Origin of the sequence: Streptomyces sp. CC224B (assembly GCF_030010595.1) — a bacterium.
Lineage (GTDB): Bacteria > Actinomycetota > Actinomycetes > Streptomycetales > Streptomycetaceae > Streptomyces > Streptomyces longispororuber.
The window spans coordinates 1-45,423 of sequence record NZ_JASCXL010000075.1 but is presented as its reverse complement, the minus strand read 5'-3'; the positions used below and the strand labels follow the sequence as shown (position 1 = coordinate 45,423).

At 72.6% G+C, this 45,423-nt stretch carries 28 protein-coding genes; 11 read left to right on the top strand and 17 right to left on the bottom strand.

What is annotated here, in order from left to right; genetic code table 11:
• The first annotated feature begins 262 nt into the window (after positions 1-262).
• Both QK440_RS27165 and QK440_RS27160 read left to right on the top strand, forming a co-directional pair.
• Entirely contained in the window at positions 263-3,901 is a 3,639-nt protein-coding gene (locus tag QK440_RS27165; protein ID WP_282795857.1) for a S1C family serine protease, read from the top strand.
• A gap of 143 nt (positions 3,902-4,044) precedes the next feature.
• The gene (locus QK440_RS27160; protein ID WP_282795856.1) at positions 4,045-5,004 is read left to right on the top strand and encodes a bifunctional riboflavin kinase/FAD synthetase; all 960 of its coding nucleotides are present in this window, start codon (positions 4,045-4,047) and stop codon (positions 5,002-5,004) included.
• Positions 5,005-5,029: 25 nt separating this feature from the next.
• On the opposite strand, the gene QK440_RS27155 is transcribed toward QK440_RS27160, so the two are convergent.
• From QK440_RS27155 to eccE, 8 genes are all read right to left on the bottom strand, one after another.
• The gene (locus QK440_RS27155; protein WP_282795855.1) at positions 5,030-6,070 is read right to left on the bottom strand and encodes an ABC transporter ATP-binding protein; all 1,041 of its coding nucleotides are present in this window, start codon (positions 6,068-6,070) and stop codon (positions 5,030-5,032) included.
• Positions 6,071-6,125: 55 nt separating this feature from the next.
• Positions 6,126-7,112 (bottom strand): ABC transporter ATP-binding protein, encoded by a 987-nt coding sequence (locus QK440_RS27150; RefSeq protein ID WP_282795862.1) that lies wholly within the window; start codon positions 7,110-7,112, stop codon positions 6,126-6,128.
• 62 nt (positions 7,113-7,174) lie between these two features.
• Positions 7,175-8,110, bottom strand: coding sequence for an ABC transporter permease (locus tag QK440_RS27145; RefSeq protein WP_282795854.1), 936 nt, complete (start codon positions 8,108-8,110; stop codon positions 7,175-7,177).
• Entirely contained in the window at positions 8,107-9,201 is a 1,095-nt protein-coding gene (locus QK440_RS27140) for an ABC transporter permease (RefSeq protein WP_282795853.1), read from the bottom strand. Before QK440_RS27140 ends, QK440_RS27145 begins: the two co-directional genes overlap by 4 nt.
• A 287-nt stretch (positions 9,202-9,488) precedes the next feature.
• Positions 9,489-11,300: an ABC transporter substrate-binding protein gene (locus QK440_RS27135; RefSeq protein WP_282795861.1), complete on the bottom strand. Its 1,812-nt coding sequence runs from the start codon at positions 11,298-11,300 to the stop codon at positions 9,489-9,491.
• 626 nt (positions 11,301-11,926) lie between these two features.
• A complete protein-coding gene (locus QK440_RS27130) occupies positions 11,927-15,418 on the bottom strand; it encodes an SCO5717 family growth-regulating ATPase (RefSeq protein ID WP_282795852.1) in 3,492 nt (1,163 codons plus the stop codon).
• A gap of 390 nt (positions 15,419-15,808) precedes the next feature.
• The gene (locus tag QK440_RS27125) at positions 15,809-16,597 is read right to left on the bottom strand and encodes a hypothetical protein (protein WP_282795851.1); all 789 of its coding nucleotides are present in this window, start codon (positions 16,595-16,597) and stop codon (positions 15,809-15,811) included.
• Positions 16,594-17,934, bottom strand: coding sequence for a type VII secretion protein EccE (eccE, locus tag QK440_RS27120; protein WP_282795850.1), 1,341 nt, complete (start codon positions 17,932-17,934; stop codon positions 16,594-16,596). Before eccE ends, QK440_RS27125 begins: the two co-directional genes overlap by 4 nt.
• Before the next feature lie 169 nt (positions 17,935-18,103).
• On the opposite strand from eccE, the gene eccB reads away from it, so the two are divergent.
• Positions 18,104-19,630, top strand: coding sequence for a type VII secretion protein EccB (gene eccB / locus QK440_RS27115; RefSeq protein WP_282795849.1), 1,527 nt, complete (start codon positions 18,104-18,106; stop codon positions 19,628-19,630).
• 196 nt (positions 19,631-19,826) lie between these two features.
• Positions 19,827-21,014 carry a type VII secretion-associated serine protease mycosin gene (gene mycP / locus QK440_RS27110; RefSeq protein WP_282795860.1) on the top strand — a complete coding sequence of 396 codons (1,188 nt, stop codon included), beginning with the start codon at positions 19,827-19,829 and terminating at the stop codon, positions 21,012-21,014.
• Between the two features lie 4 nt (positions 21,015-21,018).
• Here mycP and QK440_RS27105 read toward each other — a convergent pair whose 3' ends face one another.
• The 3 genes from QK440_RS27105 to QK440_RS27095 form a co-directional block, all read right to left on the bottom strand.
• The gene (locus QK440_RS27105; protein WP_282795848.1) at positions 21,019-21,540 is read right to left on the bottom strand and encodes a hypothetical protein; all 522 of its coding nucleotides are present in this window, start codon (positions 21,538-21,540) and stop codon (positions 21,019-21,021) included.
• A gap of 88 nt (positions 21,541-21,628) precedes the next feature.
• A complete protein-coding gene (locus QK440_RS27100) occupies positions 21,629-23,878 on the bottom strand; it encodes a DUF6571 family protein (protein WP_282795847.1) in 2,250 nt (749 codons plus the stop codon).
• On the bottom strand, positions 23,878-24,390 hold the full coding sequence (locus QK440_RS27095; protein WP_282795846.1) for a hypothetical protein: 513 nt from the start codon (positions 24,388-24,390) through the stop codon (positions 23,878-23,880). Before QK440_RS27095 ends, QK440_RS27100 begins: the two co-directional genes overlap by 1 nt.
• Positions 24,391-25,172: 782 nt before the next feature.
• Here QK440_RS27095 and QK440_RS27090 point away from each other — a divergent pair.
• From QK440_RS27090 to coaD, 5 genes are all read left to right on the top strand, one after another.
• On the top strand, positions 25,173-25,640 hold the full coding sequence (locus tag QK440_RS27090; RefSeq protein ID WP_282795845.1) for a hypothetical protein: 468 nt from the start codon (positions 25,173-25,175) through the stop codon (positions 25,638-25,640).
• 1,771 nt (positions 25,641-27,411) lie between these two features.
• On the top strand, positions 27,412-28,509 hold the full coding sequence (locus QK440_RS27085; protein WP_282795844.1) for a S8 family serine peptidase: 1,098 nt from the start codon (positions 27,412-27,414) through the stop codon (positions 28,507-28,509).
• Between the two features lie 83 nt (positions 28,510-28,592).
• Positions 28,593-28,931: a WXG100 family type VII secretion target gene (locus QK440_RS27080; RefSeq protein ID WP_190138066.1), complete on the top strand. Its 339-nt coding sequence runs from the start codon at positions 28,593-28,595 to the stop codon at positions 28,929-28,931.
• 42 nt (positions 28,932-28,973) lie between these two features.
• Entirely contained in the window at positions 28,974-29,276 is a 303-nt protein-coding gene (locus tag QK440_RS27075) for a WXG100 family type VII secretion target (RefSeq protein WP_190138065.1), read from the top strand.
• A 236-nt stretch (positions 29,277-29,512) separates the two neighbouring features.
• Positions 29,513-29,944 (top strand): pantetheine-phosphate adenylyltransferase, encoded by a 432-nt coding sequence (gene coaD / locus QK440_RS27070; protein WP_282795843.1) that lies wholly within the window; start codon positions 29,513-29,515, stop codon positions 29,942-29,944.
• A gap of 185 nt (positions 29,945-30,129) precedes the next feature.
• Here coaD and QK440_RS27065 read toward each other — a convergent pair whose 3' ends face one another.
• The 6 genes from QK440_RS27065 to eccCa form a co-directional block, all read right to left on the bottom strand.
• Positions 30,130-30,606 carry a barstar family protein gene (locus tag QK440_RS27065; RefSeq protein ID WP_282795842.1) on the bottom strand — a complete coding sequence of 159 codons (477 nt, stop codon included), beginning with the start codon at positions 30,604-30,606 and terminating at the stop codon, positions 30,130-30,132.
• On the bottom strand, positions 30,603-35,459 hold the full coding sequence (locus QK440_RS27060) for a putative T7SS-secreted protein (RefSeq protein ID WP_282795841.1): 4,857 nt from the start codon (positions 35,457-35,459) through the stop codon (positions 30,603-30,605). The genes QK440_RS27065 and QK440_RS27060 overlap by 4 nt, the downstream gene beginning before the upstream one ends.
• On the bottom strand, positions 35,459-36,112 hold the full coding sequence (locus tag QK440_RS27055) for a hypothetical protein (RefSeq protein ID WP_282795840.1): 654 nt from the start codon (positions 36,110-36,112) through the stop codon (positions 35,459-35,461). Before QK440_RS27055 ends, QK440_RS27060 begins: the two co-directional genes overlap by 1 nt.
• A gap of 13 nt (positions 36,113-36,125) precedes the next feature.
• Positions 36,126-36,533, bottom strand: a complete 408-nt coding sequence (locus QK440_RS27050) for a hypothetical protein (protein WP_282795859.1) — start codon at positions 36,531-36,533, stop codon at positions 36,126-36,128.
• Positions 36,534-36,881: 348 nt separating this feature from the next.
• The gene (locus tag QK440_RS27045) at positions 36,882-37,235 is read right to left on the bottom strand and encodes a DUF397 domain-containing protein (protein WP_282795839.1); all 354 of its coding nucleotides are present in this window, start codon (positions 37,233-37,235) and stop codon (positions 36,882-36,884) included.
• Positions 37,236-37,300: 65 nt separating this feature from the next.
• Complete coding sequence (gene eccCa, locus QK440_RS27040) at positions 37,301-41,275, bottom strand: type VII secretion protein EccCa (protein WP_282795838.1); 3,975 nt, start codon at positions 41,273-41,275, stop codon at positions 37,301-37,303.
• Between the two features lie 312 nt (positions 41,276-41,587).
• Between eccCa and eccD the strand changes: the two genes are divergently transcribed.
• Positions 41,588-43,201: a type VII secretion integral membrane protein EccD gene (eccD, locus tag QK440_RS27035; protein ID WP_349239323.1), complete on the top strand. Its 1,614-nt coding sequence runs from the start codon at positions 41,588-41,590 to the stop codon at positions 43,199-43,201.
• 193 nt (positions 43,202-43,394) lie between these two features.
• A complete protein-coding gene (locus tag QK440_RS27030; RefSeq protein ID WP_282795837.1) occupies positions 43,395-45,047 on the top strand; it encodes a PQQ-binding-like beta-propeller repeat protein in 1,653 nt (550 codons plus the stop codon).
• Positions 45,048-45,423 lie beyond the last annotated feature (376 nt).

Below are 45,423 nucleotides of genomic sequence, written 5' to 3'. Positions count from 1 at the left end.
CCCCGCCCGGGGGGGCGGGGGCCGCGGGCCGGCGCCCCGGCGCGGGGGGTCGGGCGGCGTCGTGGAGCGGCGCACAGCCGGCCGCCGCTCCACACCCTCCCCACGGAAGGTGTGTCCACCCCCCGCCCGGATCTTCACCCCCATGGGCAGGCGCTCGGAGTGAATCCGGGGAGCGCGAGGGGCGCTTTCGGTTGCCGTCCTGTCCCGCTGATCACTGTCGACTTACGGTCAAAGCGACGGGGCCGGCTGGGGAGGTTCGAGCATGGCGGGACGGGGCCCGCGCGCCCGGGGCGAGGACCGGGAGCGCGGCGCGGGGACGACGGGCGCGGCCCGCTGGCAGGAGCCGCGGTGGTCCGTGGTGCGGATCTGCGACCTGGCCGGGCGCCCGCGCGGCGCCGGGTTCGCGGCCGACGAGCTCGGCACGGTCATCACCAGCCACGAGGCGGTCGACGGGCTCGCCCGGATCGTGCTGCACGCCGAGGGCGAGCGCACCTGCGTCGTGCCCGCCGACGCCGTGACGGCCCTGCCGGAGGCCGACCTCGCGCTGGTGCGCACCGAGGGCCTCGGCCTGAAGCCGCTGCCCGTCACCGTGCGCGACACCGTGCCGGTGGGCGCGTACGTCCGGGTCGCCGCCGGGGGCTGGCGGCAGGCCCGGGTCCTGGACTCCGCCTCGGTGACGTACACGGCGACCGACCGCTTCCACGTCCTGGACGCCGCCCTTGAGCTGGCCATCGGCACCGACGGCGCCGACGCGCTGCGGCTCGGCGGCGGCGCCGCGGGCGGGCCCGTCCTCGACGTCTCCTCCGGCGCGGTGCTCGCCGTCGTCGCCACCGCCCTGCACGCCCCGCACCGCGCCGCCGGCTTCGCGGTGCCGCTGCGGGACGTGGCCGCCGCCGACCCGGGCGGCCCGCTCGCCACGCTCCTCGCCCGCAACGCGGCGACCGTGCCCGCGTACGGCGAGGACCTGAACCTGGCGGGCGCGCTGCAGCTGACCGCCACCTCCCTGGGCTCCGACGGCCCGCAGGCACCCGACCCGCAACCGGTCGAACGGGCCGCTGTGCAACGGGAGTTCACCGCCTTCACCGGTGGGCCCGCGCACGTCCTCGGCCTCGTCGGCGACCCCGGCACCGGACGCACCACGGAGCTCGCCGCGCTCGCCGCCCGCCGCGCCCGCGGGCCCGAGCCCGCGCCCACGCTGTGGCTGCGCGGCGCCGACCTGCGCGACACCGACACCTCCGTGGCCGACGCGGTGGCGCGCGCCCTGGAGCGGGCCGGGCGCATCCTCGGCGCGTCGTGCGCCGCGGGCACGGCGGGGGAGGGGCTCGGCGACATCTCGGCCGGGCGCGTCGCCCGCCTCGTCCGGGACGCCGGGCGGCCGCTGCTCCTGCTGCTCGACGGGCCCGAGGAGATGCCGCCCGTGCTCGCCCACCGGCTCGCCGGGTGGAGCTCGGGCACGGCCGGATGGCTGCGGGAGACCGGCACGCGGCTGGTCGTCGCCTGCCGCGCCGAGTACTGGCAGGAGGCCGGGGCGCACTTCCCCGCCGCGCTGCTGCACGCCGGGCGGCAGGACGGCGCCGGCGTCGCGCACGTCCTGGGGGAGGCGCTGCCCGGCTGCGTACGGCTCGGCGAGCTGACCGAGGCGGAGGCGGGCCTGGCCCGCGCGCGGTACGGCCTCCCGGACGACGCCCTCGACCCCGCCGACGCCCGCCACCCGCTCGCGCTGCGGCTGCTGTCCGAGGTGCGTGCCGCGCTGCCCGCCGCGCCCGCAGGACGGCCCGGCCGCGAGGAGGTCCTCGCCGCGTACCTGGACCTGACGTGCCTGCGTGTCGCCGCCCGGCTCGCGGCGGCGAACGGCCTGCGCGGCACCGCCGTACGGCGCCTCGCGGCGCGGGTGGCCGGGCAGGTCCACGAGGCGGCGCGGCGGTGCCTGGGGCCCGGGCAGGGGGAGCTGGACCGGGCCGTGTTCGAGGAGGTGTTCCCCTGGGGCGCCCTGCCCGGCCGGGACGGCTGCGCGGGCTGGGCCCCGGCGGTCCTCGCGGAGGGCCTGCTGGTGCCCGCGGGCCCCGGCTACCGCTTCGCCCACGAGGAGGTCGCCGACTGGCTCCAGGGCATCCACCTGGACGTGGACGGCGCGCTGACGTCTCTGGTGCACCGGTACGCCGACGGCGCCGACGCCGGCCCGCCCCTCGGCCGCGCCCTGCCGGTGCCCCGCCACCGCGTCGGCCCCGTCCTCAAGGCGCTGCTGCTCCTGGAGCGGCAGCGCGGGACGGCGGAGCTCGCGGCGCGCCTGGGACGCCTGGCGGAAGCCATGGAGGTGCTCGACGCGCCCGGACCGGACCGCGGCCGGACGTCCCGCTCGGGGTCCCGCACCGCGTCCCGCGCGGCGTTCCCCACGGCGTCCCGCACGGCGGAGGAGGTCTCCATCCAGGGGGCCGGGCCGGCAGACGGGGACCAGGAGCGCACGCCCGCCGGGGAGGACCCCAGGGCGGACGCCCGGTGGTGGGCCCGGCGCCTCGTGGGCGAGGTCCTGACGCGGGTCCCGGACGCGCGCCCCTACCTGGACGTGCTCCACCGGCTCGCCGCGCGGTGCCCGTTCCCGCCGGAGTTCTGGATGGCCCTCCCGCTGCCCGAGGAGGACCGCTACGACCTGCTGCGGGCCGTGGTGCCCCACGACGGCCCGCCCGGCACCGAGGGCCGCGTCCTGGACGCCGTGGCCGAGCGCCTCGCCGCCGAGCCCGCCGCCGTCCAGCCCCACCTGACCCGCTGGTTCACCGACGAGAGCCCGCTGCGGGCGACCCCGGACGCCACCGTCGCCTCCGCCGCGCAGGCCCTGCTGCACACCCACCGCCACCGCGCCATCGACGACCTCACCGAGGCCCTGGCCGACTGCGCGCACACCCGGGCCGACGAACTGCTCGGTGCGCTCGCCGAGGACGAGCCGTCCGCGATGTGCCGCGCCGTCGACCGCTGGGCGCACGACGAGAGGGCCGCCCGCCGGGTCGCCGCCGTGGTCTGGGGCCTGCGCACCGCCCGCCACGCCACCGGCGACGCCGACCGCGCCCTGCTGCGGTACGCCGCGCACGCCCTGCTCGCCCGCCCCGGCGACACCTCCCTGCACGGCGCGGCGCTCGCCCTGCTCGTGCGCGACCCGCGCACCCGTGACCGGCACCTGCCGACCGCCCTCAAGGCGTTCGCCGAGGGCGACCCCTGGCTGCCGGCGAGCGCCCTCGCCGCGGCCCTGACCACCCACCCCGAGCCCGTGCTCGGCGCGTTCCGCGCGCGGCTGTGCGGGCCGGACCCGGCGGCCGGGGACCTGCTGCGCGACCTGGCCCACGTCACCTCGCCCGTGCTGGCCCGCCGCATCGCCGGTCTCGTCCGCGAGCACGTCGAGCAGTGCCCGGAGGCCGCCACCGCCACCGCCGCGTACGTGGAACTGCTCCTTGAGCACGGCCCGGACGTACGAGCCGTGCTGTTCCCGCTGGTCACCGCGTTGCTGCAGAGCGGGCCCACGGAGGTGCGGCGGGCGCTCGCGCCGGTGTTCGCGGCGCCCGGCGGGGAGGTGTCACGGCCGCTGCGCGCCGAGCTGCTGGACCGGCTGCTGGCCCGGGAGCAGGACCCGGACGTCGTCGAGGCGGTGCTGCGCGCGGTCGCCGGGCGCGGCGGCGACCCCGAGCGGGACCGGCATCTCGTCCAGCGCGCCGGACTGCTGCTCGGCCGCACCCCCGAGGGCGCGACCCGCTACGACCACGTCCTGGTGGACCTCGCGCGGGGCGCGCCGGAGTTCGCCGGGCGGCTCGCCCGCTGGATCGCCGACGCCCCGCAGGACTGGGCCGCGCTCGTCGGCCCCAGCGCGCGCCGCACGGTGGAGGGGCTCGCGGGAGGGGTGCCCGTGTCGGTGTGAGCGCCCCGCGGGCGGGCGTGAGTTCCACCACCCCGGCCGATGCGGGCGACAACCTGTCGGCATGGCACTCTTAGACCTGCGCAATCGGCAAAGGAACGTACACACGTACGGGACGCGGACGGGTTCGGCGAGGAGCGAGAACAGTGCAGCGCTGGCGTGGCTTGGAGGACATCCCCCAGGACTGGGGGCGCAGCGTCGTCACCATCGGTTCCTACGACGGTGTGCACCGCGGTCACCAGCTCATCATCGGCCGTGCCGTCGAGCGCGCCCGGGACCTGGGCATCCCCTCCGTCGTCGTCACCTTCGACCCGCACCCCAGCGAGGTCGTGCGCCCCGGCAGCCACCCGCCGCTGCTCGCCCCGCACCACCGGCGCGCCGAGCTGATGGCCGAGCTCGGCGTGGACGCCGTGCTGATCCTGCCCTTCACCAGCGAGTTCTCGAAGCTGGCGCCCGCGGACTTCGTGGTGAAGGTCCTCGTCGACAAGCTGCACGCCAAGGTCGTCGTCGAGGGCCCCAACTTCCGCTTCGGCCACCGCGCCGCGGGCAACGTCCAGGTCCTCGCCGAGCTCGGGGAGACGTACGACTACGACGTCGAGGTCGTCGACCTGTACGTGAGCGGCGAGGCGGGCGGCGGCGCGCCGTTCTCCTCGACGCTGACCCGCAGGCTCGTCGCCGAGGGCGACGTCGCGGGCGCCCGCGAGATCCTCGGCCGCCCGCACCGGGTGGAGGGCGTGGTCGTCCGCGGCGCCCAGCGCGGCCGCGAACTCGGCTTCCCCACGGCCAACGTGGAGACGCTGCCGCACACCGCGATCCCCGCCGACGGCGTGTACGCGGGCTGGCTGCACGCCCAGGGCGAGGCCATGCCCGCGGCGATCTCCGTCGGCACGAACCCGCAGTTCGACGGCACCGAGCGCACGGTCGAGGCCTACGCCATCGACCGCGTGGGCCTCGACCTGTACGGGCTGCACGTGGCCGTGGACTTCCAGGCGTTCGTGCGGGGCCAGGCGAAGTTCGAGTCCGTCGAGGCGCTGCTCGTCGCCATCGGCGACGACGTGCAGAAGGCGCGGGCCCTGATCGCGGACTGCGAGCGCGCGTCGCGCTGAGGTTCCCCGCCCCGCGGGCCCGTCCTCAGACGCCGGACGGGTCGACGGGGTTGCTCGCCGCGGCCCAGTGGCAGGCCACCTGGGGGCCGCCCCCGCCCGACAGGACCGGCAGGTCCTTCGTACGGCAGTCGTGTGCGACCCCGGCCCGCTCCGCCTCGCCGCTCGCCAGGACCTGGCAGCGGACGTGGAAGCGGCAGCCCGCCGGGACGCGGGACGGGTCCGGCGGCTCGCCCGTGAGCACCACCGGCTCGCCCGGTGCCTCCGGCAGCACCGACAGCAGCGCCTTGGTGTACGGGTGCTGAGGGGCTGTCAGGACCTGCTCGACGGCGCCCGTCTCGACGATGCGGCCCAGGTACATGACGGCCACCCGGTCGGCGATGTTCCAGGCGAGCCCCAGGTCGTGGGTGACGACGAGCGCGGACAGGCCGAGCTCGTCCCGCAGCCGCAGCAGCAGCGCCAGGATCTCGCCGCGCACGGACGCGTCGAGGGAGGCCACCGGCTCGTCGGCCACGATGAGCTCGGGCTCCAGGACCAGCGCGCCCGCGATGACGACGCGCTGGCGCTGGCCGCCGGACAGCTCGTGCGGGTAGCGCAGGAAGAACCGCTCCGGCGGGCGCAGGCCCGCCCGTGACAGGGCCTCGGCGACGGCCGCCTGCTCGTTCCCGCCGTACCGGTGGATGCGCAGGCCCTCCGCGACCGCGTCGTACACCGTGTGCCGGGGGTTGAGCGAGCCGCTCGGGTCCTGGAGCACGAGCTGGACGCGTTTGCGGTACGCCTTCAGGGCGCGGCCCCGGTAGTCGAGGGGCCTGCCGCCGAACGTGACCCGGCCGGAGGTGGGCGGCACCAGGCCGAGCAGCGAGCGCGCCAGCGTCGTCTTGCCGCAGCCGGACTCGCCGACGAGCGCCACGATCTCGCCCGGCCGGACGTCGAGGTCCACGCCGTCCACGGCCCGCGCCGGAGCCGCGCCGTGCCGCCCGGGGAACGTGATGTGCAGGCGCTCGGCCGTGAGCAGCGGTGCCGGAGCGGCTGACGGGGCGGGCGGCTCAAGGGTGGCTCCGGTGGTCATGCGCGTCTCCTCGCGGCCGGGGGCACGGGCGGGCTGAACAGGGTGCGCGGCCCCGTCACGGCGCTTTCCCCGCCGCCGGGGCCTGCTGCGGCGGGACCGGGCTGCCCACGTGCACACAGGCCGCCAGGTGGGCCGGGGCCGCCGCGCGCAGCGCCTGGTCCTCGGTGCCGCAGACGTCGAGGGCCACCGGGCAGCGGGGGTGGAACGTACAGCCCGAGGGGAGCGCCGAGGGGTCCGGCGGGTCGCCGGGCAGCCCGCGCGGCGCGAACCGCGAGGCGGGGTCGCCGATGCGCGGGAACGCCGCCGACAGGGCCTTGCCGTACGGGTGCTGCGCCCGCTCGTACACGTCCCGGGCCGGGCCCTCCTCGACGACCCGGCCCGCGTACATCACCGCGAGCCGGTCGCAGGTGTCCGCGAGCACCGCCAGGTCGTGGCTGATCATGATGAGGCCGAGGTCCTGCTCGGTGACGAGTTGCTCGATCAGGCGCAGGATCTGCGCCTGGATCATCACGTCGAGCGCGGTCGTCGGCTCGTCGGCGATGATCAGGCGCGGGTCGCAGGCGAGCGCCATGGCGATCATCACGCGCTGGCGCTGGCCGCCGGACAGCTCGTGCGGGTACGCGTCCGCGCGGGCGCCCGGCAGGCCCACGTGTTCGAGCAGCTCGCGGGCCTTCTTCCTGGCGCCCGCCGAGGTCGCCTTCCGGTGCAGCAGGATCGGTTCGGCGATCTGGTCGCCGATCTTGTGCACGGCGTTCAGCGAGTGCATGGCGCCCTGGAAGACCACGGACGCGCCCGCCCAGCGGACGGCGCGCACCCGGCCCCACTTCATCGTGAGCACGTCCTCGCCGTCGAGCAGGATCTCCCCGGTCACCCGCGTCCTGGCGGGCAGCAGCCGCAGCAGGGCGAGGGCGAGGGTGGACTTGCCGCAGCCGGACTCGCCGGCGACGCCCAGCTTCTGCCCGGCGTCCACGGTCAGGTCGACGCCGCGCACGGCGGCGGCCCCGGACGCGTACGTCACTTCGAGGTTCCTGACGTCCAGCAGCGGCTGCGCGGCGCCCCGCCCGGACGCGGGCGCCGTGGCCGTGGTGACGTCGTGTTCGGTGGTCAACGGGTCACTCCCAGCCTGGGGTTGAGCACGGACTCCACGGCCCGCCCGCACAGCGTGAACGCGAGCGCGACCACGGCGATGGCGATGCCGGGCGGCGCCAGGTACCACCAGTCGCCCGCGCTCACCGCGCCCGCCTCGCGGGCGTCCTGGAGCAGGCCGCCCCAGGAGACGACCGTGGGGTCGCCGAGCCCGAGGAAGGCGAGGGTCGCCTCGGTGAGGATGGCGCTGGAGATGACCAGTGTGGTCTGCGCGAGCACCAGCGGCATCACGTTGGGCAGTACGTGGCGGGTCATGATGTGGCCGTGGCCGCCGCCGAGCGCCCGGGCCCGCTCGATGTACGGGCGCGACTCCACGGCGAGGGTCTGCGCCCGCACGAGGCGGGCCGTCGTCGGCCACGTCGTCACGCCGATGGCCAGGACGATCGTCCACAGGGAGCGGTCCATCACGGACGCCAGCGCGATCGCGAGGACCAGCGTCGGCATGACCAGGAACCAGTCCGTGACCCGCATGACCACCGTCGCGTACCAGCCGCGGAAGTGGCCCGCGGTGATGCCGACGACCGTGCCGATGGCGACGGACAGGAACGCCGCGAGCAGCCCCACCGTCAGCGAGATCCGCGCGCCCCACACGAGCAGCGCCAGCAGGTCGCGCCCGAACTGGTCGGTGCCCAGCGGGAACTCGGCGGTCGGCGCCCGCATGGCCTCGCCGGGCGCGTCGGTCACGCTCTGCGCGTCGGCGCCGACCAGCAGCGGCGCGAACAGCGCCGCCAGCGCGATCACGACCAGCGTGCCGAGCCCGAAGAGTCCGGCCTTGTGCGTCCGGTACGCCCGCCAGAAGCGGACCGCGGAGTGCCGCCGGCGCGCCCGGGCGAGGGCGCGCGGGCTCTTGGCCGCGGCCGGTGTCGCGGCCGTGGCCGCGGTGTCGGTCGTCATCGGCCCACCCTCGGGTCGAACAGCGGATAGATCACGTCGGCCACGGTGTTCATGAGGATCACCGCGGCGGCGAACACGAAGAAGAGACCCTGCACGAGCGGCAGGTCGGGCACGCTCAGGGCCTGGTAGAACAGCCCGCCGAGCCCCGGCCAGGAGAAGACGGTCTCGACGAGGATCGCGCCCGCCACGACCGTGCCCAGGTTCACGAACATCAGCGTGACCGTGGGCAGCAGCGCGTTCGGCACGGCGTGCCGGCGGCGCACCAGGTCGTCGCGGAGCCCCTTGGCCCGCGCGGTCGTCAGGTAGTCGCCGCCCATCTCGTCCAGGAGCGAGGACCGCATGACCAGCAGCGTCTGCGCGTAGCCCACGGCGACCAGGGTCAGCACCGGCAGGATCATGTGGTGCGCCACGTCGAGGACGTACGCGAACCCGGTCTCGTCGCCGCTCTCCATGCCGCCCGTCGGGAAGAGCCCCGGCAGCGGCCCGGCGCCCACCGAGAAGGTGATGATGAGCAGCAGCCCCAGCCAGAACGACGGCACGGAGTACAGGGTCAGGGCGAGCCCGGTGTGGAACCGGTCCCCGAGGCGGCCGTTGCGCCACGCCGTGCGCGTGCCCAGCCAGATGCCGATGACCGTGTAGAGGACGTACGCCGTCCCGGTGAGCCACAGCGTCGGCCCGAGCGCCTCGGTGATCTTGTCCATGACCGGCGCGTGGAACTGGTACGAGGTGCCGAAGTCGCCGGTGAGGACGTTGCCCACGTAGTCCGTGAACTGCTTCCACACCGGGTCGTCGAGCCCGAACTCCTGCCGCATCGCGGCCAGTTGCTCGGCCGAGACGCGGCGTCCGCCGGTCATCTGCTTCACCGGGTCGCCGGGGATGAGGCGGAACAGGAAGAAGCTCGTCACCAGCACCGCGAACATCGAGACGAGGGCGCCGCCGAGCTTGCCCCCGGCGTACCTCAGATAGGCGGTCGTGTCACGCCCCCGGGGGCCGCGGCCCCGCGGGCCGGCCGGTGCGGCGGGCCCGCCGGGCCCCGCGGCCTCGGCCTCGGCGGCGAGGACGGCCGCCGGATTGTTGTCTGCCGCGGCCATGGGCTACTCGCGGCCTGGTGAGTCGTCGTTCGTCATGCGCGCTCCTTCGCTCACTCGCCCGCCCACTCGGCTGTTCGGGTCGGGGCCCGGCTGTCCGGGGCCGGCTGTCCGGGGCACGGGGCCCGGTGGCTCCCGGGGCCCCGCCGCTCCGCTCCTGGCCGCCGCGGTCTCGGCTGTTCCGGCTCTTGCTCGTGCGGTCGTGGCTCGTGCGGTCGTGGCTCGTGCGGTCGTGGTTCCCGCGGCCTCGGCCGCCCGGGCCTCGGCCGTCGTACCGGTTTCGACCGCGGCTATTCGCGGTCGTCCGCGGTGGCGCGGCGGCGCAGGACGATCAGGCCCCCGGCACCCGCGAGCACGGCCGCGGCGACGGCGATACCGATGATGACACCGGTGGAGCCGCCCCCATCGGAATTACCCTTCCCACTCGCCGGGGTCGCCGACCACCAACTCCAATAGCCGTCCTGGCCGTAAATGTTTCCCGCCGCCGACGGCATGGTGGTGAGGGACTTGATCTGGTCGGTGCGGTAGGCCTCCACGGCGTTCGGATACGCGATCACGTTCATGTAGCCCGAGTCGTACAGCCAGGACTGCATCTGCTTGACGATCGCGGCGCGTTTGACCGGGTCGTACTCGGCGAGCTGCTTCTCGTACAGCTCGTCGTACTTCTTGTCGCAGATGAAGTTGTCGGTGGCGGCGCTCTCCTTCGCCTTCTCGGGAAGGGCGGCGCAGGTGTGGATGCCGAGCACGAAGTCCGGGTCCGGATTCACCGACCAGCCGTCGAACGCGAGGTCGTACTCCCCGGCGTACCAGGGCACCGACACGTCGTCGAGGCAGTTCACCTTCAGCCCGATGCCGAGGTCGCCCCACCACTCCTTCAGGTATTTCCCGACGGCCTTGTCGTTCGGGTCGGTGGCGTGGCAGAGAATGCGGAAGTCGAGCGGTCTGCCGTCCTTGCCGACGCGCTTGCCGTCACCGTTCTTCTTGTACCCGGCGTCGTCGAGGAGCTTCGCCGCCCGCTTCGGGTCGTACGCCAGTTCCTGCTCCGCGGACGGCTTCCAGGCGTAGTCGGAGAAGCGCGGCGGGATGTAACCGGCGCCCTCGACGGCGTTGCCCTGGAAGACCTTGTCGACGATCGTCTCGCGGTCGACGGAGAGGAACAGCGCCTGGCGGACCCGCTTGTCCAGCAGCGCCGGGTGGCCGTCGCCGAACTTCTCGCCGTCCCGGGTGCGCGCCCCCGGGTTCGTGGCGATGGCGAAGAACCGCCGCCCCGGGCCGTTGTTCACCTTGACGTCGGGCTCACCCTTCAGCCCGTTGGCCTGCGCGGGCGTGAGCGCGGGCTGCCCGGCGACGAAGGAGACCTCGCCCTTCTTGAGGGCGGCGACAGCGGCGTCCTGGTCCTTGTACGTCTTGAAGACCAGCTCGTCGAACTTCGGCGCCCCGCGCCAGAACTTCTTGTTGGCCTTCAGCTTCACGTACTGGTCGACCTTGAAGTCGGTGAGGACGAAGGGCCCGTTGCCGACGACCGGGAAGTCCTTGTCGTTGTTGTGCTTCGAGATGTCGTCGACCTTCTCCCAGACGTGCCGGGGCACGATGGGGACGTCCAGCGCGGCCATGGTGGACTGCGGCTTCTTCAGCTCGATCACGAGCTTCGTGGGCGACGGCGCCGTCACCTTCCTGAAATTCGCGACGAAGTTCGAGTTCGAGGTGGCGGTGCCCTCTTTGGACATGATTTTGTTGAAGGTCCAGGCGGCGTCCTCGGCGGTCGCCTTCTTCCCGTCCGACCACGTGGAATCCGACCGGATGGTGTACGTCCAGGTCAGCTTGTCCGCCGAGGGCTCCCATTTCGTGGCGAAGCCCGGGATCGCGCGGGCGTCCTTGACGTCGTAATTCGTCAGGTACTCGTACGTCAGCCGGTGGATGCTGGTGCTGAGCAGCCGCTGCGCCAGGAACGGGCTCAGCGAGTCGACGCTCTGCGCGACGGCGACCGTGAGGGTCTTCTTCCCGTCGGCCTTGGCCTCGGCCTGCCGGGGGGCCGGGTTGAGCGGTGTCGCGAGCCCGGCGGTGAGGCCGAGCGCGGCGAGGGCGCCGCCCGCGAGGAGCAGCGGCGAGCGGCCGCGCCGCGACCCGCGCGGGCCGGCGCCGGGGCGGGTGCCGCCGCTGCGGCTGCTGCGGCTGCTGTGACCGGGGCCGGCGGCCCTGGTGGTCCTGGTTCTGCCGTGCTGGTCCTGTGTGTCCATGGCTCGGTGACCTCGCGTCATCGCTCGCGCGGAGAGGGCTCTTGCGACTGAGTGCGGCTGCTTGCGGCTGAGTACGGCTGAGTACGGCTCTGAGTGCGGCTGCGTACGGCTCGGGATGCGGCAGGGTGCGGCTGGATGCGGCTGGGGGGCGTGGGGCTCGGCGTGCGGCTGGCGGTGGGGCTCGGCGTGCGACTGGTGTGCGACGTGGGTGCGACTGGTCGATCAAGTACGTGCCCGCTGGATGCTGTGTGTCTACCAGCGCCAGTCTGCACGCGTCAACGGCAGGTGAACCCCATGTGGCCTGCGGAAATAACGAGTTGACCGGGATTTCATCCGCATTGGTCAAGACCTCTGACGCACCCCAGGCCAGAGGATGACGGCCCGGTCAGGGGCCACGCCTTCCGCTCGCGCCGCGGTCGGCGGCCCCGCACGCGGACGGGCCCGCACCGGTGGAGGTGCGGGCCCGTGTGCTCCGTACGGGGGAGCGGGGGCTATGCCTGCTGCGGGGCGTCGGGCGCCTGCGGCGGGGTGGCGCCCTGCTGCGGCGGGACGGCCCCTTGCTGCGGCGGGACGGCTCCGTGCTCGGGCGGGGTGGGGTGGGCCGGCTGATAGGGCGCCGCACCTTGCGGGGGTGCGGCGGCTTGCGGCGGCACGGATGCCTGGGACGGCGCGGCACCCTGCGGCGGCACGGCTGCCTGGGGCGGTACGGCCGTCCGGGGCGGGGCGGGGGTCTGCCACCCCTGCGGGGATCCGGGCTGCTGCGGGGGCGCGTACGGCGCCTGCGCGCCCCCCTGGCCGGGGGCCGGCTCGCCCGGCGCGGGGGCGGGCGGCCCGGCGTACGGCTGCTGCGCCCCCGGGACGGCGTACCCCTGGCCCGGCAGCGGCGGCGCCACCCTCGGCGGCGGGTTCCCGTCCGAGGTCCACAGCCCCTGCGCCTGCTGCGCCCGGGTGAAGTCCTCGGCCACCATCGCGGCCAGCGTGAAGTACGCCTCCCGCACCTTCGGCCGCATCATGTCGAGGTTGACCTCGGCCCCGGCCGACAGGTGCTCGTCGAAGGGGACGACGACGACCCCCCGGCACCGGGTCTCGAAGTGCGCCACGATGTCCTCAACCTTGATCATCTTCCCGGTCTCGCGGACCCCGGAGATGACCGTGATGGACCGCTGCACCAGGTCCGCGTACCCGTGCGCGGCCAGCCAGTCCAGGGTCGTCGAGGCGCTGGAGGCCCCGTCCACGGAGGGTGTGGAGATGATGATGAGCTGGTCGGCGAGGTCGAGCACCCCGCGCATCGCGCTGTAGAGCAGCCCGGTGCCGGAGTCCGTCAGGATGATCGGGTACTGCTTGCCGAGGACGTCGATCGCGCGCCGGTAGTCCTCGTCGTTGAAGGTCGTGGACACGGCCGGGTCGACGTCGTTGGCGATGATCTCCAGGCCGGACGGCGCCTGCGAGGTGAAGCGCCGGATGTCCATGTACGAGTTGAGGTACGGGATCGCCTGGACCAGGTCGCGGATGGTCGCGCCGGTCTCGCGCCGGACGCGGCGGCCGAGCGTACCGGCGTCCGGGTTGGCGTCGATCGCGAGGATCTTGTCCTGCCGCTCGCTGGCGAGGGTGGAGCCGAGCGCGGTCGTCGTGGTGGTCTTGCCGACGCCGCCCTTGAGGCTGATGACGGCGATGCGGTAGCAGGACAGGACCGGGGTGCGGATGAGCTCCAGCTTCCGCTGCCGCTCGGCCTCCTCCTTCTTGCCGCCGAACTTGAACCGGGACCCGCCGACGGGCCGGCTGCTCTTTGTCTTCTGCTTCTTGTTGTTCAGCAGCCGGTCGGAGGACAGCTCCACGGCCGCCGTGTACCCGAGCGGGGCCCCCGGGTTGGTGCGCTCACGCTGGTCGTGCCGCACGGGCTGCGGCCAGGCGGTCCCGGCCCGCGGGTCGACGGGGGCGTGCGAGGCCTGCGGCGGCTGTGCCGTGGGGGTGGCCTGGGGGTACGGCTGGGGCTGGGCGGGCGGCAGCGGCTGCGCGGGGGGCAGTGGTTGCTGGGGCTGGGGCTGCTGGGCCTGGGCCGCCGGGGACTGGTGTGCCTGCTGGGGCAGGGGCGCCTGGGGCTGTACGGGGGGCGCGGCCTGCGCGGCTTGCTGCGCGGGCTGCTGCGGGGCGGGCGCCGGGGGAGTGGCCTGGGGGAATCCGTAACCGGCCTGCGCGGCACCCGCGTTGGGCACGCCCGGCGCGGGGAAGCCGTAGCCGGGCCCCGGCACGGGCGCGTCGGGCGTGGGGAAGCCGTACCCGCCCTGGGGCGCGCTCGCCACGCCGGGGGCCGGGGTGTCGGGCGTGGCCGGTGGGGTGGTCGGGGCGGGGCCGGTGGACGGGGCCCAGCCCTGCGGGGCGGGCGCGGGGGCCTGTGGCTCGACGGGGGCCTGGGGCTGGACGGGTGCCTGGGGCTGGACGGGCGCCTGGGGCTCGATGGGCGCCTGCGGCTGGACCGGTGCCTGGGGCTCGGCGGATGCCTGCGGCGCGGCGAGCTGCGGTTCGGCGGGCGGCTGCGCGGGCGGCGTGGCGGCCGGACCGGGGGTGGGCCACTGCGGCGCGGCCGTCGGCGCGGCGGGCTGGAACGCGGGCGGCAGCGGCGGAAGCCCACCCTGCGGCGCGGGCGGCGGCGTCCACGCGGGCGGGGCGGCGCTCTGCGCGGCGTCGTCCGGAGCCGGGAGATCGTGGGCGGGGGTTCCCTGTACGGAGTCGGTCCGTACGGGGTCGTTCTGCACGGGGCCGGTCTGCGCGGGCTCGCCCTGCGCGGGGCCGGTCTGCGCGGGGTCGCCCTGAGCAGGGCTGGTCTGCGCGGGGTCGGTTTGCGGAGCCGCCCCCTGCGCGGCGTCTGCCAGTACGGACTCACCCCGTACGGATGCGTCGGCAGTCGTGGGCCCGGCCTGCGGGGCCTCCGCGTCGGCAGCGGCCGGAGCGTCGGTACCGGGAGCGGGCGCGGCGGGGTCGGCCGCAGCTTCGGCCACCGGACCACCGGCATCCGCCGCGGAACCTCCCTCGCCCGCCGGACCGGCGTCCGTACTCCCGGCCTCGACGGCAGGAGCGTCGGCCTTCACAGCACCGTCGGCCCCATCGGCCCCATCGGCCCCATCAGCCCCATCGGTCCCTTCGGCCTCCGTGCTTCCGGCACCGGACGTCTCACCGCGCTCCGGCTCGACCGCGGCCGGGACCCCGGCTTCTGCCTCAGCCGCGGACGCGGCCTCGCTCTCGCTCCGGGGCTTGTCCCCGGTCTCCGTCCCGGCCCCGGCTCCGGCCTCCGCCCGAGCCTCCGCTCCAGCAGCCACAGCGGCCTCGGCCGTGCCTTCATCCCCTGCCGTACGCGCGTCCGCGTCGAGCCCGGCCATCTCCCGCTTCAGTGCGGCAGCGGAGAACCGCATGGTGGCGCCGCTCTCCACATCACCCGAGCGCCCGGCCCCGTCCTCACCGCTGCCGCCCGCGACCTCCTGCGCAGGGGCGGAAGGAGCGGCGGAGACCGGGGGAGCAGAGGGGGCGGTAGGGATCAACGGCTGCCCGGTGGGAGGCGGCGGCACCGCCCAGTCCGGCTGGAAGCCGCTGCCCACGGGGAGCTTGGGCACGACACTGAGGGGAGCGTCAGCGCCTTCGGCACCCGCTGCCGGTGTCTGTCCCGCACCACCGTCACCGGGCCCGGCACCCTCCGACGAGCCAGACGCATCGGACGGAACAGGCGGCGCGGACGGAGCAGACGGAAAAGATGGAACAGACGGAACGGGCTTGCCGGACTCGGCGGTGGTGTCGAGCGGCGTCGGCGTGGACACCGGGGGCGGCGTCGACGACGTCTCGCCGGTGCTCCCGGAGGCGTTCTGCGTGTACCAGGCGGGCGGGGCGTAGTCGATGGTGAACTCGCCCGTGGTCTCGGCAGCGGACTCCGCGTCGGACTGATCGTCGACGGGTGTGTCCCAGCCGCCGCGGATCTCGTCCCGATCGCTGTTCACAATGCCTCCTGGTGTGCTCGAGCACGCTCGTGCCGTGGTGGGGGGCGACCGTTCCTGTCGTCCGATCCGCCTGGCTCTCCCCGTGTGCGGGACGCGCACGCCCCACTCGTGGTTCTGACGTCGCGCCCCGTCCCAGCCTAATCACCAAAAGCATGAGCACGGCAGGCCAGTCCGCCCCGCGACCGGCACGCTCCTAACCACCCCTCATTCAAGGGTGGTCAACGATTCCCCCGACGCGGAACAAACCGGTCACTGACCCGCAAACGAGCTGGACCACCGCACCCACCACACCCACCGCCTACACCACGCCCACCGCCCCCACACAGCCCATCTCACCCACCACACTCTCCAAGCCCACTTCGCCCACCGCGCCCATCAAATCCAGCTCACTCAATCCATACGCCGCGCCGGACCCAGCAACCCGTTCTCGGCGTCGGTCGCCCGCGTCGCCACGTACTGCCGGTCGCGCTCGCCGCACCACAGCGTCACCCCGTCGGCCAGTGTCGGCAGGGACTCGACCTCGTGCGGCGACAGTCCCAGCACCCGGCCCACCTGCGTGGCCTCGTCGGGGGAGATCCGCTGCACGCCGACGAGCCGCGCCTGCCGGATGAGGCGGGGCGCTACAGGGCTCACGTACGGAAGGAGGGTGAGCACCGCCTGCCACGGCCCGGACACCACCCGCCCCCGGGGCGGCCGCATCCCGCAGTCCCGCACCACGAGCACCGGGCTCCCCGCCGAGGCCCCCTGGGGAGGCACCCGCCCCACGTCGTGCACCGCCATCCCGCTCGGCCCCACCCCGAGGGCCTGCACCAACTGGGCCCAGAACTGCGGCCGTCCGGTCTCCACCGCCACCCGCGCCCCCGTGGCGGCGGCCCGGAGGGCGATCACCTGCGCCGTCCAGAGCCCGCCGATGAGAAGGACGTCGTGCGCGGTGGGCCGGTTGACGCCGAGGACGGCGGGCCGCTCCTGCGCGTCGACGCCGATGACGACGCCGTCGTCGCCGATGGGCAGGGCGAGTTCGTCGATCTCCTCGGCGCCGAGCGTGTGCCGTGCGTGGCGTGGCCCGAGCAGCCCGAACCCGCCGCGCGCCCGGCCACCGGGGGCCGGTCGCCCCGGAGGGGGCGGCGCCGCGGGCGGGGTGGCGGCGGCAGGAGAGGCAGGCGGGGGCACCGTGGTCATGAGCGCGCACCTCCGAGCGGCAGGGTGGCGAGCATGCCGGGAAGCTGCTCGCGGTCGAGCCGGAGGAGGCCGACTCCGGCCTGCCGGGCCCCCTGTTCCAACGCGGTACGCGCGGCGACGAGTTCCGTGTCGCCCCGGCCGGTCACCCGGACGTGGCCGCACAGCGACACCTCCCGCCCCTGGCCCGGCCGCAGCGTCAGGCTGAACGTGGTGGCGAGCGTGGGCACCGCGGTGAGCAGGGCGACGACCCGGGCGAGCGCCGGTGCGCCGGTGTCCGTCAACCGGGGCCAGCGCCGCACCCAGTAGGTGGTGTGCCGCCGGTTGTCGCAGCGCCACGCGCGGGCGGTCTCCTCCGTACGCCGCTCCGGGGGTTCGGCACGTCCGGACTGAGCGGTCACCAGCGGGTTGGCGCACGCCGACGTGGCCAGGGCGGCCGCCACCTCCTCCTCCGAAAGCACCGTGGCCCGGAACCCCTCGCCGCGCAGCCGGCTCGCCAACTGGTCGGCCACGCGCACCGCGCACTTCTGGGCGCCCGCAAGGCCGCCCCCGCGCGCCGCCACGGCCTCCGGGCACAGCTCGGGGTCGAGCTTCAGGGCGATCCACGTGATGCGCACGGACGGCGCACCCGACCGCGCCTGCAGCGGCGCGTAGTTGCTGACGGCCACGGACTGCTGCGGCAGGTGCAGCGCGGGCGCGGGCTGCGTGTGCAGCACCACCTGCGCGGACTCCAGGCGGATGCCGTCCACCTCCAGTGCGGCCCGGACCAGACCCAGGGGCAGGAACTGTCTGCCGCGCTCGAACCGCACCGCGGCCCCGTCCGCCTCGACCTGGAGGACGACGGTCAGGAACGTGCCGTCGCCCACCATCCCGACCTCGCGCCGGTCACGGCCGCGGTGGGTGTACGTCCGCAGCGCCGGATCGCACTCCAGGGCCGGAGCGAAGGCCGGGTCCGTCCCCGGCGGGGCCGTGCGCGTGGCCGCGTACCGCAGGCGTGCGCGCAACCCCCGCCGCGCGCCCCACAGTTCGGGCAGCGAACGGCCGCGGCGGCGGCCGGCGGCGAGCAGCACGAGCCCCGCCGCGACGACGGCGGCGGGGACCAGGAGTGACAGGCCCACCACCCAGCCGACCAGCAGGAGAGCGGCGGCGACCTCCAGCAGGACGATCCGTTGCAGACGGAACGGCCCCACCTGGGCCGCACCGCCCCGCAGGCGGGGGGACACGCCCGCCCCGGCGCCCCCGCCGGGCCGCCGCGCGTCCGGCTCGCCGGCGCCGGCGGAACTCCCCGACGCGGGTCCAGGCCGCCTCCGTACCCGTGCACGTACCGCGGAAGCCATCATCCCCACCCCGTGTATCTCCCGAATTGCCCTGTCCGGGGCGGCCCTTGAGGCCCCCGGACCTAACCCACCCCACACGTGTGACTACACAACAGGCATAGTAGGGGCTCGGTCTGACAACGGAGCGGCGGGGACAGCGGCCCCCGCGTCGACAAGGGGGACACGGACGCCCATGGCATCGCGGCGCGACGAACTCAACGCCTACACCTTCGCGAAGCGCCGTACGCTCGCGGCCTTCCTCCAGTCCGCGCCCGTGGGCTCGGAGGAAGGAGCGCCGCGCCCGCTGCGCGCGGTGCTGCCCGGAGTCGTCGTCGGCGTGGTCGTCCTCGCGGTCTTCGGTGCCTGGGGCATGCTCAGACCGGCGGCCAAGCCCGGCTGGGACGAGCCGAAGGAGCACGTGATCATCGCGAGCAAGTCCACCACCCGGTACGTCGTGCTCAAGACCGACGGCAAGCGCCAACTGCACCCGGTCCTCAACATGGCCTCGGCGAAGCTCCTGCTCGACGCCGGCAAGGGCGACGTCATCAAGGTCGACGAGTCCGTCCTCGACAACGGGAAGATCCCGCACGGCGCCACCATCGGCATCCCCTACGCCCCCGACCGCCTCCCCTCCGCGGACGAGGCCGCCTCCGCCAAGCGGTGGGCGGTGTGCGAGCGGCCCGTCCAGGGCGGCCGGTCCATCCAGAAGGCCGCCTTCGTCCTCGCGGAGCGCGAGCAGGAACGGACGGACGGCCGCGAACGGCTGCGCGGGGGCGAGCTGCTGTACGTCGTCGGCCCCGACAGGACCCGCTACGTCGTCGACGCGCACGGCCGCGCGTACCGCGTGTCCGCCACGGACGACCACCTGCTGCGCACCCTGGTCAGGTCCGGCAGCGAGCCGCAGCGGGTCTCCCGGGAGTGGCTGTCGACGCTGCACCGCGGCGACCGCGTCCGCTTCCCGAAGGTGGACGGCGTCCCCGGCAGCGACGCCCGGGTGAAGAGCCTGAAGGACTCCGCCGTGAACAAGGTGGGCATGGTCCTGCGCGCACGCGACGGGGACCGGATGCGGCACTACGTGGTCCTGCCCGGCCGCGTCGCGCCGGTGTCCGACTTCACCGCGCACCTGCTGCTCGCCAGCAGGGACCTGGTCGGCCTGGGGCAGAACGGCATCGCCCGCAACGTCAGCTCCGGCGCCTTCAGCCCCGACCCCGAGCGGTTCGGGGCGGAGTACAGGTGGCCGAGCGAGACCCCGAAGCCGGCCAACGAGGCCTCCGCCGGGCGCGGCGCCCGCAACACCGTCTGCAACGTCCTGCGCCACGTCGACCCCGACAACGGCAGGACCACACTGAGCACCTGGGCGGGCGAGGACTTCCCCGCGCCGCTGCCCACCGGCTCCTCCAGCGCGTACGTCACGCCCGGATCGGGGCGACTCTACCGCCAGTTCACCGGTACGGACACCACGTCCGGCGGCCTGTTCCTGGTGACCGACACCGGCCTGCGGTACGCGATGCAGTCCAACAGCGACAGCGCGACGGACGACGCGGGGATCGGCATCTCCGCCAAGCAGCGGAAACAGCAGCAACAAGAGGCCCAGCAGGCCCAAACCCGCCTCGGGTACGGGGACGCGGAGGTCGGGCGCGTGCCCGCGGACTGGTCCATGTTCCTGCCCACCGGCCCCCGGCTGTCGACGGCGGCGGCACGCCAGCCGCAAGGCTCGTAAGGAGGCCACGATGCCCTACAGGTCTTCTGACCGGCCTTCTGACAGGTCTCCTGGCAGGTCTTCTGACCGGCACAGGTCTTTCCCGCGGCCCCGGAGGACGGCGGTCGCCGCGGTGACGACAACGGCCACGGGAACGGCAACGCGAACGGGAACGGCAACGGCGACGGTCACGGCCGCGGCCCTGGCTGTGACGGTGGTGACGGCGGTGACGGTGGTGACGGCCGCACCCGCCGCCGCGGAGCCCTCGGCCACGGACCAGTGCACCTTCCCGTCCAAGAAGTACGCCGGCCGCCCCTGGGCGCTCCAGCGCGTCCTCCTCGACGAGCTCTGGCGCCAGTCCACGGGAGCGGGGGTGCGCGTGGCGGTGATCGACACCGGGGTGGACGTCAAGAACCCGCAGCTCAAGCGGGCCGTCGACGTGTCGCGCGGCCGCAACTTCCTGCCCCGGGACCTCAAGGACGACAACGGCAACAAGATCGACCGGGGCGAGCCGGACGGGACCACGGACACCGTCGGCCACGGCACGCGCGTGGCGGGCATCATCGCGGCGCGTCCGGCCGAGGGCACGGGGTTCGTGGGCCTCGCCCCCGACGCGACGATCATCCCCATCCAGCAGAACGACGCGGAGGGCCACGGAACGACCGACACCCTCGCGCAGTCCATCGACTACGCGGTGGCCAAGGGGGCGCAGGTCATCAACATCTCCCAGGACACGGCGAACGCGGTGAGACCGGCCCCCCGACTCCAGCAGGCGGTGAACAGGGCCCTGGCGCGCAACGTCGTGATCGTCGCCTCCGCGGGCAACGGCGGCCTGGGCGGCAACGTCAAACCCACCTACCCCGCCTCCTACGAGGGTGTCCTCGCGGTCGCCGCCTCCGACCGCAACAACGAACGCGCCCCCTTCTCCCAGTCCGGCGACTTCGTGGACGTCGCCGCGCCCGGCGTCGACATGATCTCCACGGTGCCCGGGGGCGGGCACTGCGCCGACAACGGCACCAGCTTCGCCGCCCCGTACGTCGCCGGCCTCGCGGCCCTCATCAAGGCCAAGCACCCCCGCTGGACGCCGCGCCAGGTCACCGCCCAGATCCAGCAGACAGCGGAACGCTCCATCGCGGGCCACGACCGCCTGGTCGGCTGGGGCGTGGTCGACCCGGTCCGCGCCCTCACGGAAGACAACCACCCGATCGAACGACCCACCCCCCGAGAAGGCCTCACCCGAGCGAAGGCCCCCACCGCGGCGGAACTCCAGACAGGCGAATCCCCCACGGAACGCACGGCCCGCATCGCGGCGTATGTGGCGGTGGGGACGGGGGTTGTGGTGGCGGGGTTGGGTGGGGTGGGGGTGGCAGTGAGGGACGCGCGACGGCGCCGCTCAGGGGCTTGAGCCGCTACCGCGTCCGCCCTTTGGGCGTGCACCACCGCGCCGTCCCTTCAACGGTGTTGGTGTACTCCGTGATCAGCTTCTTCATCGCGGGTACGTCGTCATGCCCTTTCGTGAACACCTGGATGACGGTGTACAGATCCTGCTGTGGGTGCTTCGGGTCGGTGCAGGCCTTTGGCTTTCCCACGGCTCCGGTGCCGGAGTAGAGATACTTGTCGCCGCCTTTGGCCTCTTCGGGCTCTACTTGCGCGTGGACAGAACCGACGCCGACCAGGCCGCCCCCGCCTCCCCACCAGATCCGGCTTGCGAAAAGGGCGTATGTGCCGTCCACGATGACCTGACAACGCTCGGTGCCTCCATCGGGATTCACCCGACGCGTGGAGATCTTGTCCCCTGCGGGAAGGAAGGGCTTCAGCAGGGCCGGCTTCACGTCAACATCACACAAGGCATGCGGGAGTGGATAGTCCCGTTCCTTTTCCTTGTCGCTCGAGCAGCTTGTCAGCATGGCTCCTGCGGTGATGGCCGCCACCCAGAAGGGGAGGCATCTGCGATGCCGAAATGGCCAGGCGTCAACATATCTCAAGGGTCAGATTCCTTCTCTCATCGAATGGGCCGCACTAGAGATCGGTCTCAAGATCTGGGGCCATCCCCTGAACGCTGGACTCGGAACCTCTGTAACCTTCTTGTGCGGCAGCGCGCGCCCATTCACCGGCGTCCGGGAGATCAGTTCTCTGATGTTCCTTGATTGCGATCCGTGCCGCCTCCTTCGCGTACTTGGTGTTGTCGTCCATGCCGCTTTCCCATTTCTCGCCCATGATGAGCCCGGCGTTGCTCTTGGCCTTCCCCTCGGCGTCACTGAAGAGCGACTCCAGGACGCCCCCGCTCACCGTCTGTGCAACCCCACCGATCACCGCCCCGCCAACCGGGCTGACGACGTACGAGGTCGCCACGCCGATGCCCGTCCCGATCCCTCCTGAAATCCCGTTCTTCCACTGGGCCACGGACTTCTCGTAAGCCTGGTCCTTCTCCGCCGCTTCCCCGGCGACGGCCTCCGCGCGTCCCTGCGCCAGAGTTCCGGCGACCTCACCCGACCGCTCAGCCACTTGTTCCACGACGAACTGGGGATTCTCGGTGTAACGCAATTCCTTCGGCAGTTCGGGATCGAGGTGGTAAGCCATCAAGCTACCCATATAGGCTTTCTGGCCCACTTCCACGGCGGCGTACCCCTCGTTGTTCTGGCCGATCGTGAAGAGGAACCGAGTCACGTCCCTGTGGCTGAACTCGGCATCTGTGCCTACGACGGGGAACAGGCGGCGCGTGTCCGCCTCTGGATCGTCCGTCATCGCCCGGTTGATGTCCGGCAGATATTCGGAAGCCATCCGCCCCATACTGTCCGACATATAGCTGTGATCTGTGAGGCGGGTGGTGTCCTCAGAGATCGAGGCGACCACGTTTTCCATGAGCCTGGCCTGGTCCGCGTTATGGGGCGGCGTATCAGCCGTGGGCAGCTCACCCGCGGGATGCCCGGTCGTGGCGGCCTCCAGGGCCAGGGCCAAGTTGTTGCGGCCCGTGATGCTGGTTTCGCCGTCGTCCGTCCGTTCGACCGGCCAGTCGCGCTCCTCGAAGAGGTAGTGGAAGTTCGACAGCGACCGGTCGTCCCCGTCGCGCTTCGAGGTGAACGAGTCGTTGAAGAAGCTCGTCGCCGCGTCCGGGCTGTTGGACAGGCCCTTCAGATAACCGGCCAGCGGATCCCAGCCCGGGTCGCTGCCCGTGCGGTTGAGGTAGGGGGAGTTGGGCGTATGCCGCCACGCCCCGTGCGTGCCGCCGCTGGTCATCTTCTTCTCGGTGTCCATGAGCGACGACCCGTACTGCCGAAGAAAGTCGTCGTCAAAGTCCCCCCACCGCATCAGATTGCTCATCACCTGGAAACCGAGCGGACCACTGGGCGTCCGCACCGGCTGTCCCCCCTGGTCGACGATCTGCCGCTTCCAGTCGGCCATACCCGCGGAATCGCTCTGGCTGGCCGTGGCCAACGTAAGACTCAAGTGCTTCTGCAGGTCGTCGAACCGTTCGCGCCGCGCATCCCCCAGGTCCGGATTGGCCCCCGGTTCGTTGATCCCGAACCAGAACTCCAAGGTCCCCTTCGCACCGAGCCGCGAGGCGAAGCGGTCCGCGAACAGCGGGTCCTTCGCGTACTCCTTCAGCCCGGAGGTGAGCCTGTCGAACTCCCCGGCCGTCAGGTCCCCCGGATCCTTCCCGGCCAGCTTCGACAGCTCGTCCGCCTTCTCCACCGCCGCGACCGCGCTGTCCCGGTCCTTGTACGTGACCGCGGAGAACCCGTACCTGCTCTGGTCGGCGATCGCCTTGAGCACCTTGCTCGCGGTGCTGTCGCTCTCCGTCGCCTCGTCGAGGATGCGCTGCACCTCGTCCCGCAGGGCGGTCACGTCGCGTTCACCGTGCCCCGGAACGGAGTTCCCCTTCCCGGCGCGGTCCGGATGGACGTTCATACTGACGGTGAAGCCGCCGCCACCCGTGGCAGTGACGGTCAGGTTCTTCTTCAGGCCCCGCTCGACGGCCTCCTCAAGGCGACGGTGGTGCCGCTTCAGCTCGTCGCGCGTGTCGCTGAGGATCCGGTGGATGGACTTCGCCTGCGCATGCGCGTCCTTGAACTCGCCGGCCGTCTTGCCGATGAACTCCCGCGAGACGGTGGCGTTGACACCGGCCCAGTTCGCCCTGTTCGCCGCGCCCCGCAAACCGACCCCCGCGTCGCGCTCCAGGCGCTCCAGATGGTCCACCAGCAACGACCAGTCGGACACGGCGTCGTCGAGCAGCTTGAAGTTGGCCCAGCGCAGGGCGTCGTAATCCATCAGGAGTCCTTCCGCTCACTCGGCTGCGGGCCGTACACCGGATTCCGCTTGCCGGGCTCGCCCACCCGGTCGTTGAAGCCGGCGTCGAGGACGTCGATGCTGCTCATCTTCCGCTGGATGAAGTGCTCGTCGTCCTGGTGCAGCTTCTTGGTCACGCGCATGTGGTTCGAGATGTGCGCGCAGGCGTCCATGAGGGACCGGAGCTGTTCCTCCCAGCGGTTCGCCACGTGCTGAAGGCCGCCACCGAGAGCGAAGCCCTGGCTCGTGAGATCGCCCGCGGCGCGGTCGCTGCTGGGAATCGCGACGCGCGCCTTGTTCCAGAGCCGGTCGTACAACTGGAACGCCCGCTCACCGACCTTCGAAAGATCGTCGTTGTGCACCTTCAACTCACCGTACGAACCCGGAGCCGCCCCCGGGGCACCCGCGTCGCCATCGGCCTGGTTCAGCCGCATGTGCGTCGAACTACCCGCGGCCGCTTTTGCCTTGAGCCGTTCCCACTCGTCCCACGCCATAGACGCACCTTCCCCCGTCCCCGCAGCACCTTGCCGCCGATGGTCGTCCCGCAACGCACTTCCGGCTCACTTCCGGCTCGCTCCCGGCTCAACGACACAACTCTTTCGGAGGTGTGCGGGGCCATGCGCTGTTCGACGCCACCGAGGCCGAGTCCGTGTGCCTGGTTGACTGGTTACGTACGCTGCGCGGGCGGTGGATCGCGGTACGACGCCCCCGGCGGCACAGCACCGCGCTCGCGCCCCCCTCGCACGGGGCAAGGGACTCACGCTCCCCGCGGGGAATGAGCCAGCCCGCTCGCATCCGGCCAATGAGGGCCGGACCGGCCGCGCTGCCGCGAGCCTCGTTGCTGCTGCGCGTGGAGAAACTGAGTATGGCTACTCAGACGCCTGAGTAGCGGACACGCTGCCCGCGCCCCGGCGGTTACGGCAGTGTGCATCGCACGCAGGAGTGACTCGGTCGGCGTCGACGTTGCCTCCGGGGCTTCCACGGCAGTGCAGTCGCAGATGGCGGGAAGGCGCGGAGCGGGCTGTTGCCCGAGCTTCGGCCAGGCCGGACGTCCGATGGCGCGAGCTGGGCGGTGATCGACGCTCGCGAGTCGGTATCGGTACGCATCCCACGATGGCCAGTTTGCAACTGCTGTGTCGCAAAGGTTAGTTGGACGTCACTCCTTGTGTGGCTAGAGTGACGACGGTATGAGCGCGACCGGTGCGGAGGCCCGCCGGGGCCCGGCACCGTCGCGTGTTCGCTTGTGCAGGCGAGCGGGGGGACGGGGAGGGGCTTCGTGCTTGAGGACGGATACAGAAGTTCAGCGCCACCGGCAGGCGCCGATCTCAAGCGTGGCTTAGAGGCGCTGAAGCAGTTCCGGCGGCGCATCGACACGCTGCTCACCGAGTTCGAAGGCTCCGACGGCGGTTCGTCGAGGGTCGGACGCCAGAAGGTCGCCCGAGCCTCCTTCAGCGGCTCGGGCGCCCCCTTCCCCGAGGCCGACGGCCTGTACGCGCAGTACGACCAGGTACACGAGCGGCTCACCTCGCTCTCCAAGATGCTCGGCGACCAGATCGAGGCCATGAGCATCGCCGTACATGGCGCGGACGTCGGCTTCGACAACCTGGAAGACGACCTGCGGCAGCGTTTCTGGGCGATTCAGACTTCGGTCAGTCGTGAGCAGGAGAAGGCTGTTCCGGAGCGGGGTGGCAAGCCTGACGGGCGCGACAGCCATGGCAGCGACAAGTCCGAATTCGGGTGGTAGCCGTGAGCTTCGAAGGACACAGCCTCAACGACATGATCGACCTGGTCGAGCAGGCAAATCCAGCCGATCTGGAGAGCGCGGGCGAGGCTCTCAAGAAGGCGCGCGACGCGATCGCGACGGCGGCCGGCGAGCTCGGCGATCACATCGACCGGGTGGACTGGGAGGGCGAGGCCGGACGGGCGTTCCGCAAGTGGGGCGAGAAGCTGGTGAAGGAGACACATCAGCTTTCCGACTTCGCCGACATCGCCAGCGCCCAGATCGCGTCAGCCGGAGCTGGGCTGGCCTCCGTGCGCAGCTCCATGCCGCCGCGGGACACCCGCGCGGACCCCAAGGCGGTGGAGGACATCCCCAGCCCGAAGAGGACGGACGGCAACGAGGAGTACCAGGCCGCCGTCAAGGCCGAGAAGCACCGGCAAGAGGCGATCAACCAGATGAACCGGTTGGCGTCGTTCTACCGGGTGTCGCAGCACGAGATGGCGGCTCAGGAGCCGCCTACGTTCTCGGCTATGCCGAATGTGGGGGTGCCGAGGCCGCAGGCTGGGGGCCCTGGTGACGCTCGTAGCGTGCCGCAGGCGGCGCCCTCCAGTACCGGAGGCACTATCCCGCCGGTGCCACACGCATCCGCCGACTCGCCGCCGCCGACACCTGAGGGACCGGACCGCCCCTTCAGCCCACGCGATGACGCCCGCGACCCATTCGCCCCGCCGGACCGGCCTGGTAGCACGGGGCCAGTGGGTACGAAGATCGACAGCATTGATCCGTTGCCGCCGCAGCCTGCTGGGCCATCGCCAAGCTCGTCGCCCCCTAATCCCGGCCCAACAAGTACGCAAGGAGGTCCGCTTCCCCTGCCTGGAGGCAGCCCTGTCAAGCAGCCGCTGGGCGGCCCGCCCGCCCGGGCGCTCCGTCCTGGTGGAGGCGAGAAGCCGCCGCTGCCAGTGCATGGGCGACCGGGCACTGGGGAGCCAACCGGACGGTCCGGGCGGAGTACCTCGGAGCCGGTAGCCCGTACCGCTCCTGTGGCCCCCGGGCGAGGGCCCAACGGTCCGAGTGCGCCCGTGCAACCGCCGGTGGGACGCGGTATGCCGGGGAGCACGCCAGCGCCACGGGGCATGCCAAGCCCGCGTTCCGGAGTTCCGGGCATTACTGGCACCCCACGTGCCGATGGTGTGATCGGCGGCAGACCCGCCCCGGGGCCGACAGCCGGGTCAGTCGGACCGAGGGCGCCGCGAGGTCCGGCGATCGGCACGGAAGGCTTCGGTCACTCGCGCACTGGGGGTGGTCCAGGACAGCGTGGGATTGTGGGGGCCACTCCCATCGGTTCGGGCCAGGTGCCGCGGCACGCTGGGCGTAACTCCGACGGTGTGCTCGGAACTCCCACTGGGCGTACAGGCGCGGCCAAAAGTTACAGGAACGGATTCACACCGGGCGGCACCGGACTGGTACGTGGTTCTGCGGGCAGTCGCCGTCGGTCTGAGGATGAAGGCGATGTCACACGGCGGCCTGACTACCTTCTTGAGGACGAAGAGACGCATTTGCCGAACGGGCGGCGACAAGTTCCGCCAGTGGTCGACTAAAGGCGAGTAAGGACGTGCTGGGCGTGAAGTCAGGGTTTGGCCGGAACGGCAGAGGGGCTGCGTTGCGAGCGGGTAGGAGGCGGCGCCGCGTCATCCCTACGGGTTCGGCGGTTGGTTCGCTTGCTCTTCTGTGCGTTGGACTGGCGCCGGCAGCGACCGCTGACGAAGTTCCATCGAGACAGTGGTACTTGAAAGCCATGCGAGCCGACGCCATGTGGAAGGTCAGCACTGGAGAGGGCATTACGGTCGCGGTTGTGGACAGCGGCGTTTCCGAGACCCCTTCACTCAAAGGGCGTGTACATGCTGGTAAAGATGTCACGGGTATGCGGGGTGATGCCCTGGATGACTATAACGGTCATGGGACCACGATGGCGGAGTTGATCGCGGGGTCCGGCAAGGGGGGTGGGCTCAAGGGCCTCGCGCCGGGTGTCGAAGTGGTTGCCGTGCGCACCAGCCTCAAAGGTGCGAACGACAACAGGGAGAGCGACAGCGCCGAAGCGATCCGGGCTGCCGCAGATAGCAAGGCACAAATTATCAGCATGTCCATCAGTTCTGATCTGATGTACCCAGATGAGGAAGAGGCAGTGAAGTATGCGTCTTCCAAGGGGAAGCTGCTGTTCGCCAGTGTTGGAAATGAAGCAGAAAAGAAGAACTTCATCGGGTATCCCGCCGCATACCCGAGTGCCATCGGAATCTCCGCCGCGGACAAGTCTGGCAAAGTAGGAAAATTTTCGGAGTTCGGCAAGTTCGTGGATTTGGCCGCGCCAGGACTGGATATTCCACAATGGTGCAACGCGACCTTCCGCTCTTACTGTGACGGTGGTAGTGGCACCAGCGCGGCCACCGCCCTCGCTTCCGCCTCAGCCGCCCTCATCTGGGCCAAGCATCCCAACTGGACCGCCAACCAAGTTCTGCGCGTCCTCATCGATACCGCGAGTAGAAGCTGGCCGAAGGACGAGCCTAGCGACTACCTAGGCTACGGCTTGGTCCGCCCTTCCTGGCACCTGCTGAAGAACAAGGGAAACCCGGGCCCCCCGGACATCGACCCCATTACCAACAAAAAGACGCCCGGCGTGGGCTCGGTGGCCTCCGGCTCGTCGAAGAAGGAGCCCTCGACACCCCCGTCGCAGCCCCCGAAGGACGCCGGGGACAGCAAGCCGGCGGCGGCCGTGAAGAGTTCGCGGTCCGGCGAGGACGACGGCGGTCCGATGTGGATCGTCGCGGGCTCCGTCGCCGCAGCCGTGGTGATCGGCGGCGCGGCCTTCGCGCTCGTGCGGAAGCGGCGTAACGCCTGAGCGGCACGAGCAGCTCAGGTACGACTGGCGTCCTCGCTGCGCCTCAATGACAGCCCAACAGCTCACGTAGGGAGAGCCCGCTCATGGCCGATGGCCGGAAGCTCAATGATCAGGAAGTCGCGCTCCTGGAGAAGGAGATCGTCGACAAGTACGACTCCGTCCAGAAGCAGCTCAGGCGCCTGCAGGGAACGCTGGACACGATGGAGGCCAACTGGCGCGGTATCGGTGCGCACGCCTTCGACAAGAAGCAGACGGAGATCAACCAGCACATGCAGGCCATCGGCCGCATCCTCGTCGACTTCCTGGACGGCATCAGCGCGAACCGCAAGGACAAGGACCGGCTCGAGGACGAGGTCCGGGCGAGCATGAACAGCATCGATGTGCAGTACGGCGGCAAGCACTCGGCCATCAGCAGTTACTGAGCCCGGCCGGAACAGTCGTAACCACCAGGAGACGAGGCACGCATGGCAAACGTTCACTTCGACGAGCTCGCCGTCAAGTACGGCGGGCTTGACGCGATCACCACGGAGCTCGGCATCCAGGCGAAGCAGCTGGAGGCCGACCTGGCCGACATCAAGAAGGCGGTGGCCCGGGTCGCCGAGGGCTGGGAGGGCGAGGCCCACCAGGCGTACGTCCTGAAGCAGAAGGAGTGGGACCAGCACGCCGAGGCGATCCACCAGGCGTTGATGCAGATCGGCCAGAAGGTCGGCCAGGCGGGCGGTGACTACCGGGGCGGCGACCTGAAGGGGGCCAGCTACTTCCAGTGAGGCGGGAAGCCAACACGGCACATCGGGGTGGGCATGCGCGGGAGATGCCCACCCCGTAGTGCTCCGTGGAAAGGGCGGAGCAGTTGCAGCGTGCCCAATGTGGCCCAGGGTTCACGTGTGCCGTTGGGGTTGTTCCGTCCTCCCGACGGACGTTCACCCTGCCACGTCCGCTCTTGGCGGTTCGGCTGCCTTGGTGCTCCGCTACCGGCGTCGGCCGCTTGTTACTCTTTCCGATCGTGAGAGCCCTCTTCCCAGGATCTTTCGACCCGGTCACACAAGGGCACCGTGACGTACTGCGGCGTGCTGCCCTCCTGTTCGACGAGGTCGTCGTCTGTGTGATGTTCAATCCGAACAAGACCGGCCGCTTCCCCGTCGCGGAACGGCTGAACCGGCTCCGGGCGGCAGCGACTGGCTTGAGCAACGTCACGGTCGACTCCCACACCGGCGGTCTGCTGGTCGACTACTGCCGCCGAGCCGGAATCGACGTCGTCATCCGTGGAGTGCGCGGCGTGCACGACCTGGAGTACGAGATGCCGATGGCCCGCATGAACTACGAGTTGGCCGGAGTCGAGACGTTCTTCCTTGCTGCCGACCCCGGCCTGGCCCACGTCTCCTCCACCCTCGTCACCGCGGTGGGTCAGCAGAACCGTCTCGCGCATGATGATTGAGCGAGCTTGTTCCAGCGGGTGGGGCGGCAGCGCGTCTTCTTCCGGCGAGTGCCGCGTGGCGGGTGTACGAGCCGTTCGTAGATGCGGAGGGCCGCGGCAAGCGGTAAATCTCCGGCAGCGCTGTATCCGCGGAGGGGCAGTTTCGTGAAGGCCTGCCGGCCGGGTATCTGTTGTTTTCGCCAGTCTTATGCCATGTCCTGGATGCGAGAAAACTCCTCCTGCAGCTCCGGGCTCAGATCGGGGCGGCATAGGAAAATCGTGCGGAGTACACTTTTCGGCTGGCCCGGGAAGTCGGGTTTCCGGGCCCAATGCTCAGCGGACTTGAGTAGGATGCGAAGGAGTATCGGGCGCTCGTCAGGGCTCTGGGAGAGAAGGTACTCGGAGTCATCCACGATCAAGAGGTACCGCCTGGCCGTGATCCAGTGGAGATCGGACAGGCAGTCGTTCAATGCGTCCCAGTTCCAGCCGAAGTAGTCCGGCAGTCGCAGGTGCTCGTAAAATTGTGTGAAGACGCCGTCCGCGTCGAGCATGTCCTGGCCCTGCATTCTGGCGACGAAGATGGAGCCGCTCGGTGGCAAGGCCTCCTTTGGTGATGTTGGTGCATCGCTGGGGATGACGTGCGCCCAAGGGGGTGAGTCGGTCCACCACGACGGTGCGCTCATCTGCCGGCCTCCATGACGATATAGGTCTGGTAGTGCGTAGGAGTGTAGTAGGCCGAACCGTCGGATCCAGTGATGATCCGTTCTCCGCCCGGGTTCGGATTCTGTGCCGACTGGACGGTTCCCCATTCTGTATAGCGAATAGGATTTCCGGTGCTGTCGAACTCTGGGAGTCTGTATGCTCCCTTCTTCCCGTGATTCTCGAATGGCTGAGGCATCGATGGGCCCATGCGTTGGGGTCCGGCACCTTGTGCTTCGACTCCGAATTCTCGGATGTCCTGCAGTACTAGTTGGGACTCGGTAGGCACCTTGGTGGGGATCCAGCCCTTCAGCTTCTCTGTGTCTCCGAGCTGAGTGCCAGGCTCGCCCCCCGAGGGAGGACACTCGCCTGGCGCCAAGCCGAGGCTGTCCACCCAGGCATGAGGATTGTGGACATAAGCGGTCGGGTTGGGGGCGGGAGCGAGGCCTAGAGGGTCTGGGGACAGATACCGGGCGGTTTCTGAGTCGTAATGCCGGAAGTAGTTGTAATGCAGCCCCGTCTCCGGGTCGAAGTACTGGCCCGGGAATCGCAGTGGTGTGTACGTCGTACTGTCCGCCGTCCACGCCGTCGTCCCCCACAGCGTGCTTCGCGTGCGCCATGCGATCTCGCCCCGTTCGTCCACCAGCTCGCTCGGGGTGCCCACCAAGTCCGTGACGATCGCGAAGAAGCGGGAGTCGATCTCGGTCTGGGGGGCCTGTGAAGCCTGCGAGGGGGTGGAGGTCGGGGGCGCCTCCGTGGCCCAGGGAGTGGGGGCGGTTGTGCCGGACGCGCCCCGTGGCGCTATGCGTTCCGTCTGGGCTATCGGGCGCAGGCCCGCGTGGTCCCACGTCAGCGTGACCGGGTTCGGCAGGTGGGCGGGGGCCGTCGTGGTTTGTTCGCAGAGGGTCGTGCCGTCCCAGGTGAAGTCGGTCCGTTCCGTGACCGTCGTGCCGTCGGGGGCCATGCGGAGCTTGGCCGTGCGGCGGCCCAGGGGGTCGTACGTGTAGCGCCAGACCGTGCCGTCCGGGGTGGTTGTGGAAGTGAGGCGGTCTTCGGCGTCCCAGGTGTAGCGCCAGGTGTCGGGCTTGCGTGACAGGCGGGTCTTCCGGCGCAGGGTGACACGGCCCAGCGCGTCGTGTTCGTAGCGGACGGCGCCCGCGCGGGTGAGGGCCGTGCCCGTGTAGGCGCGGGGGCCGGTCGCCTCGTGGCCGGGGTGGGTGGCGGGCCAGTCCGCCGTCGTCTGGTTGCCCGCCTCGTCGTAGGCGTACGTCTCCGTCCAGTTCGCCGCGTGCACCGCGGTGACCCGGCCCGCCGGGTCCAGGTCGAAGCGGCGGGCGCCGTTGAGGAGGTCGTCGACGCCGACGAGGTGGCCGTCCGCGCGGTAGGAGTAGGCGCGGTGCTGGAGCGCGCGGCCGTCCCGCGCGGTGACCGTTTGGCCGGTGAGGCGGCCGAGTTCGTCGAAGGCGTTGGTGAAGGCGGCGAACCCGGCCACGTCGCGGGCCAGTTCGCGGCCCGTCGCGTCGTACGCGAAGTCGATCGTGCGGCCCGACGTGATGAGCCGGGTGCGGCGGCCCGCCGCGTCGTACGTCCACGTGCTGACGGAGCCCGCGGGCGTGGTGCGGCCCGTGCGGCGGCCCAGCGCGTCGTACGTGCACGTCAGCGCCCGGCCGTCGACCGTCTCGGAGCGGAGCCGGCCGAAGCGGTCGCGGAGGAGGGTCAGCGTCGTGCCGTCCGGGCCCGTGGCCTGCGCGAGCTGGTCCGTCAGGTCGTACGCGAAGGTGGTGGCGCGGCCGTCCACCTCCTTGCGGGTGACCTGGCCGAGGGCGTTGCGCTCGAAGGCCACCGTCTGGTCGAGTGCGTTCGTACGGGCACGCAGACGGCCCGCCGCGTCGTGGGCGTAGGTCAGCGTCCGGTCGTCGAAGTCCGTCTCGGAGGCGAGGCGGCCCGCCGCGTCGTACGCGTAGCTCCAGGTCAGGCCCTGGGGGTTGGTGACCCGCGTCAGGCGCAGTTCGGTGTCGTGGGTGAACTCGTAGCGCACCCCGTCCGGGCCCGTGCGGGCGGACAGCAGGTCGAAGTGGGTGTACTCGTACGTGGAGACCGCGCCCAGGGCGTCCACGTACGCCGTGCAGTTGCCTTCGCCGTCGTAGGTCCACGACTCGGTCGTGCCGTCGGGGGCCACGCGTCTCGTGAGGTGGCCCTCCACCGTCCACTCCAGGCGCGTCGTGGCGCCCAGCGGGTCGGTGACGGCGACCGGTCTGCCGAACGCGTCGCGCTCGTAGCGGGTCACGGCGCCCAGCGGGTCGACGGTCTCGACCGGCAGCCCGGCCGCGTCGCAGCGGACGGTCGTCGTGTTGCCCAGCGGGTCCGTGACCGAGGTGAGGCGGCCCGCCTCGTCGTACGTGAAGTGCGTGGTGCCGCCGGCGGGGCCGGTGGTCGACGTGCGGTTGCCGCGGTCGTCGTACGTGTGGCGCCGGACCTGGCCGTCCGGGGCCACCACCCGGGTGGGCAGGCCGTGTTCGCCGTACTCGGCCGTCGCCTCGCGGCCGTCGGGGCGGACCAGGTGGAGCAGGTTGCCCGCCTCGTCGTAGCGGAAGGCCGTGGTGTGGCCGAGGGGGTCCGTGCGGGACAGGAGGCGGTCGTGGCGGTCGCGTTCGTAGCGGGTCACCGCGCCCAGCGGGTCGATGTCGGCCACGACCTGCCAGGCGTCGTTGACCAGGAAGCGGCGGGTGCGGCCCTCGCCCGTGGTGGCCGTCGTGACGCGGTGCCCGGTGGCCGGGTCCGTCGTGTCGTAGGTGAGCCGCAGGGCCAGGTGGCCGTCGGTGCCGCCCTCGGCGACGCAGCGGTCCTGGTCGTCGTACGCGTAGGTGTAGCCGCGGCCGTTGGTGTCCGTCCACGACGTGACCCGGTCCGCCTCGTCGTACGTGAAGCGCAGCGGCAGGCCCGAGGAGTTGACGACCTCCGTCAGCCGGCCGTCGGTGTAGCCGTAGCGGACGAGCTCCTGGTCCGTGCCGTCGGGGGCCGCGCCCGCCAGGTGCAGGGCGGTGACCCGGCCGGCCTCGGTGGTGAGGCGGACGTGGTAGCCGCCGCTGTGCGCGAGGGACTGCGGGGCGCCGTCGGCGTCGTACGCGAAGGTGATCCAGTTGCCGTTGCGGTCGTCGATCTGCTCCAGGACCGCGAGCCCGTCGCCGCGGTCGGCGAAGTGCCACGTCTGCCGAGTGCCGGGGTCGGTGAGCGTGTAGCCGCCGTCCACGCGGTCGAGCGGCCGGCGCGGGCCGCGGCTCGGCAGGGTCGGCACGCCCGGCGCGGGATGCGGGTAGGCGAGCAGCAGGCCGTCCTCGGTGACGAGGACGACGCCCTCGGAGTCGATCTCCAGGCGCTGGTCGACCGTGGACGACCAGGACGGGCCGAACCACCGTCCCTGGGTGTAGCCCGACTGCACGCGGCGCCGGAAGACCAGGGGGAGGGCGCCCGGCAGCGTGACGTCGGTCTGCGGCAGGTACATCGTGCCGGTCGCGAGGTCGATCGGGTCGGTGCCCTTGCAGACCTTGGCGTCGTCGCAGCGCCCGTGCCGCGCGTGGTCGTCGCCCAGGGCCTCCCGCGCCCCGCGCCCGCCGCCCGGCTCCGCCGCGTCCCGCAGGCCGCGTCCGGCACCGGCCCTGATCCCGCCGCGCGCGAGCCCCGACCCCTTGGTGCCGATCACCTCCGGCAGCAGTCGGCCGCCGAACTCGGACGGGTCCTTCTTGAAGGACTCGTACGCGTCCTTGACCGCGCGGTCCGGGTGCGTCGCCGTGGAGAGGAGCCCCGCCAGCGTGGTGTTCACGTTCTGCAGGTGCTCGGCCGGGTGCGTGAGGTTGTACGGGTCGAACGGGTTCACGCCGCGGACGGTGTTGACCACACCGGCGGCGCCCTTGAGGACGCCGCCCCCGGCATGGAGGAGTTCCATGTTCGTCGCCTTGACGGCGTCGACGCCGTTGGCTTTCAGCCGGGCCAGCGGGGACGGCTCGGCCGGGGCGTGGGTCAGGGCGGCCCTGACCACGGCCGCCGCGACGCGGCCCGCCTCGTCGCGCTGGCGGCGCGCCTCGGCGAGGATCTCGTGGGCGCGCTCGATGTCGGCCCTACCGGGGTCCTTGAAGGGGCCGGGGCGGGGCCCGGGGTCCTCGTCGTCGAGCATGAGGGCGAGGTTGTAGGCGCTCACGCGCGTGTTGTACGCGTCGAGCGCCGTGTCGGAGGCCCGCTTGCCCTTCTTGTAGAGGTCGACGGCGTCGCGTGCCTGGCCCTGGGCCCACTTGACCGTGTCCGCGTACCTCGACAGGGCCTCGCCCGCCTGCTCGCAGGCCTCCGCCGCGCGCAGCCACTTCGCGGGGTGTACGGCGAACTTCTCCCGGAAGGTGTCGGCCGCCCGGCCCCTCCAGTGGGAGGAGTCGAGGCTGCGCATGCCGCCGCCGACCTTGTCGAAGGCCTTGGCGAAGTCCTTGAGGTGCCCGGCGCTCGCGCGGATCGTGCCCGGGTTGCCGTGGACGAGCTCCTCGGCCTCCTCGGTGTCGCCGAGCTGCTGCTCGGCGACGTCCGCGCCCAGCTTGGAGGCGATCTTGTCGGTGTAGTCGTCGACGGCGTCCGCCGCGCCGTCCGCGCCGAGGCGGTCGAGACCCTCGGCGGCGACGCCGCCGCCCCACTCGATGCCCTCGCCGGTGGCCTTCTTCGCCCCGTGCCAGAGCTCTTCCGCCTGGCCGAGCCCCGCGTTGACGCCGTCGCCCACGGCGTCCTTCGCGTCGCCCAGGCCCTCCCGCGCGATGTCCACGCCCTTGCCGAAGGCGTCGGTGACGTCGCCTATCCCCATCAGCGCGTACCGTCGTCCGGCCGGCCCTGCGCCTGCTGTCCGGCGGCGTCCCCCGCCCGGGCCTCGGGCGAGGGGCCGAACGTCTCGTCGAGGTCCTCGTCACTCATGCCGGTGAGCTCCTGCGGGCTCAGCGGTCCGGTGAGCGGCGAGGTCATCGCGTCCCGCGCCGTGTCCTTCCAGGTCTGCTCGACGGTGTCCCCGGCGTCGCGGAAGGAGTCCGCGCTGTAGTCCGTGTCGGAGAACGGCCGCTGCCCGGCCAGCTCTCCCCAGCTCTTCCGCGTGATGTCCTCCTCGCTCGCGTACGGGTTGCCCCCGCTGTTCGCCGCGTTGACGACGATCTTGAGCGCCCCCTCCACGTACGTGTCCACCTCGTGGAACGTGCCCGCCGAGAGCCCCACTCCCCGGGCGAAGCCGTTGCCCTCGTTGACGAGGGACCGCACTCCCCACTCCCAGCGCGCGCAGAACGTCCCGAAGGCGGCCGTGAGCTCGCCGTGCCCCAGTTCGAGTCCCGTCAGGGCGATGTCGTCGAAACCGCGCCCGGCACCCGCCGCGCCCTGCATGCCGAGCTCCCTGAGCTCGTCGAGGGCCATGGTGATGCCCTGGGCGATCTGCGGCAGACCGCCCGTCTGCAGGTCCGGTAAGCCCTCGCTCACTGTCGTCCCCCGTTCACTGTGGTCGCTCCCCGTTCGTGTCCGTGTCCACCGCCGCCGCGTCCGGGACGATCCCCGCGACCGGCGGGTACAGCACCTCGTGTCCCGCGCTGCCGACGTCGAGCGCCACGCCGCAGGGCACGCCCGCGGCCGGGACCACGGCGTCCAGCAGCCCTGCGCCGAGGACGCGCCGGTACGGCCAGGCACGATCCCCCTCGCCCCGCGCCAGCGCGAAGCGGGCCAGAGCCGCCTCGTCGGAGAACGCGTAGAGCCACCGCACGCCGCCGAGGTCCGATACGAGGGGGCAGTCGTCGGCACCCAGGGGCAGCAGCACCGCCGTACGCCGGAACTCGCCGAGCAGCGCGGCGAACTCGCGGCGCGCCGCCCGGACTGCGGCGGTGTCAGCGGCGGGCGTCCGGGGCACGCCGGACGCCCCGGCCCCGGCGGACACTCCGGCCTCGGCGGACACTCCGGCCTCGGCGGACACCCCGGCCCCAACGAACACCCCGGCCCCGGCGGACACTCCGGCCTCGGCGGACGCCCCGGCCCCGCCCGGTACCCCGGCCCCGCCCGGTACCGCACACCCCTCAGGCGCCGCCGACGCGCCGGGCCCCGGTCCCGTCGACGCCGGGCCCGCCAGGTCCACCAGCTCCGCGAGCCGCGACCTCCGTACCGGCCGCCCCGCCGCCCCCGCGGCGGTGTCCGCCATGTCAGCCCCGTCATCCCTCACGACCCGGCCCCCTCCCGGAACCCGGCGCCGCGGGCCGGGCGTCTACTCCGCCGCTGCCCCGCCCTCGGCGGGCGCGGGCACGAGCCCGCCGTTGCGCGTCGACGGCTCCAGGTCGAACTCCCCGTCCCGCGCGCCCAGGACGAAGGCACGCCACTCCGCCTCGGTGTAGCGCAGTACGGTCTCGGGTTCGAGGGACGAGCGCATGGCCACGGCGCCGTTCGGCAGGTACGCGATCTCGACGCGCTCCTCGTGCGTCTCGGTGCCGGGGGCGCTGTGCCACTCGACGTCGGAGATGTCGAGGGCGTAGAGCTCGTTCTTCTCCCGCTCCTTGCGCGCCTTGACGTCCTGCTCCGACTCCTGGCCCTGCTCCGGTGCCTCGTTCTGTGCCTCGGCCATGGTGAAGCGGTTCCTTTCCGGCGTGTCCGGCGTACCCCGGCGTATGGACGGACTGTGCGCTCAGACTACTTGTCAACGGGGACCAACCCCGTCTGGACCAACGGCTTTCCACGCTTCCGGGACACGTAGACGCCGCGCCCCGGCGGCATCGGCCGCGGCCGCACGCCGCCCAGGAGGTCACCCTCGGCGGGGTCGCCCGCGAGCAGCAGTCCCTGCGCGCCCAGCTCCTTGACGCGCTGCATGAACGGCTCGTACGCGGCCCGGCCGGCGCCCGCGCTGGACCGGGCGATGATGAACCGCACGCCCACGTCCCGCGCGAACGGCAGCAGTTCCGTGAGCGGGGCCAGCGGGTTGCCGCTGGAGGTGGACACCAGGTCGTAGTCGTCGACGACCACGTACACCGTCGGGCCCTGCCACCAACTGCGCTCGCGGAGCTGGCGGGCGGTGACGTCCGGGGACGGCGTGCGGCGGCGCATCAGGTCGGCCAGGGCCTGCACGTGGTGGTCCATGGCGCTGGACATGGGCACGTACTCGGCGAGGTGCGAGGCGGGGGTGGCGTCGAGGAGCGAGCGGCGGTTGTCGACGACGAAGAGCTTGCAGACGTCGCCGCTGTAGCGCTCGGTGAGGCGCTGGACGAGCAGCCGCAGCACGTTCGACTTGCCCGACTCGCTCTCGCCGAAGACGAGGAAGAACGGGTCCTGCTCGAAGTCCACGAAGACCGGTTCGAGGTTGTTCTCGTCGAGGGCGAAGGACACGCCCCGGTCCGGGAACGCGTGCCCCGGCGGCAGCTGCTCCGCGGGCAGCTCGCGCGGCAGCAGCCGCACCTGGGGGGCGCCGGGCGCCGTCCAGTGGCGGGCCACCTCGGCGGCGAGCGCCTTCGTGGCCTCGGCCAGGTCCGTGTCGGAGGTGATGCCGTCGATGCGCGGGACGGCGGCCATGAAGTGCTGCCGCTGCGGGGTCTGGCCGCGGCCCGGCACGCCGGCGGGCACGTTCGCGGCGACCTTGCGGTCGAGCTCGGAGTCCATGGTGTCGCCGAGCCGCAGTTCGAGGCGGTTCATGAGGTGGTCCTTGAGGTTCGCGCGGACCTCCATCGCGCGCGACGCGGCGAGGACCAGGTGGATGCCGTAGCCGAGGCCGCGGGCGGCCATGTCGAGGACGGCCGGCTCCAGGGCCTCGTACTCCGTGCGGAAGGCGGCCCAGCCGTCGATCACCAGGAAGACGTCGCCCCACGGCTGCTCGGCCACGGAGATGTCGCCGCGCGCCCGGCGCGCCCGGAAGTCGGCGATCGAGGCGATGCCCGCGGCCCGGAAGTACTCCTCGCGCCGCGTCAGCACGCCGTACACCTCGGCGACCGTGCGCCGCACCCGCTCCGGGTCCAGGCGCGACGCGACGCCGCCGACGTGGGGGAGGCCCGCGAGCGCCGCCATGCCGCCGCCGCCGAAGTCGAGCCCGTAGAACTGGACCTCGTGGGGCGTGTGGGTGAGCGCGAACGACGCGACGAGCGAGCGTAGCAGCGTCGACTTGCCGGACTGCGGCCCGCCAAGGACCTGCATGTGGCCCGCCGCCCCGGAGAAGTCGCACCACAGCTCGTCACGCCGCTGCTCGTACGGCTTGTCGACCAGGCCCAGGGGTACGACGAGACCGCCCGCGCGCTCGTGGCCGGGCACGGTGAGCCCGCGCCCCGGCACGGCCGCGAGCCCCGGAAGCAGCGCGTCCAGGGGCGGCGGGCTGTCCAGCGGCGGCAGCCACACCTGGTGCGCCGCCGGCCCCTGCGCCTCCAGGCGGCGTACGACGACGTCGAGCACGGTGTCGGCGAGCGCGTCGTCCGGGCCCGCCCCGGCGTCCGGCCCCGGCTCGGGGCGCGGCACCGCCGGGGCGTACCGGACCGGCACCTCGGCGGCCGTGAACAGCACCGGGCGCCGGTCCACCGGCAGCGGCCCGCCCGCCGCCGCCCGCGCGGAGCCGGAGCGGTACACCCCGGAGACGTACGCCGCCTTGAAGCGCACCATTTCGTCCGTGCCGAACTTCAGGTAGCCGGAGCCGGGGACGTTGGGCAGGTGGTACGCGTCCGGCACACCGAGCGCGGCGCGCGACTCGGCGGCGGAGAACGTGCGCAGGCCGACACGGTAGGAGAGGTACGTCTCCAGGCCGCGCAGGCGGCCCTCCTCCAGGCGCTGTGAGGCGAGCAGCAGGTGCACGCCCAGCGACCGGCCGATGCGGCCGATCTGCACGAACATGTCGATGAAGTCGGGCTTGGCGGTGAGGAGTTCGCTGAACTCGTCGATGACGAGGACGAGCGAGGGCACGGGCTGGAGGGGCGCGCCGGCCGCCCGCGCCTTCTCGTAGTCGTGGATGTTCGCGTAGTTGCCCGCGTCGCGCAGCAGCTCCTGGCGGCGGTTGAGCTCGCCGCGGATGGAGTCGCCCATGCGGTCCACGAGCGTCAGGTCGTCCGCCAGGTTGGTGATGACCGCGGCGACGTGGGGGAGGTGCGCCATGCCCGCGAAGGTCGCGCCGCCCTTGAAGTCGGCGAGGACGAAGTTCAGCGTCTCGGAGGAGTGGGTGACGGCGAGGCCGAGGACGAGGGTGCGCAGCAGCTCCGACTTCCCCGAGCCGGTCGCCCCCACGCACAGGCCGTGCGGGCCCATGCCGTCCTGCGCCGCCTCCTTGAGGTCGAGCATCACGGGCCGGCCGTCCTCGCCGACACCGATCGGCACGCGCAGCCGCTCCGCCTGGGCGCGCGGGCGCCACGTCCGCCGGGGGTCCACCGAGTCGGCGTCCCCGAGACCGAGCAGGTCGGTGAACTCCAGGTTGGCGAGCAGAGGTTGGTCGTCGTCGCCGCCCGAGGCGATGCGCAGCGGCGCCAACTGCCGCGCCAGCGCTTCGGCGGCCTCGTACGACAGCAGGTCGGGCGTGCCCTCGTACACCAGGCCGTGCCCCGACTCGATCCGCAGGGACCCCGGCCGGACGACGAGGCAGAGCCCGCCGCGGGCCTCGCCCGGCTCGCCCGGGAGCACCTCGACGACGGTCACGCCCTGCAGTCCCTCGGCGGTGGCGAGGACGGACTCCGGCGGCAGGGACAGGCCGTCGAGGACGACGACGACGTGCGGCTCGTCCGGCAGCGGGGTGGAGCCGGGGTGGAAGCGGGGCCGGCCCCGCAGCCGGGCGGAGAGCAGCACGTCGAGCTCCGCCGGGTCGGTGGTGATCAGCCGGCGGCTGCCCGCCCCGTCCGCGGCGCCCCGCGCCTGGCAGTGCGGGAGCCACTTGGCCCACTCCCACCGCGGGGCGGACTCCGGCCCCGCCGCGACCGCGATCACCAGGTCCGCGGGGGAGTGCAGGGAGGCGAGCGAGGCGACGAGGGCGCGCGTGCCGGCGCGTACCGCCTCGGCCTCGCCGTTGACCGTCACGTGGTAGAAGGCCCGCAGGGACACGGCCATGGGCAGGTCATCGACGGTGCCGTGGACGGCCAGGAACCGCTGCATCGCGCCCGCCGTGAGCGGTTCCAGGTCGTCCACCGGCGCGGTCTCCGGAGGCACGAGCGGCGTGGCGAGCGCCTGCGGCCCGAGGCCGACGCGGACCTGCCCGAAGTCCTCGTCGCCGGTCCGCCGCTCCCAGACGCGGCTGCCCTCGGCGACCAGGGCCCAGAGCTGGTCGGGGGACGGGTGCAGGTAGTACTGGGCGTCGCGCTGCGCCTTCGCCGCGGCGAGGGCCGAGCGCCGGGTCTGCTGCAGGTAGCGGAGGTAGTCGCGGCGCAGATCGGCCAACTGCCCCTGCGTGCCCCGGCGGTAGCGGATGAACATCGCGACGGACATGGCCACCGTCGACGCCACCATCACCATGCCCATGATCCTCATGAACGGATGCGAATTGGGCATGAAGAAGAACACCACGGAGCCGCCCATGCCCAGCATGGGCAGGAGCTGCATCAGCACGCCCTCCTGCTGCCCTCGCGGCAGCTCGGGCGGGGGCTGCAGGACGATCTCGTCCGAGGGCACGCCGGACGGCAGAACACGAGGCGGGCGCTTGACGACGAGGTGACTCACGCGGCATCAGTTCCCTTGCTCGATCGACGTGTTCCGACCACCGGCACCGACGGGGGAGGCCGCGGCCCACCGCGCGATCCTACTGACCCGCGGGCCGCCGCAGGGGCGGTAAGGTGCCGTTCGTGTGCGTGAGCAGATGTGAATTCGGCCGCCGCGCAGGGGCATTTCACGTCATGTGACGCGGCCGGGGCGCAAGAACCGGCCAGACGCGGGAGATCGGCGCGCGCCATCTCGTGGGGTGCGGCACGGTGGGCGGGACGGCCGGTACGGCGATGCCGTCCTGGGCCGCGAGGGACTGAGGGGGAGCAGCAGGTGAGCATGACGGCCTCCGCCGGGGCGACCGGAACCGGACAGACCGGAGCGGGACAGACCGGTGCCGGAGCGGCCGGAACCGGACCGGCCGGTGCCGGGCCGACCGGCGCCGGAGCGGCCGGTGCCGGACCGGCCGGTGCCGGAATTCCGGGGCCCGCCGCCGGTGGCGCTGGAGTGGGGTTCTGCCGCGTCACCATCGTCGCCCCCGACAGCCGCGTCGACGTGGCCCTGCCCGACGACGTCCCGGTGGCCGACCTCTACCCGGAGATCCTGCGCCTGTCGCGCCAGAGCCCCGCCGAGGGCGCCCCGGTCGGCTACCACCTGGTCCGCCGCGACGGCGCCGTCCTCGACAGCGCCCGCACCTTCACCGCCCAGCGCATCCTCGACGGCGAACTCCTCACCCTGCGGCCCTTCTCCGCATCGCTGCCCCCCGCCGTCTTCGACGACGTGTCCGACGCCATCGCCTCGGCGGTGACCCGCGACCGTACGCTGTGGAACGCCGACCTGACCCGCGTCGCGGGCCTGACCGGCGGCGCCGTGCTGCCGGTCCTCCTCGCCTTCACGGCCTGGAGCGCCGCGCCCCGGCACGACACGCACGGCCTCCCCGGCATCCTCGCCGCCGTCGCGGGCCTGGTGCTCCTCGCCTTCGCCTGCGTACGGGGGCGTGTCTACGACGACCGCGCGGGGGCCGTCGCGCTCGGCCTCGGCGCGCTGCCGAACGTCGCCGTGGCGGGCTCCGGCCTGCTGCCACCGGCCGACGGCCAGGGGATCGGCAAGCTCCAGTTCCTGCTGGCGTGCGCCGCCGTGCTGATCGCCGCCGTGGTGCTCGTGCTGGTCTCGCCGCACGGCGACGGGCCGTTCGTGGCCTTCGCGGCCGCCGCGGCCGTCGGACTCCTCGCGACGTTCGCGGCGGCGCTCCGGGAGCTGACCCCGACCGAGACGGCCGCCCTGTGCGCGCCGCTCGCCGTCGGCGCGCTCGCCTTCCTGCCGGGCCTGTCCATGCGCTTCGCGCGGCTGCCCATCGGCTACGACCCGCCGCACGCCGCGCGCCGCACGTACGACCCCGACCCGGAACCCGCCCCCCAGCCCCCGGTCGACGCCGAACGCATCGCCGCCCAGGCCCGCCGCGGGCACGAGCTGCTCATCGGCCTCGTCGGCGGCTGCGCCCTGGTCGCCGTCGGTGCCGCGGTGGTCCTGGGTTCCTCCGCCGACACCTGGGCCCGGCTGCTGGCCCTGGCCACCGGTGTCGCGATGCTCATGCGCGCCCAGCTCTTCCGCTACACGGCCCAGGTCACCGCCTGCCTGGCGGCGGGCCTGGCCTGCCTGGTGCTGCTGGGCGTCGGCCTGGCCCTGAACCCGCCGGGCACCTTCGTACGGGACGCCCTGGCCGGTGACACCGCGGCGCTCGACCTGCGCACGATCTGGCTCACCGCGGCGATCGGGGCGGGCGCGGCCCTGTGTGCCGCCATCGGGCTCATCACGGCACGCCGCGGGGTGACACCCTTCTGGGGGCGTTTCCTGGAGATCGCCGAGGGCTTCGTCCTGCTGACCCTCCTGCCCCTGACGCTCGCCGTCTTCGACGTGTACGCCTCCGTACGCGCGCTGACGAGCTGAGGCCTTCCCCTCGCGCCGGGTCGTTCCGCGGCCCGGCCCGGCGTGCCCGTTTCCCGGCTACGCGCTGCTCCCGGCCCGGTCCCCGTCCGGCCCCTGTCCGGCCCTCGGCGCGGAGCGGCCGACGTGCAGCGGCCTATGATCCGGCCACCCGTTTTCATCGGACACTCGCTCCATCGGAGAAAGGCTTCCCAGCGTGAGCCAGGGCCCGCCCCGTTCCCAGTTCACCCAGTCCGTCCTGGCCGAGGACAGCGCGCGCAGACAGCGCCGCACACGCCTGCTCGCCGGTACGGCGGGCCTGCTGGCCCTCGTCCTGTGCACCGGCGGCTGGATGCTCTGGTCGGCGACCGACGACGAGGCGGACGCGCAGGACGCCAAGGCCGTCCAGCAGGCGCCGGACGACATCAGGGACACCGTCGAGAACGTCCCGCGCTCGCCCGCGGGCCGCCTGATCGTCGACTACCGCGAGAAGGAGTTCGGCAAACGCCGCGGAGCCGACGCCTCCGTGCCCGCGCCCGGCACCTGGGCCACGGACAGGACGCTCGTCCGGGGCGTGGGCGACCAGCTCAAGGGCTTCACGTTCGGCACGCCCGAGGAAGCCTGGTCCACCGACCTGGGCGGCCCCATCTGCGACACGACCCGGCACGTCACCGCGGACGGACGTACGGCGGTACTCGTCCAGGAGCGCGCGAAGGACGGCGACAAGGGCGACGGCGGGAAGTCTGAGAAGTCGGGGAAGTCCAAGGGCGAGAAGGACAGCGACGAGAAGAAGGGCAAGAAGAGCGGGAAGCCGAGCAAGGGCGACAAGGGCGACAAGGGTAAGGGGGACAAGAAGGGCAAGGGCAAGGGGGAGCGCGGGAAGAAGCGCAAGCCCACCCGCCCCGAGCCCCCCGCCACCTGTGACCGGCTCGTCTTCGTGGACCTCAACACCGGCAAGAAGCTCTGGCAGGCCAAGCTCCCCGAGGCCAGGACGGCCTTCGCGCCGAACACCAACGTGACCATGGTCCGCGGCACGGTCACCGTGGCCTGGGGCGACGGCTCCGTCGCGTACGACATGGCGGGCGGCGAGCGGCTCTGGGCGAGCACCTCCGCCTCGGCCTGCGGGGACGCCGGGTTCGCGGGCGGGCGCGCGCTGCTCGCCCTGCGCCGGTGCGGGGACGGCGACGACCGCACGTACCGCGTGCAGAAAGTGGACCCGCGCACGGGCGACCCGGAGTGGACCTACAAGGTCGACCGCGGGATCCGGAACGTGTACCTCGTCTCGTCCGAGCCCGCCGTCATCGCCGTCGCCGCCGGGGACGGCGATGACGGCCGGGTGACCGGCCTCATCACCCTCGACGACCGGGGCGCGTACCGGTCGACCGTCGACATGCCGGAGGGCCGGTACATGGAGGACTGCTCCGTGCCGCTGTTCGGAACCGTGGAGACCTGCCACTCCGTCGCAGTGGGCCGCGACCAGCTCTTCCTGGCGACCGCGCGGAAAGGGTCCGACGCGAACGGGATCGTCTCCTTCGACCTCACGACCGGCAAGGCCGTGCGGACGTTCGACTCGCGGGGACGCGGCGTGATGTACCCGCTGGAGGTCAGCGGCGGCAAGCTCCTCGCCTTCCGCGGGAGCGGCAACGGCGTCGACCCGGACGCCGTGGTGAGCCTGGACCCGGAAACCGGCAAGGAGCGCCCGTTCCTGCTGTTCGGCGTGCCGGAGGGTGCCGGGCCCGTGGAGCCGGGGCGGGCCGACGTCGTCGTCGAGGGCGGCCGGGTGTTCATCGCCCCGAAGGAGCTGCGCGCCGCACGCGAGGGGGACGGGGAGGGCGCGGCCTACGGCGCCCTGGGCATCGAGGGGGCGTGACCCGAGCGGCCACGCCCCCCGGGGCCTGCCCGCGCGCTCCCGGCCGACAGGCACGCGCCACCCTTGCGCCGCGACGCACGGGCCACCCCTGCCTCGCGGCACGCGCCGCCCTTGCACCGTGGCACGCGCCGCCCCTGCCCCGCGACACGCGCCGCCCTTGCCTCGCGGCACGCGCCACCCCCACCCTGCGGTACGCCCCCCGCGGCCCCTGCACGCACCACCCCCAGGCCCCGCCCCGGCCACTCCGAGCCCCCGCCCCCGCCACTCCGGGCCCCCGCCCCGCGGCACACCCCCCCACTCACCGCCCAGGCCCACACCGACGCCCACGCCCACTCCCACCCCCACACCGTCACCCACGCCCACGCCATCACCCACT

Excerpts from the sequence above, each read along its gene's own strand:
- QK440_RS27080 (WP_190138066.1), top strand. The coding sequence starts at position 28,593 with ATGGCCGATGGCCGGAAGCTCAATGATCAGGAAGTCGCGCTCCTGGAG.
- QK440_RS27060 (WP_282795841.1), bottom strand. The coding sequence starts at position 35,459 with ATGGGGATAGGCGACGTCACCGACGCCTTCGGCAAGGGCGTGGACATC.
- eccE (WP_282795850.1), bottom strand. The coding sequence starts at position 17,934 with ATGATGGCTTCCGCGGTACGTGCACGGGTACGGAGGCGGCCTGGACCC.
- QK440_RS27165 (WP_282795857.1), top strand. The coding sequence starts at position 263 with ATGGCGGGACGGGGCCCGCGCGCCCGGGGCGAGGACCGGGAGCGCGGC.
- QK440_RS27045 (WP_282795839.1), bottom strand. The coding sequence starts at position 37,235 with ATGGCCGAGGCACAGAACGAGGCACCGGAGCAGGGCCAGGAGTCGGAG.
- QK440_RS27125 (WP_282795851.1), bottom strand. The coding sequence starts at position 16,597 with ATGACCACGGTGCCCCCGCCTGCCTCTCCTGCCGCCGCCACCCCGCCC.
- QK440_RS27145 (WP_282795854.1), bottom strand. The coding sequence starts at position 8,110 with ATGACGACCGACACCGCGGCCACGGCCGCGACACCGGCCGCGGCCAAG.
- QK440_RS27075 (WP_190138065.1), top strand. The coding sequence starts at position 28,974 with ATGGCAAACGTTCACTTCGACGAGCTCGCCGTCAAGTACGGCGGGCTT.
- QK440_RS27100 (WP_282795847.1), bottom strand. The coding sequence starts at position 23,878 with ATGGATTACGACGCCCTGCGCTGGGCCAACTTCAAGCTGCTCGACGAC.
- QK440_RS27155 (WP_282795855.1), bottom strand. The coding sequence starts at position 6,070 with ATGACCACCGGAGCCACCCTTGAGCCGCCCGCCCCGTCAGCCGCTCCG.
- QK440_RS27065 (WP_282795842.1), bottom strand. The coding sequence starts at position 30,606 with ATGAGCGCACCGTCGTGGTGGACCGACTCACCCCCTTGGGCGCACGTC.
- QK440_RS27085 (WP_282795844.1), top strand. The coding sequence starts at position 27,412 with ATGCGAGCCGACGCCATGTGGAAGGTCAGCACTGGAGAGGGCATTACG.
- QK440_RS27095 (WP_282795846.1), bottom strand. The coding sequence starts at position 24,390 with ATGGCGTGGGACGAGTGGGAACGGCTCAAGGCAAAAGCGGCCGCGGGT.
- eccB (WP_282795849.1), top strand. The coding sequence starts at position 18,104 with ATGGCATCGCGGCGCGACGAACTCAACGCCTACACCTTCGCGAAGCGC.
- QK440_RS27140 (WP_282795853.1), bottom strand. The coding sequence starts at position 9,201 with ATGGCCGCGGCAGACAACAATCCGGCGGCCGTCCTCGCCGCCGAGGCC.